At 64.9% G+C, this 55,590-nt stretch carries 52 protein-coding genes, 1 tRNA gene and 1 pseudogene (1 of these 54 only partly in view); 27 read left to right on the top strand and 27 right to left on the bottom strand.

What is annotated here, in order from left to right:
* Positions 1-1,222: the 5' portion of a dicarboxylate/amino acid:cation symporter gene (locus UNPA324_RS25515; protein ID WP_128920265.1), read on the bottom strand. The gene continues 77 nt to the left of window position 1, outside the view; 1,222 of the gene's 1,299 nt are visible here — the first part of the coding sequence; the start codon lies at positions 1,220-1,222; its stop codon lies beyond the left edge, outside the window.
* A gap of 213 nt (positions 1,223-1,435) precedes the next feature.
* Here UNPA324_RS25515 and UNPA324_RS25510 point away from each other — a divergent pair, with 213 nt between their 5' ends.
* The 5 genes from UNPA324_RS25510 to UNPA324_RS25490 all read left to right on the top strand — a co-directional run bounded on the left by UNPA324_RS25510 (position 1,436) and on the right by UNPA324_RS25490 (position 6,747).
* Positions 1,436-2,437: an NADP-dependent oxidoreductase gene (locus UNPA324_RS25510; protein ID WP_141936553.1), complete on the top strand. Its 1,002-nt coding sequence runs from the start codon at positions 1,436-1,438 to the stop codon at positions 2,435-2,437.
* A gap of 157 nt (positions 2,438-2,594) precedes the next feature.
* Positions 2,595-3,479, top strand: a complete 885-nt coding sequence (locus UNPA324_RS25505) for a cysteine rich repeat-containing protein (RefSeq protein ID WP_141936551.1) — start codon at positions 2,595-2,597, stop codon at positions 3,477-3,479.
* 112 nt (positions 3,480-3,591) lie between these two features.
* Positions 3,592-3,807 (top strand): hypothetical protein, encoded by a 216-nt coding sequence (locus tag UNPA324_RS25500; protein WP_141936548.1) that lies wholly within the window; start codon positions 3,592-3,594, stop codon positions 3,805-3,807.
* A 190-nt stretch (positions 3,808-3,997) separates the two neighbouring features.
* A complete protein-coding gene (locus tag UNPA324_RS25495) occupies positions 3,998-5,137 on the top strand; it encodes an FAD-dependent monooxygenase (RefSeq protein WP_181769513.1) in 1,140 nt (379 codons plus the stop codon).
* Complete coding sequence (locus tag UNPA324_RS25490; protein ID WP_141936546.1) at positions 5,134-6,747, top strand: benzoate-CoA ligase family protein; 1,614 nt, start codon at positions 5,134-5,136, stop codon at positions 6,745-6,747. Before UNPA324_RS25495 ends, UNPA324_RS25490 begins: the two co-directional genes overlap by 4 nt.
* Positions 6,748-6,936: 189 nt before the next feature.
* Here UNPA324_RS25490 and UNPA324_RS25485 read toward each other — a convergent pair whose 3' ends face one another.
* Together UNPA324_RS25485 and maiA are read right to left on the bottom strand one after the other, a co-directional pair.
* Positions 6,937-7,449, bottom strand: a complete 513-nt coding sequence (locus tag UNPA324_RS25485) for a MarR family winged helix-turn-helix transcriptional regulator (RefSeq protein ID WP_128917840.1) — start codon at positions 7,447-7,449, stop codon at positions 6,937-6,939.
* Entirely contained in the window at positions 7,439-8,071 is a 633-nt protein-coding gene (gene maiA / locus UNPA324_RS25480; RefSeq protein ID WP_141936544.1) for a maleylacetoacetate isomerase, read from the bottom strand. Before maiA ends, UNPA324_RS25485 begins: the two co-directional genes overlap by 11 nt.
* A gap of 201 nt (positions 8,072-8,272) precedes the next feature.
* Here maiA and gtdA point away from each other — a divergent pair, with 201 nt between their 5' ends.
* The gene (gene gtdA, locus UNPA324_RS25470; protein WP_141936542.1) at positions 8,273-9,313 is read left to right on the top strand and encodes a gentisate 1,2-dioxygenase; all 1,041 of its coding nucleotides are present in this window, start codon (positions 8,273-8,275) and stop codon (positions 9,311-9,313) included.
* Positions 9,314-9,508: 195 nt separating this feature from the next.
* Here the strand turns inward: gtdA and UNPA324_RS25465 are convergent, their stop codons facing one another.
* The 4 genes from UNPA324_RS25465 to UNPA324_RS25450 all read right to left on the bottom strand — a co-directional run bounded on the left by UNPA324_RS25465 (position 9,509) and on the right by UNPA324_RS25450 (position 13,626).
* Positions 9,509-10,333, bottom strand: a complete 825-nt coding sequence (locus UNPA324_RS25465; RefSeq protein WP_181769512.1) for an ABC transporter permease — start codon at positions 10,331-10,333, stop codon at positions 9,509-9,511.
* Entirely contained in the window at positions 10,326-11,099 is a 774-nt protein-coding gene (locus UNPA324_RS25460) for an ABC transporter ATP-binding protein (RefSeq protein WP_141936538.1), read from the bottom strand. The genes UNPA324_RS25465 and UNPA324_RS25460 overlap by 8 nt, the downstream gene beginning before the upstream one ends.
* Before the next feature lie 108 nt (positions 11,100-11,207).
* Positions 11,208-12,212 (bottom strand): ABC transporter substrate-binding protein, encoded by a 1,005-nt coding sequence (locus tag UNPA324_RS25455; RefSeq protein WP_141936536.1) that lies wholly within the window; start codon positions 12,210-12,212, stop codon positions 11,208-11,210.
* A gap of 46 nt (positions 12,213-12,258) precedes the next feature.
* Positions 12,259-13,626 carry an FAD-dependent oxidoreductase gene (locus UNPA324_RS25450; RefSeq protein ID WP_128917834.1) on the bottom strand — a complete coding sequence of 456 codons (1,368 nt, stop codon included), beginning with the start codon at positions 13,624-13,626 and terminating at the stop codon, positions 12,259-12,261.
* A 111-nt stretch (positions 13,627-13,737) separates the two neighbouring features.
* On the opposite strand from UNPA324_RS25450, the gene UNPA324_RS25445 reads away from it, so the two are divergent.
* The gene (locus UNPA324_RS25445) at positions 13,738-14,622 is read left to right on the top strand and encodes a LysR family transcriptional regulator (RefSeq protein ID WP_128917833.1); all 885 of its coding nucleotides are present in this window, start codon (positions 13,738-13,740) and stop codon (positions 14,620-14,622) included.
* A gap of 51 nt (positions 14,623-14,673) precedes the next feature.
* A complete protein-coding gene (locus UNPA324_RS25440) occupies positions 14,674-14,946 on the top strand; it encodes a hypothetical protein (protein ID WP_128917832.1) in 273 nt (90 codons plus the stop codon).
* A gap of 11 nt (positions 14,947-14,957) precedes the next feature.
* Here the strand turns inward: UNPA324_RS25440 and UNPA324_RS25435 are convergent, their stop codons facing one another.
* Positions 14,958-15,761 carry an enoyl-CoA hydratase-related protein gene (locus UNPA324_RS25435; protein ID WP_128917831.1) on the bottom strand — a complete coding sequence of 268 codons (804 nt, stop codon included), beginning with the start codon at positions 15,759-15,761 and terminating at the stop codon, positions 14,958-14,960.
* 151 nt (positions 15,762-15,912) lie between these two features.
* Between UNPA324_RS25435 and UNPA324_RS25430 the strand changes: the two genes are divergently transcribed.
* The gene (locus tag UNPA324_RS25430) at positions 15,913-16,887 is read left to right on the top strand and encodes a ketopantoate reductase family protein (RefSeq protein WP_141936534.1); all 975 of its coding nucleotides are present in this window, start codon (positions 15,913-15,915) and stop codon (positions 16,885-16,887) included.
* A gap of 1 nt (position 16,888) precedes the next feature.
* On the opposite strand, the gene UNPA324_RS25425 is transcribed toward UNPA324_RS25430, so the two are convergent.
* Positions 16,889-17,566, bottom strand: a complete 678-nt coding sequence (locus UNPA324_RS25425) for an alpha/beta hydrolase family protein (protein WP_141936532.1) — start codon at positions 17,564-17,566, stop codon at positions 16,889-16,891.
* A 127-nt stretch (positions 17,567-17,693) separates the two neighbouring features.
* On the opposite strand from UNPA324_RS25425, the gene UNPA324_RS25420 reads away from it, so the two are divergent.
* A complete protein-coding gene (locus UNPA324_RS25420; protein ID WP_128917828.1) occupies positions 17,694-18,839 on the top strand; it encodes an acyl-CoA dehydrogenase family protein in 1,146 nt (381 codons plus the stop codon).
* 9 nt (positions 18,840-18,848) lie between these two features.
* Here UNPA324_RS25420 and UNPA324_RS25415 read toward each other — a convergent pair whose 3' ends face one another.
* The gene (locus tag UNPA324_RS25415) at positions 18,849-19,988 is read right to left on the bottom strand and encodes an amidohydrolase/deacetylase family metallohydrolase (protein ID WP_141936530.1); all 1,140 of its coding nucleotides are present in this window, start codon (positions 19,986-19,988) and stop codon (positions 18,849-18,851) included.
* Between the two features lie 193 nt (positions 19,989-20,181).
* On the opposite strand from UNPA324_RS25415, the gene UNPA324_RS25410 reads away from it, so the two are divergent.
* Entirely contained in the window at positions 20,182-21,573 is a 1,392-nt protein-coding gene (locus tag UNPA324_RS25410; protein WP_128917826.1) for an NAD-dependent succinate-semialdehyde dehydrogenase, read from the top strand.
* Between the two features lie 168 nt (positions 21,574-21,741).
* Here UNPA324_RS25410 and UNPA324_RS25405 read toward each other — a convergent pair.
* The 5 genes from UNPA324_RS25405 to UNPA324_RS25385 all read right to left on the bottom strand — a co-directional run bounded on the left by UNPA324_RS25405 (position 21,742) and on the right by UNPA324_RS25385 (position 25,584).
* A tRNA-Arg gene (locus UNPA324_RS25405) sits at positions 21,742-21,818 on the bottom strand.
* A 104-nt stretch (positions 21,819-21,922) separates the two neighbouring features.
* Positions 21,923-22,879, bottom strand: coding sequence for a tripartite tricarboxylate transporter substrate-binding protein (locus UNPA324_RS25400; protein ID WP_141936528.1), 957 nt, complete (start codon positions 22,877-22,879; stop codon positions 21,923-21,925).
* A 131-nt stretch (positions 22,880-23,010) separates the two neighbouring features.
* Entirely contained in the window at positions 23,011-23,382 is a 372-nt protein-coding gene (locus UNPA324_RS25395) for a cupin domain-containing protein (protein WP_141936526.1), read from the bottom strand.
* 27 nt (positions 23,383-23,409) lie between these two features.
* Complete coding sequence (locus tag UNPA324_RS25390; RefSeq protein ID WP_141936524.1) at positions 23,410-24,048, bottom strand: RraA family protein; 639 nt, start codon at positions 24,046-24,048, stop codon at positions 23,410-23,412.
* 18 nt (positions 24,049-24,066) lie between these two features.
* A complete protein-coding gene (locus tag UNPA324_RS25385; RefSeq protein WP_141936522.1) occupies positions 24,067-25,584 on the bottom strand; it encodes an AMP-binding protein in 1,518 nt (505 codons plus the stop codon).
* 256 nt (positions 25,585-25,840) lie between these two features.
* On the opposite strand from UNPA324_RS25385, the gene UNPA324_RS35320 reads away from it, so the two are divergent.
* Positions 25,841-26,446: a hypothetical protein gene (locus UNPA324_RS35320; RefSeq protein WP_164936030.1), complete on the top strand. Its 606-nt coding sequence runs from the start codon at positions 25,841-25,843 to the stop codon at positions 26,444-26,446.
* Between the two features lie 211 nt (positions 26,447-26,657).
* Here the strand turns inward: UNPA324_RS35320 and UNPA324_RS25375 are convergent, their stop codons facing one another.
* Together UNPA324_RS25375 and UNPA324_RS25370 are read right to left on the bottom strand one after the other, a co-directional pair.
* Positions 26,658-26,873: a hypothetical protein gene (locus tag UNPA324_RS25375; protein ID WP_128917783.1), complete on the bottom strand. Its 216-nt coding sequence runs from the start codon at positions 26,871-26,873 to the stop codon at positions 26,658-26,660.
* A gap of 17 nt (positions 26,874-26,890) precedes the next feature.
* The gene (locus UNPA324_RS25370; RefSeq protein ID WP_128917784.1) at positions 26,891-27,898 is read right to left on the bottom strand and encodes a 2-dehydropantoate 2-reductase; all 1,008 of its coding nucleotides are present in this window, start codon (positions 27,896-27,898) and stop codon (positions 26,891-26,893) included.
* Positions 27,899-28,059: 161 nt separating this feature from the next.
* Between UNPA324_RS25370 and UNPA324_RS25365 the strand changes: the two genes are divergently transcribed.
* Both UNPA324_RS25365 and UNPA324_RS25360 read left to right on the top strand, forming a co-directional pair.
* Positions 28,060-28,635 (top strand): YidB family protein, encoded by a 576-nt coding sequence (locus UNPA324_RS25365; RefSeq protein ID WP_128917785.1) that lies wholly within the window; start codon positions 28,060-28,062, stop codon positions 28,633-28,635.
* A gap of 42 nt (positions 28,636-28,677) precedes the next feature.
* The gene (locus UNPA324_RS25360) at positions 28,678-28,950 is read left to right on the top strand and encodes a GlsB/YeaQ/YmgE family stress response membrane protein (protein WP_181769511.1); all 273 of its coding nucleotides are present in this window, start codon (positions 28,678-28,680) and stop codon (positions 28,948-28,950) included.
* Between the two features lie 257 nt (positions 28,951-29,207).
* Here UNPA324_RS25360 and UNPA324_RS25355 read toward each other — a convergent pair whose 3' ends face one another.
* On the bottom strand, positions 29,208-29,993 hold the full coding sequence (locus UNPA324_RS25355; protein WP_141936520.1) for an SDR family NAD(P)-dependent oxidoreductase: 786 nt from the start codon (positions 29,991-29,993) through the stop codon (positions 29,208-29,210).
* A 250-nt stretch (positions 29,994-30,243) separates the two neighbouring features.
* Between UNPA324_RS25355 and UNPA324_RS25350 the strand changes: the two genes are divergently transcribed.
* The 3 genes from UNPA324_RS25350 to UNPA324_RS25340 are packed head-to-tail and all read left to right on the top strand — an operon-like array spanning position 30,244 to position 33,337.
* Entirely contained in the window at positions 30,244-31,308 is a 1,065-nt protein-coding gene (locus tag UNPA324_RS25350) for an acyl-CoA dehydrogenase family protein (RefSeq protein WP_128919159.1), read from the top strand.
* A 16-nt stretch (positions 31,309-31,324) separates the two neighbouring features.
* Complete coding sequence (locus UNPA324_RS25345) at positions 31,325-32,485, top strand: acyl-CoA dehydrogenase family protein (RefSeq protein WP_128919158.1); 1,161 nt, start codon at positions 31,325-31,327, stop codon at positions 32,483-32,485.
* A gap of 39 nt (positions 32,486-32,524) precedes the next feature.
* Entirely contained in the window at positions 32,525-33,337 is an 813-nt protein-coding gene (locus UNPA324_RS25340) for an enoyl-CoA hydratase/isomerase family protein (RefSeq protein WP_141936518.1), read from the top strand.
* Positions 33,338-33,539: 202 nt separating this feature from the next.
* Here UNPA324_RS25340 and UNPA324_RS25335 read toward each other — a convergent pair whose 3' ends face one another.
* The 3 genes from UNPA324_RS25335 to UNPA324_RS25325 all read right to left on the bottom strand — a co-directional run bounded on the left by UNPA324_RS25335 (position 33,540) and on the right by UNPA324_RS25325 (position 36,420).
* Positions 33,540-34,289, bottom strand: coding sequence for a VOC family protein (locus UNPA324_RS25335; RefSeq protein ID WP_164936221.1), 750 nt, complete (start codon positions 34,287-34,289; stop codon positions 33,540-33,542).
* Positions 34,290-34,291: 2 nt separating this feature from the next.
* Complete coding sequence (locus UNPA324_RS25330) at positions 34,292-35,080, bottom strand: enoyl-CoA hydratase (RefSeq protein WP_141936516.1); 789 nt, start codon at positions 35,078-35,080, stop codon at positions 34,292-34,294.
* Positions 35,081-35,214: 134 nt separating this feature from the next.
* Positions 35,215-36,420: an ABC transporter substrate-binding protein gene (locus tag UNPA324_RS25325; RefSeq protein WP_128919154.1), complete on the bottom strand. Its 1,206-nt coding sequence runs from the start codon at positions 36,418-36,420 to the stop codon at positions 35,215-35,217.
* Between the two features lie 326 nt (positions 36,421-36,746).
* Between UNPA324_RS25325 and UNPA324_RS25315 the strand changes: the two genes are divergently transcribed.
* Both UNPA324_RS25315 and UNPA324_RS25310 read left to right on the top strand, forming a co-directional pair.
* On the top strand, positions 36,747-37,547 hold the full coding sequence (locus tag UNPA324_RS25315) for a thermonuclease family protein (RefSeq protein ID WP_128919152.1): 801 nt from the start codon (positions 36,747-36,749) through the stop codon (positions 37,545-37,547).
* Positions 37,548-37,582: 35 nt separating this feature from the next.
* Complete coding sequence (locus UNPA324_RS25310) at positions 37,583-39,073, top strand: M48 family metalloprotease (RefSeq protein WP_128919168.1); 1,491 nt, start codon at positions 37,583-37,585, stop codon at positions 39,071-39,073.
* Positions 39,074-39,273: 200 nt separating this feature from the next.
* Here UNPA324_RS25310 and UNPA324_RS25305 read toward each other — a convergent pair whose 3' ends face one another.
* Positions 39,274-40,602, bottom strand: a complete 1,329-nt coding sequence (locus tag UNPA324_RS25305; RefSeq protein WP_128919151.1) for an MFS transporter — start codon at positions 40,600-40,602, stop codon at positions 39,274-39,276.
* A gap of 180 nt (positions 40,603-40,782) precedes the next feature.
* Between UNPA324_RS25305 and cyoA the strand changes: the two genes are divergently transcribed.
* Genes cyoA through UNPA324_RS25270 form a run of 7 tightly spaced genes read left to right on the top strand, consistent with a single transcriptional unit; the run spans position 40,783 to position 47,706 of the window.
* On the top strand, positions 40,783-41,943 hold the full coding sequence (gene cyoA, locus UNPA324_RS25300) for a ubiquinol oxidase subunit II (protein ID WP_141936512.1): 1,161 nt from the start codon (positions 40,783-40,785) through the stop codon (positions 41,941-41,943).
* 11 nt (positions 41,944-41,954) lie between these two features.
* A complete protein-coding gene (cyoB, locus tag UNPA324_RS25295) occupies positions 41,955-43,952 on the top strand; it encodes a cytochrome o ubiquinol oxidase subunit I (RefSeq protein ID WP_141936510.1) in 1,998 nt (665 codons plus the stop codon).
* The gene (cyoC, locus tag UNPA324_RS25290) at positions 43,953-44,582 is read left to right on the top strand and encodes a cytochrome o ubiquinol oxidase subunit III (protein ID WP_128919148.1); all 630 of its coding nucleotides are present in this window, start codon (positions 43,953-43,955) and stop codon (positions 44,580-44,582) included.
* Positions 44,579-44,959: a cytochrome o ubiquinol oxidase subunit IV gene (gene cyoD, locus UNPA324_RS25285; protein ID WP_128919147.1), complete on the top strand. Its 381-nt coding sequence runs from the start codon at positions 44,579-44,581 to the stop codon at positions 44,957-44,959. Before cyoC ends, cyoD begins: the two co-directional genes overlap by 4 nt.
* Entirely contained in the window at positions 44,956-45,807 is an 852-nt protein-coding gene (locus UNPA324_RS25280) for an SURF1 family protein (protein WP_141936508.1), read from the top strand. Before cyoD ends, UNPA324_RS25280 begins: the two co-directional genes overlap by 4 nt.
* Positions 45,779-47,176 (top strand): ATP-binding protein, encoded by a 1,398-nt coding sequence (locus tag UNPA324_RS25275; RefSeq protein ID WP_181769510.1) that lies wholly within the window; start codon positions 45,779-45,781, stop codon positions 47,174-47,176. Before UNPA324_RS25280 ends, UNPA324_RS25275 begins: the two co-directional genes overlap by 29 nt.
* On the top strand, positions 47,173-47,706 hold the full coding sequence (locus UNPA324_RS25270) for a response regulator transcription factor (RefSeq protein WP_128919144.1): 534 nt from the start codon (positions 47,173-47,175) through the stop codon (positions 47,704-47,706). The genes UNPA324_RS25275 and UNPA324_RS25270 overlap by 4 nt, the downstream gene beginning before the upstream one ends.
* A gap of 286 nt (positions 47,707-47,992) precedes the next feature.
* Here the strand turns inward: UNPA324_RS25270 and UNPA324_RS25265 are convergent, their stop codons facing one another.
* The 5 genes and pseudogenes from UNPA324_RS25265 to UNPA324_RS25240 form a co-directional block, all read right to left on the bottom strand.
* Positions 47,993-48,823: a CarD family transcriptional regulator gene (locus UNPA324_RS25265; protein WP_181769509.1), complete on the bottom strand. Its 831-nt coding sequence runs from the start codon at positions 48,821-48,823 to the stop codon at positions 47,993-47,995.
* 345 nt (positions 48,824-49,168) lie between these two features.
* Positions 49,169-49,507, bottom strand: a complete 339-nt coding sequence (gene fdxA, locus UNPA324_RS25260) for a ferredoxin FdxA (RefSeq protein WP_018643465.1) — start codon at positions 49,505-49,507, stop codon at positions 49,169-49,171.
* Between the two features lie 132 nt (positions 49,508-49,639).
* Positions 49,640-49,903: pseudogene (locus UNPA324_RS25255) on the bottom strand (RNA-binding S4 domain-containing protein); the annotation flags it as partial.
* Between the two features lie 10 nt (positions 49,904-49,913).
* Positions 49,914-53,339 carry a helicase-related protein gene (locus UNPA324_RS25250; protein WP_141936501.1) on the bottom strand — a complete coding sequence of 1,142 codons (3,426 nt, stop codon included), beginning with the start codon at positions 53,337-53,339 and terminating at the stop codon, positions 49,914-49,916.
* A 597-nt stretch (positions 53,340-53,936) separates the two neighbouring features.
* A complete protein-coding gene (locus UNPA324_RS25240) occupies positions 53,937-54,821 on the bottom strand; it encodes a DUF3108 domain-containing protein (RefSeq protein ID WP_246667216.1) in 885 nt (294 codons plus the stop codon).
* Positions 54,822-55,282: 461 nt separating this feature from the next.
* On the opposite strand from UNPA324_RS25240, the gene rpmB reads away from it, so the two are divergent.
* The coding region (gene rpmB, locus UNPA324_RS25235) for a 50S ribosomal protein L28 (protein WP_141939026.1) at positions 55,283-55,590 on the top strand (308 nt) is incomplete at its 3' end.

Below are 55,590 nucleotides of genomic sequence, written 5' to 3'. Positions count from 1 at the left end.
GCTCGGCCCCGAGCTCGCCTTCCCATTTGGCCACGACCGAGGTCGCCAGCGTGTTGCCGATCACGTTGGTGGCGCTGCGACCCATGTCGAGGAAGGTGTCGATGCCCATGATCATCAGCAGGCCCGCCTCGGGGATGTTGAACTGAGCCAGCGTCGAGGCGATCACGACGAGGGAGGCGCGCGGCACGCCGGCGACGCCCTTGGAGGTGATCATCAGCGTCGCCAGCATCGCGAGCTGGGTGCCGAGCGGCATGTCGATATGATAGCTCTGCGCGATGAAGATGCTGGCGAAGGTGCAGTACATCATCGTGCCGTCGAGGTTGAAGGAATAGCCGAGCGGCAGCACGAAGCTCGAGATGCGCGACGAGGCGCCGAAGCGATTGAGCCCCTCCAGCGTCTTCGGATAGGCCGCCTCCGAGCTCGCGGTCGAGAACGCGATCATCAGGGGTTCGCGGATCAGCTTCAAGAGATGGCTGTAGCGCGGGCCGATCACGATGAAGCCAACGACGACCAGGAGGGCCCACAGGATCATCAGCGAGAGATAGAAGCCGCCCATGAAGACGACGAGCTTCCAGAGCACGGCGAGGCCGTTCTTGGCGACCGTCGCGGTGATGGCGGCCCACACGGCGAGCGGCGCGAACAGCATCACGTAGCTCGTGACCTTGAGCATGATGTGGCCGACGTCGTCGATCATCGCGAGGATCGGCTTCGAACGTTCGGGCATCGAGCCCATCGCCACCGAGAAGAATACCGCGAAGATCACGATCTGCAGGATCTCATTCTGCGCCATCGCATCCGCGATCGAAGTCGGGATCAGATGGGTGAGGAATTTCTCGATCGAGAAGGCCGACACCGGCAGGCCGGTCGATTGCCCCGCCGCAGGCAGCGTGCCCGGGAAGTTGGCGCCGGGCTGGAGCAGATTGACCATCACGAGCCCGAGCAGCAGCGAGATGAAGGAGGCGCTGACAAACCAGCCCATGGTCTTGGCGAAGATGCGGCCGAGCTTGGCGCCCGAGCCCATATGGGCGATGCCCCCGACCAGGGTCGCGAACACCAGAGGCGCGATGATCATCTTGATCAGGCGCAGGAACATCATGGCGATCAGGTTGATGGCGGAGGCCCACTCGGCGCGCGTGTCGGGCAGGAAGCTGTAGATCGCTGCCCCCATGACGATGCCGAGCACCATCGCCGCCAGAATGTATTGCGTAAACCTGTTGGACATCGTTGACCCCCACGTATACCGGCGCTTCATGATGTCGCAGATATCACAGCGACGCAACACGCTTTGCGTGTGATCGCGTTTGCAGGATGTTCCCGTTGTGAAATGGCACGCCGCGATCTAGCCTTCATGCAGCGCACAACACATGCGGCCTGCACGTTTTGTTTGCGGCAGCTGCATCAATAATCGTCAAGACAATCAAAGAGGGGAAACGCCATGAGCGGCAACACCAATCGCCAAATTCTGCTGGTCGAAAAACCCAGCGGCAAGCTCGGCCTAGAGCACTTCAAGATGATGGACGGCGCAATGCCGGAGCCGAAAGACGGCGAGGCCTTGCTGCGCGTGCGATACATTTCACTCGACGCCGCCAACCGCGCCTGGATGCACGGCGCGACCTATCGCTCCGCAGTCGAGGCCAACAGCGTGATGGCCGGCGGCGCCATTGCCGAGGTCGTCAGCTCGAAGGCCGAGGGCTTAGCTGCCGGCGACATCGTGTTCGGCGACACCGGCTGGCAGGAATTTGCCGCGGTGCCGGCGAAGCATCTCACCAAGATGCCGAAACTCGAACCGATGACGCATCTGCTCAGCGTGTTCGGCATCGCCGGACTCACCGCCTATTTCGGACTGCTCGAGATCGGCAAGCCCAAGGAGGGCGAGACCGTCGTGGTTTCCGCGGCCGCAGGCTCGGTCGGCTCGATCGTCGGACAGATCGCCAAGATCAAAGGATGCCGCGTGATCGGCATCGCCGGCGGCGTTGACAAGTGCAACTGGCTGACCTCCGAGCTCGGCTTCGATGCCGCCGTGGACTACAAGGACGGCGCGGTGTTCAAGGCGCTTCGCGCAGCGGCACCCAAGGGCATCGACGTCTATTTCGACAATGTCGGCGGCGACATTCTCGAAGCCTGTTTGCCGCAGATGAACAATTACGGCCGCATCGCCTGCTGCGGCGCGATCTCGCAATATGACGGCGCGCCCGCAGCGCACGGCCCGCGTGGCGTGCCGGGACTGATCGTGGTGAAGCGGCTCGTCATGCAGGGCTTCATCGTGATGGACTTCATGAAGGAGAGCCAGCGCGCGCTCGCCGATCTCCAGGGCTGGGTCAAATCCGGCAAGCTGAAGGTGCAGGAAGACATCATCGACGGATTGCAGAACACGCCAAAGGCGCTGATCGGATTGCTCGCGGGCGAGAACCGCGGCAAGCGGATGGTCAGGCTCTGACGACTTCCGCACATCGTATCGGCGCCGGCACAATCTGCTTGCGGTAGCGGCCGAAGCGGCCAATGATATCGCTCGCGAGGCATCACTCGCGATGATTGCGATTGCGCGACTTTTGATAAGCGTCGAACAATATCGACAGGGGCAGGAATTCATCCAGATGTTCAACACGTTGAAACAAGTCTCAACGCGCAAGGCGTTGCTGGCGGCGGCACTGTTCGCAACTGCAACAGGCGCGGTCGCGCAGGCGCCGACCGACGCCCAGAAGAGCGCCATTCGGTCCGCGTGCCGCTCGGACTTCATGGCGCACTGCTCGAGCGTGACGCCCGGCGGCACCGAAGCGTTTCAATGTCTGCAGAAGAACATGTCGAGCCTCTCGTCGGGATGCCAGACCGCGGTTCGCGCGATCGCTCCGCCGGCCGCTCCGCAGCCGGCCGTACCGAAGACCGAGGCCGCTCCCGCCGCGCCGAAGACCGAAGCTGCCCCCAAGGAAGCGATGAAGGAAGCGGCCCCCAAAGCGGAGCCGGCGCCAGCACCTGCCGCACCGAAGGCTGAATCCGCTCCTGCTGCGAAGCCGGCCGCCGCACCACCGGCACCGAAAGCTGCTGCTGCGCCGAAGCAGCCGAGCAGCGCGCAACTTGCTGCGATCAAGAGTTCCTGCCGCGGCGATTATCCCAAGGTCTGCGCCAGCGTGCCGCCGGGCGGTGCGCCTGCGCTCGAATGCCTGGAGAAGAACAAGGCAAGGGTCTCGCCAGCCTGCGAGAAGGCGGTGAGCGCCGCGACCGGCGGCGCGGCGGCCACCGCTGCGCCGGCAGGGGGCGCGGCAGCAGCGCCTGCCCCAGCCGCGCCAACCGTGCTCGTGCTGCGCCCCTTGCGGCCGCGCGAACAGTTGTTCGTCGCTCAATCGGCCTGCGGCGCCGACATCCGCACCATCTGCGCCGGCGTCGAGGCCGGCGGCGGCCGCATCATTCAGTGCCTCGCCAGCAATGCCGCGGCGCTGTCACCGGCATGCCGGGATGTGCTGGCGCCATTCGCGGCGCGATAGCTCGCCGCGAGCATCGACAATTGGCGGCGTGTGAGCATGAATCTTCGCGCGCCTGCAGCGACAAACCTTTGCAGATCTCCAACTTCGATCACGACAAGACCGGGAGGACAACATGCGTTCATTGCTGCTCGTTGCTTCTGCGCTCCTCGCCTTCGGAGCGACCATGACCTTTGATGCCACCGACGCCAATGCGGTGGTATGCGCCCGCGGGGTCTATCGCGCCGGCTGCGCCGGGCCGAACGCCGCCGTCGTGGTCCGCAAGCCGGCACCCGTGGTCCGCTGCACCAGGGTGCTGGTGAACGGGGTCTATGTGAAGCGCTGCGTCTGATGCGCGAATAGCCAAGCCGGCTTGGTTTGGCTATGATTCGGAACTGACGGTTTCGGGCGCGCGCAAAACGTGTGTCCGACGATGAGTTTCGGTGCGCCCGCGTTGGCGGATAATTCTGCTGGCGCTGGACGCCGGAGCACATTAGTCTACCCCTAGATAGTAAGTATACTGTCAATTAGGGAGGCAGACGTTGCGGATCGCCGTGATTGGCGGGGGGCCCGGTGGGCTCTATTTCGCCTATCTCTGGAAGAAACGTCACCCCGAGGATCAGGTCGACCTGTTCGAGCAGAACCCGGCCGACGCGACCTGGGGCTTTGGCGTCGTGTTTTCCGATCAGGCGCTGGAATTCCTGCGCGCCGACGACCCCGAGACGGTCGACGCGATCGCGCCGCATATGGAGAGCTGGGAGAACATCACACTGAATCTCGGCGGCGACAGCGTCGCCATCGACGGGGTCGGCTTTTCCTCGATCGGGCGGCTCGAGCTGCTCCGGTTCCTGCAGCAGCGCGCGCTCGACGTCGGCGTCACACCGCGCTTCGACACGCAGATCCACGCCATCGACCAGCTCAATGGCCACGATTTGATCGTCGCCGCCGACGGCTTGAACTCGCTGGTGCGCCGCGCCTATGAGGGCGATTTCGGCACCTCGCTGTCCTACTCCTCCAACAAGTTCGTCTGGTACGGCACATCGAAGCGATTCGACACGCTGTCGCAGACCTTCGTCAAGACCGACCGCGGCGCCTTCAACGCCCATCATTACCGCTACTCGCCGGCCATGAGCACCTTCCTGGTCGAATGCGATCACGCGACCTGGCAGGCCTACGGCTTCGCCTACAAGGACGTCGAGCAGTCCAAGGGCATCTGCGAGGAGGTGTTCACCGACACGCTTGGCGGTCATTGCCTCGTCTCCAACAAGTCGGTCTGGCGCAACTTCCCCTGGGTCTGGAACGAGCATTGGTCGTTCAAGAACATGGTGCTGCTCGGCGATGCGCTACATTCGGCGCATTTCTCGATCGGCTCGGGCACGCGGCTTGCCATCGAGGACGCCATCGCGCTGGTCAAGGCGCTGGAATCGGATGCGCATCTTGCGACCGCCCTGCACCGCTACCAGGCCGCGCGCAAGCCGGTGGTGCAGAAGCTCGTCAATGCCGCGCGTACCTCGGCGTTCTGGTACGAGCACTTTGCCGAGCACATGAAGCTCGACCTGATGGACTTTGCCTACAGCTACATCACCCGCTCCGGCCGCATTGACGATGCGCGCCTGCGCGCGATGTCGCCGGCCTTCATGGCCCGCTACGAGGCCGCCAAGAACGGCGGAGACGGGGCATGAGCAACGAGATTCGCGACCAGGTGCCCACCGACAGCGACGGGGCGCGCGAGATCGGCTTTGCCGTTCCCGACATCTACAACGCGAGCCGCGTCCTGTTCGACAATTTCGGCAAAGGCCGTGGCGACAAGCTCGCTCTCTTGGGTCCCGCGGGCACGCGGACCTATGCCGAGCTCTGTGCGGATGCCTGCCGCTGGGGCAACGGTCTTGCTTCGCTCGGCCTCAAGCGCGGCGACCGCGTGCTGCTGTTCCTCGACGACACCCCGGCCTACCCGGCCGCGTTCTTCGGCGCGGTGCGCGCCGGCTTCGTGCCGCTCCTGATCAACACGCTGACGCCGCCGGAGCTCTTGCAATTCTATCTCGCCGATTCCGGGGCCGCCGTTGCGGTGGCGGAGTCTGAGTTCTGCTCGCGCTTCAATGCGGAGGCTTGCAGGGACACGAAGCTGCATACGCTGATCGTCGTCAATGGCACGGCGGACGATCACGCCGCGCCGAGGGGACTCGCGGCGGCAGACTGGCTGGCGCAATTCCCCACCCGGCTGGCGGAAGCGGATACGCATCGCAACGAGATGGCGTTCTGGATGTACTCCTCCGGCTCGACCGGCAGGCCCAAGGGCATCGTGCATCTCCAGCATGACATGGCCTATAGCGAGGCCGCCTTCGCGCAGAACATCCTGAAGCTGACGCCGGACGATATCTGCTTCTCCGTACCGAAGATCTTCTTCGCCTATGGCTTCGGCAACTCCGTCACCTTCCCGTTCTCGGCGGGAGCTGCAACGCTGCTGCTGCCGGGCCAGCCGAAACCCGCGGCGATCTTCGCAGCCATCGAGCAGTACAAGCCGACAGTCTTTTTCGGCCTGCCGACGCTCTATACATCTCTGACCAAGGCCGATGGCGCGGACAAGACCGACTTCTCGTCGTTGCGCATGGCGCTCTCGGCCGCCGAAGTGCTCTCGGCCGAGGTCTTCAACGGCTGGAAGACGCTCACCGGTCTCGAAATCGTCGAAGGCCTCGGCTCGACCGAGGTGCTGCACATCTATCTCTCCAACCGGCCCGAGCAGAAGAAGTTAGGTGCCGCAGGCTTACGCGTGCCCGGCTATGAGGTCGCGCTGCGCGACAAGGAGGGCCGTAACGTCGGCGACGACGAGGAAGGCATTTTGTGGGTGCGCGGCGATTCCAACACGCCGCTCTACTGGAACCGGCCGGACAAATCCGCCGAGACCATCCGCGAGGAGGGGTGGATCTACACCGGCGACCGCTTCGTGAGGGATGCGGACGGCTTCCATTTCTTCCGCGGCCGCGCCGACGATCTGATCAAGATCTCGGGCCAGTGGGTCTATCCGCTGGAGGTCGAGCTCTGCCTCGCCGACCACCCCGACATCCGCGAATGCGCAGTGTTCGCCGCCGAGCTGCCGGACCGCCGTATGACGCTGAAGGCGGTGGTGGTGATGAACAACCGCACCGTCGACCAGCGTGACGCGACGCGGCGATTGCAGGATTACGTCAAGGGCAAGCTCTTGCCGTATAAATATCCGCGCGAGGTGATCTTCATCGACGAGCTGCCGAAGACGGGCACCGGGAAGATCGACCGGCAGGCGTTGTTGCGGATGTAGCAACCGGCGCCGCCACACTCTCGCCGTCGTCCCTGCGAACGCAGGGACCCATAACCACAGGGAGGAGTTATCGCGCGCGAAGGGTAACTCCGAGTCTTCGCAAAACCTCTCCCTGTGGTTATGGGTCCCGGATCTGCGCTTCGCTTGTCCGGGACGACAGTTGGATGCGAGGCGCGAGCATCGCCACCCTCACCCCGCCTTGCCCAGATGCTCCAGCGCATCCTCGGCGCGCAGCGGTACGCGCGAGGCCTCGTTGTTGAGGTCGACGAGCTGCGACATCAGCCCCATCAGCGTCTTGCGATCGGCCGGCTTCAGCGGCTCCAGCATCCGTGCCTGGGCGCGCTCGACGGCGGGGATGATCTCGCGCAGGATCGCGGCGCCGGACTTGGTCAGATAGAGTAGCTTGATCCGCTTGTCCTCGGGCGCCGGCTTGCGCTCGACATAGTCCTTGGCCTGCAGCCGCTCGATCACGCTGCCGAGCGTGGAGCGGTCGAAGGCGATCACCGCCGACAGCCGCGTGGCGTCGATACCCGGATGGGTGTGGATCGCGATCAGCGCGGCATATTGCACCGGGGTGAGGTCGAACGCCTTGCACTCCTCCATGAAGATCGACACCGCGATCTGCTGCATGCGCCGGAACAGATAGCCCGGCGCGGCATAGACCGCGTCGATCGTGATCGGAGCAGGCGGCTTACTCGGCATCGGGCTGCTTCTCCGGTGCAGCGTCACTAAAGGCTGCAAGCGCCTTGGCCGCCGCTTCCGCCTTCAGCAGGCGCGGATAGGCGGAGACGTCGACGCCGAAGCGGCGCGCATTGGCGAGCTGCGGCACGAGACAGAGATCGGCGAGCGTCGGCGCATCGCCGAAGCAGAACGGCCCCTTCTCGTCCCTGATCAGTCTCTCGCAGGCCGACAGACCCTCGCGGTTGACCCAGGCGGCCCAGTCCTGGACCTTCTCTTCGGCCAGACCGAGCTCGCGCAGTCGCGCCAACACCTTCAGGTTCTGCACCGGATGGGTGTCGCAGGCAATCGCCAGCGCAAACGCCCGCACCTTGGCGCGCTGCAATGGATCCTTCGGCAGCAGCGGCGGATTGGGGTGCGTCTCGTCGAGCCATTCGATGATGGCCACCGATTGCGTCAACACCGCGCCCGCGTCGTTCTCCAGCGCCGGCACCAGGCCTTGCGGGTTGATGGCGAGATAAGCGGGCGCACATTGCTCGCCCTTGCGCAAATGATGCGGCAGATGCGCGGCCTTGAGGCCCTTCAGGTTCAGCGCAATCCGCACCCGATAGGCGGCGCTGGAGCGGAAATAACCATGCAGCTTCATCGAGACCTCCCTATTTCTTGTCATTCCGGGGCGATGCGCAGCATCGAACCCGGAATCTCGAGATTCTCAGGTGCGCAACTGCGCGCCGGAGTTCGGCTCTTCGAGCCACCCCGGAATGATTGCCTTGTACGCGTTTGGTCACATTGACGCTACCCAGATCGTCAGTATACTGTCAATCAACAAACGAACGGGAGCGCCGCCATGGAAGCCGTGACCAAGACGCCGGAACGCGAGGCGTTCTACAAGAAGATCGACGGCGAAAACCTCACCGCGCTGTGGACGGTGATGAGCGATTTGATCACGCCGGAGCCGAAGAGCGCCTGCCGGCCTCACCTCTGGAAATTCGACGTCATCCGCGACTACATGATGGAAGCCGGCAAGCTCATCACCGCTAAGGAGGCCGAGCGGCGCGTGCTGGTGCTGGAGAACCCCGGCCTGCGCGGCCAGTCCAAGATCACGACCTCGCTCTATGCCGGCGTGCAGATGGTGGTGCCCGGCGACGTCGCGCCGGCGCACCGCCACAGCCAGTCGGCCCTGCGTTTCGTGCTCGAAGGCAAGGGCGCCCACACTGCCGTCGACGGCGAACGCACCGCGATGGAGCCGGGCGATTTCATCATCACGCCGTCGATGACCTGGCACGATCATTCCAATGAGACCGACCAGCCGATGTTCTGGCTCGACGGCCTCGATATTCCGCTGGTGCAGTTCTTCGACTGCTCCTTCGCGGAAGGCTCCAAGGAGGACCAGCAGAAGATCACAAAGCCCGCCGGCGACAGCTTTGCGCGTTACGGCCACAACCTCTTGCCCGTCGATGTGAAGCGGAGCTCGAAGACCTCGCCGATCTTCAGCTACCCCTATGCCTACACTCGCGAAGCGCTGGAGAAAGCCAGGACGGGCCAGGAATGGGACGCCTGCCACGGCCTCAAGCTGAAATTCAGCAACCCCGAGACCGGCGATTTCGCGATGCCGACCATCGGCACCTTCATCCAGTTGCTGCCCAAGGGCTTCAAGACCGCGCGCTATCGCTCAACCGATGCGACGGTGTTCTGCCCGATCGAAGGCAAGGGCCGCAGCCGGATCGGCGATGCCGTGTTCGAATGGGGCCCGCGCGACCTGTTCGTGGTGCCGAGCTGGCACTGGGTCACGCACGAGGCGGATGAGGATGCCGTGCTGTTCAGCTTCTCGGACCGCCCGGTGCAGCAGAAGCTGGATTTGTTCAGGGAAGATCGCGGGAACGCGTGAAGGCTGAGGTTATTGGCCCCATAGCCGGTATCGTCCCGGACAAGCGAACGAAGTGAGCGCTGATCCGGGCCCCATAACCACAGGGAGCAGTGAAGGCGCGAAGCGGATAACTCCAGTCCCTCAATCACGCTTGCCTGTGGTGATGGGTTCCGGGTCTGCGCTTACGCTTGCCCGGGACGACAATTGTGATCGCCGCTACCGCCAGTGCAAAAACCGCATCTCCAGCCAGCCAATCACCTTGCCGACCGCGAGGCCGAACACCGACAGGATCACCACGCCGGCGAGCAGTTGATCGGTCTGCATCAGATTGCCGGCTTGGAGCACGAAGGCGCCGATGCCGTATTGGGCGCCGATCATCTCGGCGCTGACGACGAGGAGCAGCGCGACGGACGCGGTGATGCGGAAGCCGGCGAGAATCGCGGGCAGCGCGCCGGGCCAGATCACCTTGCGCACGATAGTGGCGAAGGGAACGTTAAAACTCTGCGCCATGCGGATGAGGTTGCGCGGCACCGCGTCGACGCCGCTATAGACCGAGATCGCGGTCGAGAAGAACACGCCGAGCGCAATGGTGGCGATCTTCGGCTCTTCGCCGATGCCGAGCCAGAGGATCAGGAGCGGCAGCAGCGCGATCTTCGGGATCGGGAACAGCGCCGAGATGAAGGTGATGCCGACGCTGCGCGCCAGCCGCGACAGGCCGATGGCAAAGCCGACAGCGACGCCGGCCGCGGTCCCGAGCATCCAGCCGACGCCGATGCGCAGCAGCGAGGCGGAGAGATGCTGCCAGAGCGCGCCGGAGACCGCGAGCTGGTAGATCGCGCGGGCGATCGCCGATGGAGCCGGCAGGAACAGCGGATTGACGAGGCCGGTGCTGCCGGCCACCTGCCAGAGCGCGATGACCAGCGCGAGCGCGATCCAGCCGCCGAAACGGCTCGACGCAGGCACGAAGCCGGCGCCGCGAAAGCGGACGCGCCGGGTCGCTTCGGTCTTTGCCGCCGTCTCAGTTGCCGCGCGGTCAAGCATGCTGGACCTCGCGCTCGGCATCGATCGCCTCGTTTCGGATCAGCGACCAGATCTGGTTCTGCAGCGCCAGCAGCTTTTCGCGCGCGGCGGTCTCGCCGCGTTCGGCGCGCGTCATGGGCACGGTCACGACCTCGCGGATGCGGCCCGGCCTGCGCGACAGCACCACGATGCGGTCCGCAAGCCGCGCCGCCTCTTCGAGATTGTGGGTGACATAGACTGCGCCCATGCCGCCATCGGCGAGCAGGCGGACGAAATCCTCCATGAGGAGCTCGCGGGTCTGCGAATCCAGCGCCGAGAGCGGTTCGTCCATCAGCAGAATCGCGGGCTTGACCGCGAGCGCGCGCGAAATGCCGACGCGCTGGCGCATGCCGCCGGAGAGCTGCTTGGGATAGGTCTTGCGGAAATCGGTCAGGGTCGTTCGGCGCAAGGCGTCCTCGACCAGCGCACGCCGCTGCGCGGCCGAGAGCTGGGTGTGCAGCAGCGGGAATTCGACGTTCTCCTCGACCGTCGCCCAGGGCAGCAACGCGAAATCCTGGAACACGAAGGTCAGCGGATTGAGGCTGTCCGCCGGCGGCGAGCCCCGCAATTCGGGCGCGCCGGAGGTCGGTTGCAACAGCCCGCCGAGGATCGACAGCAGCGTGCTCTTGCCGCAGCCCGAGGGACCCACGATCGCCACCACTTCGCCGGCGCTAACAGTGAAGGAGACGTCGTCGAGCACGGCGAGATCGCCGAAGCGATGGGTGATGTGGCTGGCGATCAGGTCCATGCTGTCCCGTCTATCCTGTTCTCCGTCGTTCCGGGATGATCCGAAGGATCAGACCCGGAACCTCGAGATTCCGGGTTCTCGCTTCGCGAGCCCCGGAATGACGAAGGGTTAGTCCGCCTTCACAAAATCCTTGGCGATGATCGCATCGGCATCAAAGCCCTTGTCGGCAAAGCCCTGCTCCTGCAGCCATTTGATCTGGTTGTCGACGTTCTTCACATCCAGCTTGCCGTCGGGATCGATATAGGCGCAATTGCCGACCACCTGCTCGACCGGCAAATTGGTGTACTTCGCGATGACCTCGAGCAAGGGCTTCGTCTTGTCGTTGATCGGCGCAACACCGTCCTTCATCGCCGCGAGAATGACGTCGTGATATTCGCGATCGGCCTTGGCGAGCGCGCCGAGCAGCTTCGTCACCAGCGCCTTGTTGGTCAGCGTCTTCGGCGAGGCGAACACGGCGCCGAGCTGCCACGGCGTCTCGTCGCCGACCCAGCCCAGGAATTTCGCGCCGCCTTCGTCCGTGAGCTTTCGCGCGGTCGAGATCGGCAGCAGCGCCGCATCGACGGTCTCGCCCTTGAGCGCGGCCGCTGCATTCGACAGCGATTGCAGCGGCACGATCTTCACGTCCGCGAGCTTGAAGCCGTATTTGTCGGCGAGCAGGCCGAGCGAATAGTGAAAGCTCGATCCGACCTGCGTCATTGCCACGCGCTTGCCGGCGAGGTCCTTCGGCGTCTTCAGACCGCTCGCATAAGCCTTGTTGCTGGCGAAATAGCCGATCAGGGGATAGCCCGCCTTCTCACGGCTCATGCCGCCGATCACCTTCAGCGTGCCCTTACCGGCGAGATTGTAGAGACCCGCAGTGAAGGCGGTGATGCCGAAATCGACGTCGCCCGACGTGGTCGCGACCGCGATCGGCTGGGCAGCGTCGAAGAATTTCAGCTCGACCTCGAGGCCGGCCTCGCGGAAATAGCCCTTGTCCTGCGCGATGAAGACCGGCGCGGAGGAGGACAGGCGGAGCACGCCGATCCTGGCCTTCAGCGCATCCTCGGCCCGCGCCGTGCCCATCGCCGTGATCGCCAGAAGGCCCGCAAGCGCGAGCCGCATTGTCCCGATCATCCCGTTTCCTCCGCCGTCGTTCTCTTCGTCGTTCTCGTGCAGCCCCTCACAATCCTTCCGGCACCATTTGGTCCCGGCCGATGAAGGCGCCCTGTTGTTTCAACGTTTCCTGCAACTTTTCAATGGGGATTTCGCGTGGAATCCGGTTTCCGGAGAGCGCCAGCGCGGCGGCGGAACCGGCCGCCTCGCCCATCACGAAACAGGCGCCGGAGACCCGGGCCGCAGACTGACCCTCATGGGTCATGGAGGCGCAGCGGCCGGCGACGAGCAGGTTGTCGACGCCTTCGGGCACCAGCATCCGGTAAGGCAGCTCATTATAGCCACGCGATTCCGGAATCGGCGGGAAGGTGAAGACGACATCGCCGGGAACGTGCGCCTCGATCGGCCAGCCATTGACGCCGATGGAATCCTCGAACGAGGCACAGCCGAGCACGTCCTCGCCGCTGAGCTGGTAGCCGCCCTTGATGCGGCGGGTCTCGCGGATGCCGAGCTGCGGCGGCAGGTCCACGATGTAGGACTTCTCGAAGCCCGGCACGGTGCTACGCAGGAATTCGTACGCCGCGAGCGCCTGCTTGCGGCCCTCGATCTCGCCGCGGGTGAGATCGTCGGGCTCGACGCCGTTGATGGCATGGCCGTCCTCGCGCGCCACTTGCGTGAAATTCACCCGCCATTCGATGCCGGACTTTTGCGGCCGCACGATCGCGCTCTTGCGCGGGAATGTGTGGGTGCCGGCGGCGATGGCTTCCTCCATCAATTGCGGAATGGTGCGCCAGGCTTCGCCCGCCTTCTCCGGATCGATGCCGTTGAGGCGCAGCATCATGGAGGGATACAGCGGATGGCCGTGCGCGTCGCCGACCTCGAACGGCGCGCCGGCCCACACGGCGAGATCGCCGTCGCCGGAGCAGTCGATGAAGATCTCCGCGCGCACCGCCTGCCGGCCGGCCTTGGTCTCGACCATCAGCGCGTCGATCCGGCGCTTGTCGCCCATCACCACGCCAGCGCCGAGCGCATGGAAGAGGATGTGCACCTTGTGGCTGGCCAGCAACTCGTCGGCCGCGATCTTGTAGGCCGCGGTGTCGTAGGCCTGGGCGAAGACCTTGCCGAGGATCAGATGCGGCCTGTTGAGGCCGCCCAAATGATCGATCCGCCCCAGCAGCTCGGACGCCATGCCGTGCACCAGGCGGCGGTGCTCGCCGTGGACATTGCCGTGCAGGCCGCAAAAATTAGTAACGCCGGCCGCCGTGCCCATGCCGCCGAGGAAGCCGTAGCGCTCGATCAGAAGCGTCTTCCGCCCGGCGCGCGCGCTCGAGGCCGCCGCGACGATGCCGGCGGGGCCGCCGCCGAGCACGACGACTTCGTATTCGCCATAGAACGGCACCTGGCGTGCCGGTTCTTCGATCGTCATGGCCCGCATGGCGCGTCCCTTCCCAAATTCCTTTGCTTGGGAGCGACTATGAATTAACGCGCAGCGAGCTACAATCCACCAAAATACGCGATCAGCTTTCGCGAATCGAGAAAGGCCGACATGGACATCCTGGTCAATCTTCAGGCCTTTCTTGCCACTGCGGACGCGGCCGGCTTTTCCGCTGCCGCGCGAAAGCTCGGCGTCTCGACCTCGGTGGTCGCAAAACGCGTCACGCAGCTGGAGGCGCGGATCGGCACACCGCTGTTTCACCGCTCGACCCGGCAGCTGCGGCTGACCGAAGCCGGGCAACGCTACGTGCATCGCGCGCGCGGCGTCGTTACTGACGCGACCGATCTGCTCTCGCGCATGGGCGAGAAAGGCCACGATCTTGTCGATCACCTGCGCATCAAGGCGCCGACCTCGCTGACGGTGGCGCGGCTCGCCGACGCCTTCAGCGCGTTCCAGACCCAAAACCCCAAGCTCAAGCTCGATATCGTGCTGATCGATCGCCCGGTCGATCCCGTCACCGAAGGCTTTGACATCGCCATCGGCGCCTTCCCGCATTCGTTCGGGGGCGTGGTCGATGAGCCGCTGTGCGCACTGAAGCGGCTGCTCTGCGCCTCTCCCGCCTATTTGAAGAAGCACGGCGCACCAAAGCATCCGCGCGATCTGGTCGAGCATCGCTGCCTCAGCTTTCTGCCGACCGGCCCGGAATGGGTCTTCGACGGACCGCGCGGCCGCATCAGCATCCAGGTCAGCCCGCTGCTCTCCTCCAACGAGGGCCATGTGCTGGCGCGCAGCGCCATCGCCGGCAACGGCATCGCGTTGCTCTCGCATTACCTCGTCGCCGATGCCCTGCGCGACGGGACGCTGAAGCCGGTGCTGCGCGACTTTCCGATTCCGGAATTGTGGGTGAAGGCCGCGATCCCCGAACGGCGGCGCAATGCGGCCGCGGTGCAGGCACTGTTGACACTGCTGAAAACGTCACTGGCGCGGTCGTTATAGACCGCAAGTTTGCGGTTGCCCGCGATCAATGGACCTGAGAGAGGGGCCGCCATGGATTCGATTGTCGTGAAACTCGCCCTGCCTGCCTTGCTCGCCCTCGCGATCTCCGCCACTCCCGCCGCAGCCGTGGAGCAGAACTGCCGCTTCATTCAGGCCAAACCCGATCGCGAAGCCTGCTACAAGCGGCAGGAGGACGAGCTCGCGGCCAAGCGCAAGCCTGCAGCGGCGGCCGACGAGAGCAAGAGGCTCGACACACTTCGGCAGCTGCGGCAGGACGACGACGCGGTCTATCGCAGCATCAACAACATCTGCCGCGGCTGCTGAGCGGCCGATGCTCAGCTTTTCCCACCGCCCCACCTGCCCGCCCGCTTCTCGGCGAACGACGCCAGCCCCTCCGCCGCCTCGGCGCTCTGCCGCTTGAGCGAGTGCAGCTGCACGAGCCGCGTGTAGGCGGCATCGTCCACCGCCATGCCGCCGAACGAGCTCTCCAGCGCGAGCTTCTTGGTCTCCGCCATCGCCTCCGGCCCGTTGGCGAGCAGCTGCTCGACCACCTTGGCTCCTGCGGCTTCGAGCTCGGCGAGCGGCACCACCTCGTGGACGAGGCCAATGCGGCGGGCGTCCTCGGCGCCAAAACGTTCGCCGGTCAGCGCGTAGCGGCGGACCTGCCGGACGCCGATGGCATCGCAAAGCTGCGGGATGATGATCGCCGCGGTCAGGCCCCAGCGCACCTCGGTGATCGAGAACAGGGCATTGTCCGCGGCGATCACGACGTCGCAGGCCGCGATCACGCCGGTGCCGCCGCCGAAGCAGCCGCCCTGCACCAGAGCGACCGTCGGGATCGGCAGTGTGTTGAGCCGCTGCACGGCCTCGAACGTCGCGCGCGAGGCCGTCTCGTTGGCCTCTGCCGATTGCGGCCGCACGCCGTTGATCCATTTCAGATCGGCGCCGGCCTGAAAGTGCTTGCCGTTGCCCCTGAGCACGACGACCCGCAAGGCCGGCTTCTTGGCCAGATCGTCCATGGCCGCGAGTACACCCGCGATCAACGCGCCGTCATAGGCATTGTTGACCTCCGGCCGGTTCAACGTGACGGTCGCAACCCCACGCTCATCAAGGCTCCACAGGACAGGGCTGGCAGTCATCGGCGATCCTCCGGTCATTTGCTTGGCGTGCACTATGACCGAGACGACGTATTCCGATCCATATCTTTCCAGCGTGGGGCGGTCGCGCCCATCGCATGGCGGCTTGTGTCATGCTGTCGCCTGACGGCACGTAGGACAGGACGGAATCATCATGCGCATCTGCATTTTCGGCGCGGGCGCCGTCGGCAGCCACATCGCGGTACGGCTGGCGCGGGCCGGCCATGACGTATCATGCGTGATGCGGGGCGCGCATCTGGAGGCCGCGCGCGCCGGCGGCCTCAAGCTGCGGGTCGGCGATTCCGAGGTCAGCGCCAAGGTGAACGCGTCGGGCGATCCGGCCCAGCTCGGGCCGCAGGACGTCGTGATCTCCACGCTGAAGGCGACGGCGCTGCCGGGGCTGGTGTCCAGCATCAAGCCGCTGCTGCAGGACGATACCGCCATCGTGTTCGCGCAGAACGGCATTCCCTGGTGGTACGGGATCGGCCTGCCGCCGCGGCATCCGACACCGCCGGATATATCCTTCCTCGACCCCGGCGGGCGCCTGCGCGCCTGCATTCCGAAGGAACGGATCATCGGCGGTGTCGTCTTCTCCTCCAACGAGGTGACCGCGCCCGGCGTGGTGCACAACCTCACCCCGGACCGCAACCGCCTGCTGATCGGCGAATGCGACGACCGCAATTGCGAGCGGATCATCAAGCTTCGCGGCGTCTTCAACGACGCGCGATTGGAATCGCCGCCTGTTGCCGATATCCGCGAGGCGATCTGGTCAAAGCTGCTGACCAACATGTCGCTGTCGGTGCTGTGCCTGCTCACCGGCCAGACCGCGCGCGGCGTGCGCGACGACCCCGCCTTCGCCGAGGTCATTCCGCGCATGCTGAACGAGGCCAACGACATCGCCCAGCATTTCATTCCCGAGGTCAAGCGCGTGACGCGCAGCGGCCCTGCTCCCAACCACAAACCCTCGCTGCTGCAGGACTACGAGCTCGGCCGCGCCATGGAGATCGACGTCCTGGTCAGGGCGCCCGCCGCCTTCGCGCGCACCGCCGGCCTGTCGACGCCCACGCTCGACCTGATCGCCGCGCTCGCGATCCAGAAGGCGCGTGACAAGGGACTTTATTCGGCGTGAGTCAGAAGAGCTGGTCGATCCAGGCCGCGAGCGTGTCGAGCACCTCCGAAAGCGCCTCGTCGTTGGTCCGGCCGGACTTCTTCAGCACCGCGAAGGAGTGATCGCCGCCTTCGACTTCATGCAGCGTTGCCTTCGCTCCGAGCGACGCAATGACGGGCTTCAGATAGCCGAGATCGGCAAGCCCATCGCGCGTGCCTTGCAGGAACAGCATGGGGATCGCGATGCCGGCGAGATGCTCGGCGCGCTCGGACGACGGTTTCTTGGCGGCATGCAGGGGGAAGCCGAGGAAGGCGAGCCCCCTCACATCAGGCAGTGGCGCCTTCGACTGCGCCTGCGAGGTCATGCGTCCGCCGAACGATTTTCCGCCGGCGACGAGCTTGAGACCGGGGCATAGCTTCGCCGCCTCCGCGACCGCCGCGCGGATCGCGGCGTGCGCAACAGCCGGCTGGTCGGGACGACCCTTCTTCTGTTCCATGTAGGGAAAATTGAACCGCAACGTCGCCATGCCGCGCGCCGCGAGACCTTCCGCGACCTTCTCCATGAACGCATGCCGCATGTCGGCGCCGGCCCCATGCGCCAGTACATAGCAGGCTCGCGCCTTGTCCGGCTGCGTCAGGATGGCCGAGACTGCGCCAATGCGCTCGATGTCGAGCTTGAGTTCTGTTGTTTTGACAGCCACAATCAACCATCCCAAACAAACGCATGTCCGGTTGCCTTGGTAGCGTCACCGGCGCAGCCTGAAAACACAATAATTGCCGCGGCCCGCTGGCCTACCAAGCCGGAAGGCCGCACCAACCGAGGTAATCATGTCCTATCGCTCCTCCTGGATGACCGAAGAGCTCGACGTCTTCCGCGACCAGTTCCGGAAATATCTTGCCAAGGACCTGGCGCCGCATGCCGAGAAATGGCGCGAGCAGAAGATGGTCGACCGCTTCGCCTGGCGCGGCCTCGGCGAGATGGGCGCACTGCTGGCCAGCGTGCCGGAAGAATATGGCGGCTTAGGTGCCACCTTCGCCTATGACGCGGCGGTGCTGGACGACCTCGAAAGCACCGTGCCGGAGCTGACCACCGGCGTCTCCGTACACAGCGCCATCGTCGCGCATTACATCCTCAATTACGGCTCGGAGCAGCAGAAGAAGCGCTGGCTGCCGAAGATGGCCTCCGGCGAGATGGTCGGCGCCATCGCCATGACCGAGCCCGGCACCGGCTCGGATCTGCAAGCCGTGAAGACCACCGCGAAGAAGCAGGGCAATTCCTACGTCATCAACGGCCAGAAGACCTTCATCACCAACGGCCAGGCCGCCGATCTCGTCATCGTGGTTGCACGGACCGGCGAAGCCGGTGCCAAGGGCATCTCGCTGATCGTGGTCGAGACCGCAGGCGCGGACGGCTACAAGCGCGGGCGCAACCTCGACAAGATCGGCCTGCACGCCTCCGACACGTCAGAGCTGTTCTTCGACAACGTGACGGTGCCGCCGGAAAACCTGCTCGGCAAGGAGGAAGGCCAGGGCTTTGTGCAGCTGATGCAGCAATTGCCGCAGGAGCGTCTCGCGCTCGCGGTTGGCGCCGTCGCCGCGATGGAACGCGCGATCAAACTCACCACTGACTACACCAGGGAGCGCAAGGCCTTCGGCAAGCCGCTGATGGATTTCCAGAACACCGCCTTCAAACTGGCCGAACGCAAGACCGAGGCGATGATCGCCCGCGTCTTCGTCGACTGGTGCATCGAGCGCCTTGTCGCCGGGGATCTCGACACGGTCACGGCGTCGATGGCGAAATATTGGTGCTCGGAGAAGCAGGTCGAGACCGCCGACGAATGCCTCCAGCTGTTCGGCGGCTACGGCTACATGCAGGAATACCCGATCTCGCGCATCTTCATCGATTCCCGCATCCAGAAGATCTACGGCGGCACCAACGAGATCATGAAGCTGTTGATCGCGAGGTCGCTGTAGGGCCGCCGCTCAATTCGGATGCCACCAGCGGCCGCCGATAACGACGCCTTCAGACACGATCTTGCGGTCGCCCATCAGATGCTCGCCGACCACGTCCTCGTAGTCGAACTGGCCTCGGCTCACCGAGATCAGCGTGGCGTCGCCGACGCTGCCGGGCTTGAGGCTGCCGAGCTCGGGGCGTCGCAGCGCCATCGCTGCATTCACCGTCGAGGCCGCGATCACATCGGACAGCTCCATACCCATGCACAGGAATTTCGACAGCGTCGTGACCTGGTCGAAGGCCGGGCCGTCGATGCAGAGCTGATGGATGTCGGACGAGATGGTGTCCGGATAGAAACCGTTGGCGAGCATCGCGCGCGCGGTCTTGAAGGCGAACGAGCCCTTGCCATGGCCGATGTCGAACAGCACGCCGCGCTCGCGTGCATCCAGCACCGCCTCCTTCACGGTGCCTTGCGCGGTCGCCGGCGTGTTCGGGAACGGGCGGAACGCATGGGTCAGCACGTCGCCGGGACGCAGACGGGCCAGCACCTCCTCATAGCTCGGCGGCGGATGGTCGATATGCGCCATCAGGGGCATGCCGACCTCGTCGGCAACCTGCAGCGCGATGTCGAGCGGCACCGTCCCTGATGTGCCCGAAGAATGCAGTCCGACGCGTACCTTGATGCCGACGATGAGGTCGCGGTTGGCATCGGCCACCGCCGCGGCCTCGATCGGATTCATCAACCGCAACTCCTCGCTCTCGCCGACCATGATCCGGTGCGAGAAGCCGAAGATGCCGGCATGCGAGACGTGCAAGTACGCGAGGATGCGGACCTGGCTCGGCTCGATCACGTGCTTGCGGAAGCCGGCGAAATTGCCCGGCCCTGCGCTGCCGGTGTCGACCGCCGTGGTGACGCCGGAGAGCCGGCAGAACTCCTCGGCATCGATGCCGAGCGAGGTGCCGCCCCAATAGACATGGGTGTGCAGATCGATCAGTCCCGGCGTCACGATGAGCTGCGAGACGTCGCGCACCTCGGTGCCCGGATCCGCCTTGAGCGCGCTGCCGACCGCCGCCACCTTGCCGCCGGCAAAGGCGACATCCGTCACGGCATCGAGCTTCTGCGACGGGTCGATCACACGGCCCCCGCGCAGGATCAAATCAAAAGGCATGATGGTCTCCGGATGTGGCGGCCAAATGCAGGCTGAGTCAGTCGGCCAGACAGGGAGGTATCCCTCCGCACATCGATAAACACGGCATGATTCATGTCAATGTCCGAGCCGGGCTCAATCCTATGATCCGATCGACCGGAAGCCGATTGCGATCCGGCTTTCCAACAATCTCCTCGCCCAAAGGATTACGGACATGAGCTACGCCACCATCAATCCATATACGGGCGAGACCCTGAAGACGTTTCCCAGCGCGAGCGACCAGGAGGTCAGCGCCGCCATCGATCGGGCGGATGCAGCCTTTCGCGCCTGGCGCGAGGTCCCGATCTCGGCACGTACCGCAGTGCTTCAAAAAGCGGCAGACATTCTGCGGCGGGATTGCGATACCTATGCCAAGCTTCTGACGCTGGAAATGGGCAAGCTCTTTGCCGAAGCCAAGGCGGAAGTCGATCTCTGCGCGCGCATCTTCGAGTACTACGTCAACAACGCCGAGCGGTTGTTGCGGCCGGAGAAGCTGCCTGTGGCAGACCCGGTGGAAGGTGAAGCGATGATCGTGCACGATCCGCTTGGCGTGATCCTCGCCATCGAGCCGTGGAATTTTCCCTATTACCAGATCGCTCGCATCATCGCGCCCCAATTGTCTGTCGGAAACACCATTCTGCTGAAGCATGCCTCGAACGTGCCGCAGAGCGCCGCAGCCTTCGAACGCATCATGCATGAGGCCGGCCTGCCCGAGGGATGCTTCACCAAGCTCTACGCCACCCGCTCCCAAGTCGAGATGATCATCAACGATCCCAGGGTCCATGGCGTCGCGCTCACCGGCTCCGAGGACGCCGGCGCGATCGTCGCCGCCCAGGCCGGCAAGGCGCTGAAGAAATCGACGATGGAGCTTGGTGGCGCCGACGCGTTCGTCGTGCTGGCCGATGCCGATCTGGAAAAGACCGTCAAATGGGCCGTCTTCGGCCGGCACTGGAATGGCGGCCAGGTCTGCGTCTCCTCCAAGCGCATGATCATCGTGGACGAGGTTTACGATGAATTCCTGGCGCGCTATCGCAAGGGTGTCGCCGCCCTGAAGGCAGGCGACCCGTTCGATGCCGAGACGACGCTGGCGCCGCTCTCGTCGCAACACGCCGCCGACGAGATCAGGGAAAGGATTCAGCAGGCCGTGAAGCAGGGCGCGAAAGCCGAGGAGATCGGTCCGTCGGTGCCCAACCAGGGCGCGTTCGTGCAGCCCACGATCCTCACCGACGTGAACGAGGACAACCCAGCCCGCTATTGGGAATTCTTTGGCCCGGTCTCCATGCTGTTCCGCGCCAAGGACGAGGCCGACGCGGTGCGCATCGCAAACGATTCCCCCTTCGGCCTCGGCGGCTCGGTGTTCACCTCGAACCCGAAGCACGGGGCGGAAGTCGCGCGCAAGATCTCCACCGGCATGGTGTTCGTCAATCATCCGACCAAGGTGGAAGCGGACCTGCCTTTCGGCGGCATCAAGCGATCAGGCTATGGCCGCGAACTGCTCGGGCTCGGGCTCAAAGAGTTCGTCAACCACAAGCTGATCGACGTCGTCGATATCGACGCCCACTTCTGATCGACCACCCGGATCGGGCGCGAGCCGAAGCGGGGCCGCTCCCCGCTTCCGGAGACTCCATGGGCATAAGACCAACGACCGGACGCGGTCCGGTTGTCGGCCCGCGCCCAGCGTCTCCTGCGCTTGAAGGCTCGTCGCGCAAGGGCGACGGCTGGACAGACGTCAGGCTGGCGATCCCGGGAAGACTCGAACTTCCGACCTACGGTTTAGGAAACCGTCGCTCTATCCGGCTGAGCTACGGGACCGCGGAACCCGCCGGTCAGGCGGGTTGCCTGGGGGTGTACATATCAAAGCGATGGCGGGATCGGAAGCCCTTGCCTTGCCCAATGCGCAAGGACGGCCGGCGGCCCTACGCCTTGATATTGTTGTCCTTCACCACCTTGCCCCAAGTGGCGACCTGCTTGTCGAAGAAGGTCTTGAAGGCGGCGCCGTCCTGGAGCAGCAGCGTCATGTGCTGCGTCTCCTTCAGCTGGGTGGCGGTCGCAGGCTCGCTCAGAATCTCCTTGGACGCCGCGGCGAAGGCTGCGACGACGTCGGGCGGCGTGCCTGCGGGCGCGAAAATGCCCCACCAGGCCAGCGTCTCGAAATCGGGGAAGCCCGCCTCGATCGCGGTCTGCGTATCCGGCAGGGCCGGCAGCCGCTCGCGGCCGAGCTGCAGGATCGGACGCAGCATGTTGGTGCCGAGCTGGGCGGCGACCAGCGCCGCCGATCCCGCGATGAGATCGACATGGCCGCCAAGCACGTCGTTCATCGCCGGTCCGCCGCCGCGATAGGGCACGTGCATGATCTCGACGCCGGCCTTGCTGCCGAGCACGGTCATGGCGAGATGGCCGAGCGTGCCGATGCCGACGGAGGCATATTTCACCGCGCCCGGGCTCGCCTTGCAGGCCGCGACCACGTCGGCAAAGCTCTTGTAGGGGCGGCCGGCGCCGGCCGCGATCACGTAAGGCGCGGTGCCGATCAGCAGCACCGGCATCAGCTCGCGCTCGACATCCACCGGCGGCTTGTCGAGGATCGACGGAATCACCGCGTGAGAATCGAAGGTGACCAGGAAGGTCGAGCCATCCGCCGGGCTCTTGGCGACCTGCGCCGCGCCGAGTGCGCCGGCGGCGCCCGACTTGTTCTCGACCAATACGATGCGGCCGAGCTTGGTTTGCAGGTTGCTCTGCAGCAGCCGCGCCATCGCATCGGTCGAGCCGCCCGGCGGAAACGGCACGACCAGCGTGATCTTGCTCCCCTGCGCCATCGCCGGCGTCATTGCGAGAATGGCGGGTGCGGCCAAGAGCGTGCGTCGTGTGATCGTCATGCGGTCCCCTCCCTTTTGCTTCTGCGCCTGGCTTTTTTGCTCTTTGGCGCTAGAGCATGATCCGGAAAAGTGGGCAGCGGTTTTCCGAAAAGATCATGCTCAAGCAATACACCTAAAGCGCGGACCGCGCTTTAGGTTGTGCCGAAGCCCGACCCTGCTTTCTTGTATTCTGGCCGAGGCGGACTGAAGATGTCCAGCACCCGGGCGCCGTCGGGGCCGGCGCGCATGGTGTGCGGCACGTTGCCGGGCGTGCGCCAGAAATCGCCCTTCTTCACCGCGATCTCCTCATCGCCCTGGACGCGGATGGCGGAGCCGTCGAGCAGCACGCCCCATTGCTCCTCGGGATGATGATGCAGCGTGCCCTGCGCATGGGGCGCCAGCGTCACCACCGACAGCATCGCCTGCTCGCCGGAGAAGATGCGCGTGGTCACGCCGGCGGCGAGCTCGCGGAACAGCCCGTCGCTGGCATCGTCGATGTTGTGGAATTCGTCCTTCTGACTCACGCCGGCCTCCCCTTTGTTCTCGTTTGATCAGGACTTGCCGTAAGAACCCTGATACCGGCCCTCGCGGATCGCCTTCAATGTCTCCTCCTCGCGCGCGACCTGGGCGCGCACGGCTTCAAGCAGCGCCGCTGCGCCTGCTGCGGGAAACGACACCACGCCGTCCTCGTCGCCGACGACGATGTCGCCGGGTGAGATCACGCTGCCACCGATCGTGACAGGCACATTGATCTCGCCGGGACCGTTCTTGTAGGGACCGCGATGGATCACGGCGCGGGCGTAGCAGGGAAAGTCGTCGGCCGCGAAGGCAGCGACATCGCGGATCGCGCCGTCGATCACATAGCCTTCCGCTTTGCGCCATTGCGCGATGTTCTTCATGATCTCGCCGACCAGCGCACGCGTCTCGTCGCCGCCGCCATCGACCACGATGACATCGCCGGGCCCGACCAGATCGAGCGCGCGGTGGATGGCGAGATTGTCGCCGGGACGGGTGCGCACCGTGAAGGCCGTGCCCACCAGCTTGCCGCCGCGATGATAAGGTTTGAGCCCGACCGCGCCCGGCAGCCGGGCGAGATTGTCCGAGATGACCGAGGTCGGCGCATTCCGAAAGCCTTCGATGATCTCGGCCGGCGGCTTCGGCACGCTGTTCGCCGCGATGGTGATCGTCATATCCTTGGATCCTTCTTCTTACTCGGCGTGCGCCCGCGCCTTCGCCGGCCAAATCCGGAAGGCGCGCCCTTCCTTCATCCACGCCGCGCGTTCGTCACGCAACAATGTTCTGCGAACCTTGCCTGAATCATCGCGCGGGGGAACGCTGACGAACTCGAAGCTCTCAGGGTGCTTGTAGCGGCTGAGCCGGTCTTTAAGGAAATCCGCCATGCCGTCGGCGATGGCCTGGCCGTCCGCATCGCTCTCCGGCTCGATGATGGCATGCACGCGCTGGCCCAATTCCGGATCGGGCAATCCGACCACCACGCAGGAGCGCACGCTGGGAGCCTCGGAGACCGCGGCCTCCACCTCGGCCGGATAGATGTTGGCGCCGCCGCGCAGCACCATGTCGGCGAGCCGGTCGCCGAGATAGAGATAGCCCTCCGCATCCAGCCCGCCGATATCCCCGAGCGATTCCCAGCCGTCGCTGCGGCGCTTCGGCTCGGCGCCGAGATAATGATAGGTGGCGTCCTTGCCGTCATTGTTGAGAAAATAGATCTCGCCGGTCTCACCGGGCGCGACGTCGTTGCCGTCCTCGCCGATGATGCGCAGGCGCGCCATGTCGCCGATCTTGCCGACCGAGCCCTTGCGTGCCAGCCATTCCGTGCCTGAGATGATGCAGGCGCCCTGCCGCTCGGTGCCGCCATAGAGCTCCCAGATCCGCTCGGGTCCGAGCCATGCGATCCAGTTCTCCTTCAGCCATTGCGGCATCGGAGCGGCCATGTGGAAGACGGTCTGCAGGCTCGACAGGTCATAAGCGTTGCGCACACGCTCCGGCAGCGCCCAGATCCGATGCATCATGGTCGGCACGAAATTGACCCATTGCACGCGCTCGCGCTCGATCTGCCGCAGCGTCTCTTCGGCGTCGAACTTGGTCAAACCAGTGAGCTTGCCGCCGGTGAACAGCGCGTAGTGCGACACGATGAAGGGCGCATTGTGATAGAGCGGCCCCGGATTGAGCAGCGAGACGCCGAAGGGGATGTTGAGCGGCGGCGCGGCGACGGTGTCGGTCACCGCGGGATGATGGTCGAGGATCACTTTTGGCCGGCCGGTCGAGCCGCCTGAGGTCATGGCCTTCCAGTAGCGCGCCACGGGCGGGGTGAGCGGTTCGTCCGAAAAGCCTTCCGGCACGAAATCCGCCGGTAGGCGATTTGGCGCGTTCCAGTCGGCCTCGCCGCCGACCACCAGCGCGGGCTTGAGAATGTCGAGCACGGCGGCGGCTTCGCCGCGCGGCAATCGCCACGACAGCGAGGTCGGCGTCGCACCGCACTTCCACACCGCGAACGAGGTCTCGAAGAACGCATTGCAATTGGGCAAGCCGATCGCAACGAAGTCGCCGGGCTTGACGCCCTTGGCCGCGAACGCCCGCGCGCGCCGGTTGGCGCCGCGCTCGAGTTCGTCCCATGTCAGCGTGTCCTGCCCGTGACGGACGGCAATCGTGCCATGTGGTTTGCGTTCAGCGTACCAGCGCGGCACGTCGGACAAGGGCAGCAGCATCGGGCGTTTCCATTTCGTGTTCTTGGTTCGTGTTCTTATTTCGTGTTCTTGGCATCGCCTCAGGTGGGGCGCTCGCAAGGCGAAGCGTAGCAGCCCGCCGCCAGGACGCTGTGACTCCTGCGCCACGTCAAGCACAAAATGTCAGCATCCCAGCCATGAAATTACCGGGTTCCATGGGTGACAAGCCGGCGATAAAGAGGCAAAAATCCGGCTCGACTCAGTCCGGGTTGAATTTTGCAAGGAATGCTCTCGTAGAATGTCGTCCGTGATGCATCGTGCAGCGCTGTTTCTCATTGCCGCAGCAGGATTCTATCTGCTGACGCTGCCGCATGCCCAGGCGCAATGGTGGAAGCGCGCCCCGGTCGACTTCGAGGAATGCGCCGACGCCGCCGAGAAGGCCGCGACCAAGGCCGAGAAGACATCCGCGCTTGCCGATTGCAACGCCAAGTTCGCCGGCCGCCGCAAGCCGGGCGGCGGCTATTCCTATTACGACTTCCTGCAGGATCGCACCTTCGATATCGCCGGGCCCAACCCGACGCCGGAGGAGCAGAAGAAGATCGACCAATCCTACACCGCCTACCTCGCCAACCAGCGCCGCAGCAACGAAGCGGCCCAGGCCATGGCTCGCCAGCAGCGCGAGCAGCAGGAGTTACAGCTACAACAGCTTCAGCAGGTCGCACTGCGAACCGACGTCGAACGCGTACGCGTGCCCGTCCCGGTCGAGCGGCCGAAGGTGCAGCGAAAGGGCGCGCCCTGCACCAAGGGCTCCTTCTCCTGCGAATGGCCGCGGCTGTCGGAAAGCTTGAACGACCTGAAGAAGCTGTTCAACCCGATCCCGAGCAAGCCGGCGAAGAAGAGCTGAGCTTCTCGGCTTCATTCCACTGCCGCCGCAAACTCCACCGTCGTCCCGGACAAGCGTAAGCGCAGATCCGGGACCCATAACCACAGGGAGTGGTTATGGCGCGAGCTGGCAACTCCGAATCTCCGTCACAACTCCACCCTGTGGTTCTGGGTCCCGAATCTACGCGCGCCTAGGGGCGCACTTGTCCGGGACGACAGTGGAGCGTGTGGCTTCAGTTCGCGTGCTTCTTCTTGGTGCGCTTCGGTTTGACCGCCGGCGCATCCACCGGCGCTGCCGTCGTCGGCGAACCGCCCAACTGCGACCTGCTCTCCTGCAGCCGCCTGTCATAGCCGGGCGAGGTCACGACGGTGGGAGGCCTGGCGTCAGCGAGCGTCGAGGCGCCGCAGAGCGCGGCGAGCGCGAACCCGATCCTCAGACAATGTCTCATGGCAGGCTCCATCCTCCTCAAGCCACCCCGCGAATTTCTCGCGGCGACAGCCGCGGCGGTCCGTTGCCGGCCGCCTCGGCTTCCTTGATCAGCGCAACAATACGGCGCATCAGCGGCACGTCGACATGGTTTTGCTCCGCAAGCGCGATGACCGCGCCCTGGAGATAGTCGATCTCGGTCTTGCGGCCCTGTTTCAGGTCCTGCCACATCGAGGAGCGCGCCTCGGGATCGATCTTCATCGTCCGCCCCAGGATCGCGTTGAAGATCGCATCTGGCAGCCGCAGCAAGGTCGGAGACCAGCTCATCGGGATCGGCGTGGAAGACACCGGCACGATGCCTGCGGCCTTCAGCGCGGCAAGTCCCTCGGCCATCTGGTCGGCGAACAATCTTCGCCAGTCGCGGTTGGCCAATTGCGCGGCGAGCGGCATGTCAGACAACGCGCTGAGCGCGTTGTTCAGATTGATGATCAGCTTGCCCCATTGCACGCCGGTGATGTCACGGCTCGCGCGCACGCTGAGGCCGGGCACCGAAAGCGCCGCGGCGGTCTTCTCGGCATCCTCGCCGATATGGATGTCGCCGGAGGTCGAGCGGTGGAAGCGGCCCTCGCCCATCGCGATCACGTTGAACGGCACCATGCCGGCAAGCACACGACGGCCACCGAGACGCTCGCGCAGCACCGCGACATTGCCGATGCCGTTCTGAAGCGAGACGACGACGGCATCCTCAGGCGCATGCTGCGCGATCTGATCCGCGACATCGGCGGTGTCGGCGCTCTTCACCGTGACCAGCACGATGCCGGCACTGTGGAAGATCGCAGGATCCTCCGAGAGCGCGAGCTGGCCTGCACCGAGCTTCCTCTCGGAGCCGTCGTAGTCGGTCAGACGCAGGCCGAACCGTTCGATCTCGGTCTTCACCCGCGGCCGCACCAGCAGCGCGACGCGTCGGCCGCCAGCCGCCAGCCTGCCGCCGACGAAACAGCCGATGGCGCCGGCGCCGGCCACCACGATCGGTCGATCCGCAACCACTGAGCTTGCTCCCTGAACGTCCCGCCTTCGATAGCAGAGGCGAGGCCGGCAACCAATCGCATCGCAGCCGACTTGTAACGGTCATGGCTGCCCCATATGTTTTCGCCCCGGGGGCAGTCAGCGGCGAGCGCTCGCCGAACGAGACGCCAAAGGAGAGCACCATGGGTCTACTCGACGTCCTCAACGGCATGCAGAACGGCCCGCGCGGCCCCTCGACGCCGAGCACCGAGAAATCAGGCATGTCGCCGATGACCATGGCGCTGCTCGGCCTGCTCGCCTGGAAGGCGTACAAGCACATGACGGCCAACCAGTCCGGTACGGCGCCGCAACCCTCGCCCACACCGGCGCCTCCGCCGGTGAATGCGAACACCGCGGATAGCGGCGGCCTCGGCGGTCTCGGAGGCTTGCTCAAAGGCGGGCTCGGCGGCCTGCTCGCGGGCGGCGCGGCCGGCAGCGTGCTCAGCGGCGGTCTCGGCGATCTCCTCAAGCAGCTGCAGCAGGGCGGGCTCGGCGACGCCGCGAATTCCTGGGTCGGCAAGGGCGAGAACAAGCCGATCGCGCCGGGGGATCTCGCCAGCGCACTCGGTGCCGACCAGATCGACAGCCTGTCCGCCCAGAGCGGCCTGTCGCGTGAGGAGCTGCTCAAGGGCCTCAGCCAATATCTGCCGCAGGTGGTCGACCATCTGACGCCGGACGGCCGGCTGCCGACCGAGAACGAGCTCTCGGGCAGAATCTAATCGGACCTCGATCGACGCGCTTTCGGGAAGGGGAGCACACTCATGAGCATGGGCGGCCTGTTGTGGATCATCGTCGTCGGCTTCATTGCCGGCCTCATCGCGCGTTGGCTGGCGCCGGGGCCGAACAATCCGAGCGGCTTCATCCTCACCACCATTCTCGGCATCGCCGGCGCGTTTCTCGCGACCTTCGTCGGCCAGGCCATCGGCCATTACAGCCCCGACCAGGGCGCCGGTTTCATCATGGCCACGGTCGGCGCGGTGGTGGTGCTGTTCATCTGGCACCGGCTGGTGGCGAGCGGCGTGATCAAGGGCTAGGTCGTTGTCACGAAGCGCGCTTGGCAGGACCTATCAACAAACGCGGTGTCGTCCCGGACAAGCGCGCCTAAGCGCGCGCAGATCCGGGACCCATAACCGCAGGGAGTGGTTTGGCGAAGACTCGGAGTGATCGGAGTCGCGTAGCAACTCCTCCCTGTGGTTATAGGTCCCCGCCCCCGTGCGCAATTGCGCACTAGGCGGGGACGACACCTGTGTTTGCCGCACCAGCAGAGCGTCACCGCGGCAAGACGCACCAATCACGTAATCAAATGCATCCCCGCATCCATGCGCACGACCTCGCCGGTCATGTTGCTGGAGGCCGGCATCGCCAGGAAGCAGACGAGCTGTGCGATGTCTTCGGCGCTTGAAGCGACCTTGAGCGGCACCTTCGCCACCACGCTGTCGCGCACCTGCTTGGCGCCGGCCTCGCCGCGGCCCTTGGTGAACCAGGGCGTGTCGATATAGCCGGGGCAGACGGTGTTGACGCGGATCAGCGGCGCCAGCGCGCGCGACAGCGACAGCGTCATGGTGTTGAGCGCGCCCTTGCTCGCGGCATAGGCGATCGACGAGCCGACGCCGCTGATGCCGGCAACCGAGGACACGTTGACCACGGCGGACGGCCGCCCCGAGGCCTTGGCGCCGGCCTCGAGCAGGTTGCGCGCCGCGCGCACCATCTGGAACGGGCCGATGGTGTTGACGCCATAGACCCGCTGGAAGTCTTCAGCCGACAATCCGTCGAGATCGGCGTGAGCGACATGCTTGGTGGTGCCGGCATTGTTGACGAGGATGTCGAGCCGGCCCCATCCGCTGGCGGCCGCGACGATCTTGCGGCAATCCTCGTCCTTTGAAACGTCGCCCTGCGCGACCAGCGCCTCCGCCGCGCCGGCCTTGCGGCAGGCGTCCGCGGTGGCCTCGGCCTCCTTCTGGCTCGACGAATAGTTGATGACGAGCCGCGCCCCGCTGCGCGCCAGAATTTCCGCCGTCGCTGCGCCAAGGCCGGAAGCCGACCCCGTCACGATTGCGCACAGATTGTCCTTGGCCATCCGGATGTCCTTCCCCGTATCTTTGATTTCCGCGCCCTGTTTAGCGAGTTTGCCGCGCCCTGCAAATCGAGCAAACTCCGCTAAGCGGAATTACCATCCTATTGACCCTTGCGCCCATGCCCGCGCCGCAGGTTGACCTGCGATCAACGCTTGTCAGGACCATGGCTTTTTCGGATCATCGGGCGCAAGAAGACCTGCGCGGTTCGCTCAACGAGGCGGGACGCGCCAACGGCAAAATACGGGGAACGCTGTGGCGGAGAGTGATAACATCGTCGTCGAGACCGCGGAGAAGATCTTCGCCGATCTCGCCGATCCGCAAACCATCAACAACGACAAGAAGGGGACGTGGCAGGCGCCGCTGTGGCAGGCGCTGAGCGAGGCCGGCCTGCCATTGTCCTGGGTGCCCGACGATCTCGGCGGCTCCGGGGCGAGCCTGGCCGACGGCTTTGCGCTGCTGAACGCCGCCGGCCGTTTCGCCGTCGCGGTTCCCCTGGCCGAGACCATGCTGGCCGGCTGGCTGCTGGCGCAGGCGAAGATCGCTTCGCCCGCGGGCGAGATGACGGTGTTGCCGGCAAGCCCGAAGGACCGCTTCACTCTCAATGCCGACGGTTCGCTCTCGGGCCGCGCCCGCGGCGTGCCGTTCGCGAAAACGGCCAAGCATTTTGCGGTGCTGGCGCATGGCAAGGACGGCGTCGCGATCGCGCTGGTCGATGGAGCCAAGGCCCGGATCGAATCCGGCCTCAATGTCGGCTACGACCACAGCGATACAGTCACGCTCGACAAGGTCCAGCCCGTCACGCTCAAGCCCGCGCCGAAGGGCGTTGACCAGACCAATCTGATGCTGATGGGCGGCGTTGCGCGCAGCCTGCAGATCGCGGGCGCGCTGGAATCGATGCTCGACATCTCCGTGCGCTATTCCAACGAGCGTGTCGCCTTCGAGAAGAAGATCTCGAAATTCCAGGCGGTGCAGCACAATCTCGCCCGCCTCGCCGGCGAATCCGCAGCCGCGCTCGCGGCTGCGACGTCCGCGGCCGACGCCATCGCCAACGCAGAATCCTTCGACGACGAGGTCTATCTCGAGGCTGCCTCCGCAAAAATCCGCTGCGCGGAAGCCGCCGAAAAGGGCGGCGCCATCGCGCATCAGGTGCACGGCGCGATCGGCTTCACCATCGAGCACATCCTGCACCGTTATTCGCTGCGCGCGCTGGCCTGGCGCGACGACTTTGGCTCGGAGAGCCACTGGGCCGTCGAGCTCGGCAAGCTGGTGGCAAATCGCGGCGCCGACGAATTGTGGCCGCTCGTGGCATCGCGCTGATCAGGGAGAGAAACACATGACCGCTGCGCTTCGTTTCGATCCGATCCGCCTGCCCGAAAAGTGCGAGCAATTGCGCAAGGAAGTGCGCGCCTTCCTCGCCGAGGAAATCGCCGCCGGCACCTTCGATCCGCACAAGCCCAACCGCGAGGACACCGACGTGCCGGAATTCTCCCGCCGGGTCGGCGCCAAGGGCTGGCTGGGGATGACCTGGCCGAAGAAATATGGCGGCCAGGAGCGTTCCTTCCTCGAGCGTTACGTGGTGACCGAGGAGATGCGTGTCGCCAACGCGCCGACGCGCCGCTTCTTCGTCGCCGACCGCCAGAGCGGCCCGGTGCTGCTGAAATATGCCCCCGAGCACATCAAGATGGAGATCCTGCCGCGGATCTGCCGCGGCGAGGTCTGCTTTGCCATCGGCATGAGCGAGCCGAACTCGGGATCCGACCTGTTCGCCGCGAAGACACGCGCCACCAAGACCGACGGCGGCTATCTCATCAACGGCACCAAGATCTGGACCTCGTCGGCGCACATTGCCGACTATATGATCGCGATCTTCCGGACCTCGCCGCCGACCAAGGAGAACCGCCGCCACGGCCTGACCCAGTTCCTGGTGAAGATGAAGCAGCCGGGCATCAAGGTGAATCCGATCGGCCAGATCACCGGGCAATACGAGTTCAACGAGGTCGTCTTCACCGATCACTTCATCCCCGACGACCACGTCCTCGGCGAGGTCGACGGCGCCTGGAAGCAGGCAACGAGCGAGCTCGCCTATGAGCGTTCCGGCCCTGAGCGCTTCCTCGAAACCTACTACGTGCTGACCGAGTTGGTCCGCGCGGTCGGCCCAAATCCGGACACGCGCAGCGCCGAAGGCATCGGGCGCCTCGTCGCGCAGCTCCACACCATGCGCCGCATGTCGGTCTCGGTGGCCGGCATGCTGGAGGCAGGCAAGGAGCCGGTGGTCGAGGCGTCCATCGTCAAGGACATCGGCACGGTCTGGGAGCAACAGCTTCCGCACCGCGTCCGCGATCTCGCCGCCTTCGTCGAGGAGACCGCGACCAACCGCGAGACCTTGGAGCGGCAGCTCGACTTCGCCATCAAGACCGCACCGAAACTCACCATCCAGGGCGGCACCACCGAGGTGCTGCGCGGCATCATCGCCCGCGGACTTGGTTTGCGCTAGTCGCGCGGGCCTGGTTTGCGCTCATCAATCGAGGACATCATGAGCACGTTTAAAGACATCGGCGTCGAGAAGGTCGGGCATGTCGGCACCATCGAGATCCGCCGCCCGCCGCTCAACTTCTTCGACATTTCGCTGATCAACCAGATCGCCGACGCGCTCGACGAATTCGACCGCGACATCGAGATCCGCGCCTCCGTGCTCTCGGCGCAGGGCAAGGCGTTCTGCGCCGGCGCCAACTTCCAGGATCCGGCGCGGCAGGCGCAGGAGGCGCGCGAGGCAGAGAAGAAGGGCGACCCCGCCGACAGCCTCGGGCCGATCAACCATCTCTACATCCAGGCCGTGCGCATCTTCCGCGCCAAGAAGCCGATCGTCGCCGCGGTGCAAGGCGCCGCCATCGGCGGCGGATTGGGCCTTGCGGTATCGGCCGATTTCCGCGTCACCTGTCCCGAGGCGCGCTTCTCCGCGAATTTCACCAAGCTCGGCTTTCATCCCGGCTTCGGCCTGACCGTGACGCTGCCCGAGCTGATCGGCAAGAACAACGCCGAGCTGATGTTCTACACCAGCCGCCGCGTCACCGGCGAAGAAGCCGTGAAGTGGGGCCTCGCCAACGAGCTGGTGCCGCAGGATCAGGTCAAGGCGGCCGCCATGAAGCTCGCCGGCGAGATCGCCGAATGCTCCCCGCTCGGCCTGCTTTCCACCCGCGCCACGATGCGCAACGGGCTCGCCGACCGCGTCATGGCCGCGACCAACCACGAGCTCGCCGAACAGACCCGCCTGCGCGCAACGGAAGATTTTAGGGAGGGCGTGAAGGCCACGGAAGAACGGCGCGCGGCGAATTTTAGGGGAAGGTGATTGCGGCGGCGTTTCGCCGTATCACTCTCATGTTCCCACAATTTCCCCTGTCGTCCCTGCGAACGCAGGGACCCATAACCCAAGGGAGAAGTTGCGGCGGACAGCTGGTCACCACAAGCCCTCGCAAAACAACTTTCTGTGGTTATGGATCCCGGATCGGCGCTTCGCTTGTCCGGGACGACAGCGGTGTTGCGGCAAGAGCTCAACCCACAAGCCGAAACGTCATTCCGCTCAGCAGAAACTCATTGCCCGCGACCGCAAGCCCCTTCTCCCGCGCCGCATGTAGCACGCTCGCCACATCAGCCACCCGAAACTGCAGCGCGCTCATGATCTCGCTGGCGCCTTTCATGAAGCGGAAGGTCGCATTGGGCAGTTTCAGCTCGGCACCTTCAGGCGCAACGCCGATGATCTTGCCCCAGTGCTCCGCGAGACCATGCGGATCAGGGCTCTGCATCTCCACGGCCGTCAGCGCCTGCGTCACATTCTTGCGGATGAATTTCTGCCAGTCCGGTCCCGCCGGCGGATACGCCCCAAGAATATCGTCGCTGCCTTCGGTGTGGTTGAACTCGATGAAGGCGGCGCGGCAGTCGCGGGGATGAAGCTGCACGCCGTGATAGGGCGCGTGGTCGATGACGTTGGCGGTGCGCACGCCCATCGCATTGGCGTTGCGGCCGCGCTCGTCGGGATCGTTACAGCAGAAGATCGCCATATAGCCGCCGCGGCCGCCGGTCTTCTCGATGAAGCGGCCGGCCGTGGTGCCGTCCTTGAACGGGGCAACCACCTCCAGCAAGATCGTGTCGACCGGGAGCAGCGCGTTCTCCAGGCCGTATTTGGCGACATTGCCGTCGCGGTAGCAGACGGAAAGGCCCATGATCTCCGCGATGTCGGAGACGACGGGCGCGAGCTGCGGCGCGACGAGGCAGATCTGCCGCAGCCGCATATAGGGCGCCATGGTCATGCGCCCCTGAAGGTCGGCTTGCGCTTCTCGACGAAGGCCTTCGCGGCCTCCTTGTGGTCCTCGGTGTCGCCGCAGCGGGTATGATGGATCGCCTCGCCGTCGAAGCAATCCTCCAGCGCCAGATGCTCGGCATTGTTGATATTGCGCTTGATGAAGCCAAGCGCGATCGACGGCCCTTGCGCCAGCGACGATGCGAGCTCGTGCGCGGCGGCGTCGATCTCGGCATCGGGCACGACTTTGGTCACCATGCCGATCGCGTGCGCTTCCCTCGCAGTCAGGACCGGCGACATCAGATAGAGCTCGCGCGCTCGCGCGCTGCCGAGCAGCTGGGTGAGGAAATAGGTGCCGCCGTAATCGCCGGAGAAGCCGACCTTGGCGAAGGCGGTAGTGATCTTGCAGGACTCGGAGGCGATCCGCAGGTCGCAGGACAGCGCCATCGACAGGCCGGCGCCGGCCGCCGCACCATCGAGCTGCGCCACGACGGGCTTCGGCATCTGGTGCAGAATGCGCGAGACCTCCATGCCGCGGCGCAGGTTCGCCATCTTCACCTCGAACGGCAGCGGCGCGCGGCCGGCCGCCATCGACTTGACGTCGCCGCCGACGCAGAACGATCCGCCGGCGCCTTTTAACAGCACCGCGCGCACCTCCGGGTCGTCAGCCGCGCGGCGCGCCGCCTCGACCAGCCCGGCCACCATTTCGGGGTTGAGCGCGTTCTTCCGCTCCGGGCGGTTCATCGTGATGGTGAGCAGCCCGCCTTCGAGCTTCTGCAGGACCATATTGTTCATGGAAGCCTCCCTTGTTGATTGTCTAACCCGGCTGTCGCCTCACCGTCATTGCTAGGAGCTCTTGCGACGAAGCAATCCAGACTGTCTCTGCGGAAACATCTCTGGATTGCTTCGCTTCGCTCGCAATGACGGTCTTATTTCTTCACCAGCGGGCAGCGCGATTGCTCCAGCGACTGGAACGCTTCGTTGCCCGGCACGGTGGCGAGCAGCTTGTAATCGTCCCAGCGGCCCTTCGACTCCGACGGCTTCTTCACCTCGAACAGGTACATGTCGTGGATCATGCGGCCGTCGTCGCGGATCTTGCCATTCTTGGCGAAGAAGTCGTTGATCGGCGTTTCCTTCATCACCTTCATCACGGCCGCCGCATCGGTCGTGCCGGCTGCCTTCACGGCTTTCAGATAATGCGTGACGGAGGAGTAGACGCCGGCCTGTGCCGAGGTCGGCGGCCGCTTCACGCGCTCCTGGAAGCGCTTGGAGAAGGCACGCGTCTCGTCGTTCATGTCCCAGTAGAAGGCTTCGGCGAGCAGCAGCCCCTGCGCGGTCTCCAGGCCAATCGAGTCGATGTCGGTGACGAAGACGAGCAGCGGCGAGACCTTCTGGCCGCCCTTCATGATCCCGAACTCCGCCGCCTGCTTGATGGCGTTGACGGTGTCACCGCCGGCATTGGCGAGACCGATCACCTTGGCCTTGGAGGCCTGCGCCTGCAGCAGGAAGGACGAGAAATCCGAGGTGTTGAGCGGATGGCGCACGCTGCCGAGCACCTTGCCGCCGGTCTTGGTCACGACGGCACTGGTGTCCTTCTCCAGATCCTGGCCGAAGGCGTAGTCGGCCGTGAGGAAAAACCAGCTGTCGAGGCCGGATTTCACCGCAGCAAGGCCGGTCACATTGGCCTGGCCGTAGGTGTCGAACACATAGTGGACGGTGTAGGGACCGCAGGCCTCGTTGCTGAGACGGATCGAGCCCGGACCATTGAACATGATGATCTTGTTGCGCGCCTTTGCGATCTCGCCGGCCGCAAGCGCCGTCGCGGAGGCTGCGACGTCGTAGATCATTTCGACGCCCTGATTGTCGAGCATGTCGCGGGCGATGTTGCCGGAGAGATCGGCCTTGTTCTGATGGTCGGCCGCGAGCACCTGGATCTTGCGCCCCAACACTTCGCCGCCGAAATCCTCCACCGCCATCTTGGCCGCGGTCTCGCTGCCGGGGCCGGTGATGTCGGCATAGAGGCTCGACATGTCCAAGATGCCGCCGATCTTGAGAGGGGGCTTGTCCTGGGCCTGCGCAGCGCTCGCACTGAGGGCCAACGCGGCGGCAAAAATGCCCGACAAAACATGCTTCATCGAAAAGACCTCCCTTTATCGCCTGTCTCTGATGGCGGCTTGGTTATTGCTCTTAGCAGAAGCTGTTGCCGCAATCATGCCGCATGCGCAAGAGCGCAGCAAGCGCGAGGCGCGATGCGCGTCTTGCGATGGCAGCGTGTTTTCCGCAAAACGGAATGGTTGAGAGGACGCTGGTCTTTCCACGTCATTGCGAGCGCAGCGAAGCAATCCGGAGTCTTTCCGCGGAGGGATTCTGGATTGCTTCGCTGCGCTCGCAATGACGGAGTGCGGGGCAATTGCGCGGCGGCACAACTACCTCTTCGCGACCCGCTACGCTTGAGTTAAGGTTGGCACGCAACGCAACCTCTCCGGGCATCTTGACGCGACTGCTTCACCTCATCGCCGCAACTCTTCTCATCGCGAGTCACACCGCGTTCGCCGCGCCGTGCCAGTTCGACTCCCAGGGTGAAGGCCGCGTCGCCGCCGTCGTCGATGCGCGCAGCCTGCGTCTCGACGACGGCCGCGAAGTTCGCCTCATAGGGATCGAGCCCACCGCGTCGACGAAGCAGGCGCTGGCGTCGCTACTCGCCGGACGCGACATCACACTCCGCGGCAGCGACGACACGCCCGACCGCTATGGCCGCCAGGGCGCGCTGGTCTTGATCGGCGAAAGCGACGTCTCGGTCCAAGCCATGCTGCTGGCCCAAGGCGACGCCATGGTCTCCGCCGAAATCACCGACAAGGACTGCGCGGCCGCCCTGATGGCGTCGGAGGCCGCAGCACGGCGCCAAAAAAAGGGCAGCTGGGCTGACCCGTCGGCCATAAAAAACGCGGAAAGTCCGGACGATATTTTGGCGGAGATCGGGCGCTTTGTGGTGGTCGAGGGCAAAGTCCTGTCCGTCCGGCAAGCTGGGGCAATGACCTACCTCAACTTCGGACGAAACTGGACACGGGGCTTTGCGGCGACTATCTCAAAACGCACGCTGCCGGCATTCGAGAATGCCGGCATTGTCCTTAAGTCCTTGGAAAATAAGCGTATTCTAGTTCGGGGCTGGGTTGAGGGAAATACGGGGCCGCGTATCGATATCCGCCTCGTAGGACAGGTCGAGTTGCTGGGTGCAAACGAACCGACAGGGGTAAGGCCTTAAAACGGGCCGGGCACGGGTTAAACGACGTGAATGGGGTGCTAGAACGGCACGTACGGCATGAACGCCGCCGCCTGCGGGCTGCGCCGGCTGTGCTATGCCTCGTGCTGGGCACGGCGCTGGCGGGCTGCGGCGACATGGGCCGGTTCCAGACCGCCGCTGTGCCCGCGACCGTCGCCATGCCGAAGCCGAAGCCGGCCGTGGCGCAGACCCCCGCCACCGAGAAGGAGCACGAGCGCATCCTCGCGAGCTATGGCGGGGCCTATGACGATCCCAGGCTCGAATCACTTGTCAGCAAGACCGTCGACCGCCTGGTGGCCGCCTCCGACCGTCCCGACCAGGGCTACAAGGTCACCATCCTCAATTCCGGCGCGGTGAACGCCTTCGCGCTGCCGAACGGCCAGCTCTACGTCACGCGCGGACTGCTGGCGCTTGCGAGCGACACCTCGGAATTGTCCTCCGTGCTCAGCCACGAGATGGCGCATGTGCTGTCCAAGCATGCCGCGATGCGCGAGGACCAGGCGCGCCAGGCCGCGATCGTCACCCGCGTCGTCACCGACATGAGCAACGATCCCGATCTCACCGCGCTGGCGCTGGCCAAGACCAAGCTCACCATGGCGAGCTTCTCGCGCAAGCAGGAGTTCGAGGCCGACGGCGTCGGGGTGGGCATTTCCGCCAAGGCGCATTTCGACCCCTACGGTGCGGCACGCTTCCTATCGGCGATGGAGCGCAATGCCGAGCTGAAGGCCGGCAAGTCTTCGCTCGATCCGCGCGCGCAGGATTTCACCTCGTCGCACCCGGCGACCCCGGAGCGCGTGCAGAACGCGCAGAATATCGCGCGGCAGTACACTGCGCCCGAAGGCGCCGAGCGCGACCGCGAGAGCTATCTCGCTGCGATCGACAACCTCGTCTACGGCGAAGATCCCAGCGAAGGTTTCGTGCGCGGCCGCCGTTTCCTGCATCCGAAGCTCGGCTTCACCTTCCAGGCGCCGGACAATTTCACGCTCGACAACACCGCCCAGGCCGTGATCGGCGTGCGCGAGGGCGGCGCACAAGCGATGCGTTTCGACGTGGTGCGCGTGCCGGCCGAGCAGTCGCTCGGCGACTACCTGAATTCCGGCTGGATGGAGGGCGTCGAGAAGGCGTCGACCGAAGACCTCACCATCAACGGCTTCCCGGCCGCGTCCGCCACCGCCAAGGGCGACCAGTGGCAGTTCAAGGTCTATGCGCTGCGTTTCGGCAGCGACGTCTATCGCTTCATCTTCGCGACCCGGCAAAAATCGACCGAGAGCGAGCGCAACGCGCGCGAGACCGTCAATTCGTTCCGCCGCCTGACCCTCGACGAGATCCAGGCCGCCCGTCCGCTCCGCATCAAGGTCATCACCGTGCAACCCGGCGACACCGTGGAGTCACTCTCCCACCGCATGGCCGGCGTCGATCATCCCGCCGAGCGCTTCCGCGTGCTCAACGGGCTCGATCGCACCGCGCAGGTGAAGGTGCGGGACCGCGTGAAGATCGTGGCGGATTGAGGTCGGTAGCGTAGCCACACACTCGGCCGTCGTCCCGGATAAGCGTAAGCGCAGATCCGGGACCCATACCCACAGGATTTGATTTGGCGAAGACTCGGAGTTGCCAGCCGGCTCCATAACCCATCCCTGGGGTTATGGGTCCCGGCATTCGCCGGGACGACAGTTGAGTGCGAAGAGCCGCCTGCGCACCAATCAGCCGGTTAGCGCCCCGCGTCCATGTCGCCCTTCTCGCGCTGGCCGCTGAGCCAGAGCGCCAGCAACGTCCAGAACGCGCCCGAGAGCAGATATGCACCGGAAGCGATGACGCCGAGATTGGTGGCGAGCAGCAGCGCCACCAGCGGCGCGAAGCCGGCGCCGAACAGCCAGGCCATGTCCGAGGTCAATGCCGAAGCGGTGTAACGATACGCCTGCTTGAAGTTCGAGGCGATCGCGCCGGAGGACTGGCCGAAGGATAGGCCGAGCAGGATGAAGCCGATCACCATGTAGATGGTTTCGCCGAACGCGCCGGCGTCGAGCAGCTGCGGGGCAAAGCCGCTATAGATCGCGATCGCGATCGCCGATCCCATCAGCAGCGATTTGCGCCCCACCCGGTCGGCGATGATGCCGGACACCACGATCGCGCCGACGCCGAACACGGCGGCGACGATCTCGATGATCAAAAAGCGCACCGGGCTTTCGCGGGTGAACAGGAACACCCAGGACAACGGGAACACCGTGACCATGTGAAACAGTGCAAAGCTCGCCAGCGGAGCGAACGCCCCCAGCATGATGTTCTGGCCTTCGCGCGCGACGGTGTCGGAGATGCGCGCCGGCTGCAATTCGCGGGTCTCGAACAGCGTGGCATATTCCTCCGTCGTCACCATGCGCAGGCGCGCGAACAGCGCCACGACGTTGATGGCAAACGCAACGAAGAACGGATAGCGCCAACCCCAGTCGAAGAAATCATCGGCCGAAAGATTGCCGGCGAAATAGGCGAACAGCGCGCTCGCCACGATCAGCCCGAGCGGAGCCCCGAGCTGCGGCACCATCGCGTACCAGCCGCGCTTGGAAGCCGGTGCGTTCAGCGCCAGCAGTGAGGCCATGCCGTCCCAGGCGCCGCCCCAGGCCAGACCCTGCGCAATGCGCGCCAGCGCCAGCAGCCAGATCGCGGCAACACCAATCTCGTGATAGCCGGGCAGGAACGCCAGTGCGACGGTGGCGGTGCCGAGCAGGAACAGCGCCGAGATCAGCTTGGCCGTCTTGCCGTAGGCGCGGTCGACCGTCATGAAAATCACGGTGCCGATCGGACGGGCCATGAAGGCCAGCGCGAAGATCATGAAGGAATAGAGCGTGCCGGTCAGCTCGCTCGCGAACGGGAACACCAGGCGCGGGAACACGATCACCGAGGCGATCGCGAAGACGAAAAAGTCGAAGAATTCCGAGGTGCGGCCGATGATGACGCCGATGGCGATCTCGCCGGCACTGGCCTGGTCGTGGCCATGCTCGCCCGTGTGGAGGTCTGCCATTGCGGGGGTCTGTGCCGTCGCCATACGTGCGCCCTTCACGTCCTGAAAACCAAAGCCGACCGCCCGGCGGACGCCAGGCAATCTGCCCCTATCTGGCCCAAGCTCCCGCACTGCAACATTGGACAAATTGTCCAATGTCCGGATTGTTGCGTCGCAGCTACCCGTTGGCCCCGCAAAAGAAACTCATTCTCAAAGGCTCGGCCCGTGTCTCGTCTCAAGATCCTGGCGCTACTACCTCTGGCTGCCGCGCTCAGCGGCTGCGACTATGTCGTGCTGACGCCAGCCGGCGATATCGCAGCCCAACAGCGCGACCTCGTCATCATCTCCACCGTCCTGATGCTCCTGATCGTCGTCCCCGTGATGGCGCTGACCGTGCTGTTCGCCTGGCGCTATCGCCAGTCCAACACCGAGGCCCGCTACGAGCCTGACTGGGATCACTCGACCAAGCTCGAGCTGGTGATCTGGTCGGCGCCTCTCTTGATCATCGTTTGCCTGGGCGCGCTGACCTGGATGGGCACGCATCTGCTCGATCCCTACCGCACGCTCGGCCGCATCCATGCCGACCGCGCCGTGGACCAATCCAAGGCTCCGCTCGAGGTCGACGTCGTCGCGCTCGACTGGAAATGGCTCTTCATCTACCCGGACTACGGCATCGCCACCGTCAACGATCTCGCAGCTCCCGTCGATCGCCCGATCAACTTCCGCATTACCGCGTCCTCGGTGATGAACTCGTTCTACATCCCCGCGCTGGCCGGCCAGATCTACGCGATGCCGGGCATGGAGACGAAGCTCCACGCCGTCGTCAACCACGCCGGCACCTACAAGGGCTTTTCGGCGAACTACAGCGGCGCCGGCTTCTCCGGCATGCACTTCGACTTCCAGGGCCTCGACGACAAGGGTTTTGACGACTGGGTCGCCAAAGCCAAGTCCGCCGGCGGCTCGCTCGGCCGCGCCGAATATCTCCAGCTCGAAAAGCCCAGCCAGAACGAGCCGGTACGGCGCTGGGGCACCATCGATGCCGATCTCTACCGCCTGATCCTCAACATGTGCGTCGAGACCGGCAAGATGTGCCAGAGCGAGATGATGGCGATCGACGCCAAGGGCGGCAATGGCCATCAGGGCCTGAACAACACCCTGCCGCTGGCCTACGACAAATACGCCCGCCGCGGCACCGCACTTGGGCCCGAGCCGACCTTCGTCGCCGGCACCTGCACCCCCGATGCGCCCCAGGGCAAAACCACGGCCTCCATCACGGCCCCCGTCGACACCGCGCCGCTGCTCGGCGCCGGCCTGAAGCGGCCGTCGTTCACGCCGCTGAAGTCATCGTCCTTCTTCCTCGGACAGCGTCCGAAGTCAGACTCCTAAAGAGAGTTCGCATGTCTCCTGATCTTCTCAAGCTCATCTTCGGCCGGCTCGGCTTCGAATCGCTGCCGCTGCACGAGCCGATCGTCGTCGGCACCTTCGTGGCGGTCGCGCTCGGCGGCGCCGTATTGCTCGGCGGCCTCACCTATTTCCGCCTCTGGGGCTATCTCTGGCGCGAATGGTTCACCACGGTGGACCACAAGCGCATCGGTATCATGTACATGATCCTCGGCATCGTGATGCTGCTGCGCGGCTTTGCCGACGCGCTGATGATGCGCGGTCAGCAGATGCTGGCCTTTGGCGGCTCCGAAGGCTATCTCAACGCCCATCACTACGACCAGGTCTTCACCGCACACGGCGTGATCATGATCTTCTTCGTGGCGATGCCGCTGGTCACGGGCCTGATGAACTACGTCGTGCCGCTGCAGATCGGCGCGCGCGACGTGTCGTTCCCGTTCCTGAACAATTTCAGCTTCTGGATGACGGTTGGCGGCGCGGTGCTGGTGATGGCCTCGCTGTTCATCGGCGAATTCGCCCGCACCGGCTGGCTGGCTTATCCGCCGTTGTCGAACATCGGCTACAGTCCCGATGTCGGTGTCGACTATTATATCTGGGCGCTGCAGGTCGCCGGCGTCGGCACGACGCTATCCGGCATCAACCTGATCTGCACCATCGTCAAGCTGCGCTGCCCCGGCATGACCATGATGAAGATGCCGGTGTTCACCTGGACCTCGCTCTGCACCAACGTCCTGATCGTCGCCTCCTTCCCGGTCCTGACCGTCGTGCTCGCGCTGCTGTCGCTCGACCGCTACGTCGGCACCAACTTCTTCACGAATGATTTCGGCGGCAGCCCGATGATGTACGTGAACCTGATCTGGATCTGGGGCCACCCTGAAGTCTACATCCTGGTTCTCCCGGCCTTCGGCATCTTCTCGGAGGTGACCTCGACCTTCTCCGGCAAGCGGCTGTTCGGCTACACCTCGATGGTCTACGCCACGGTCGTCATCACCATCCTGTCGTACCTGGTCTGGCTGCATCACTTCTTCACGATGGGCTCGGGCGCCAGCGTCAACTCGTTCTTCGGCATCACCACGATGATCATCTCGATCCCGACGGGCGCGAAGATGTTCAACTGGCTATTCACGATGTATCGCGGCCGTATCCGCTACGAGCTGCCGATGATGTGGACGATCGCCTTCATGCTGACCTTCGTGATCGGCGGCATGACCGGCGTGCTGCTCGCGGTGCCGCCGGCCGACTTCGTGCTGCACAACAGCCTGTTCCTGATCGCCCATTTCCACAACGTGATCATCGGCGGCGTGGTGTTCGGCGCGTTCGCCGGCATCAACTACTGGTTCCCGAAGGCGTTCGGCTTCAAGCTCGATCCGTTTTGGGGCAAGATGTCGTTCTGGTTCTGGGTCACCGGCTTCTACCTCGCCTTCATGCCGCTCTACGTGCTCGGCCTGATGGGCGTGACCCGCCGTCTGCGCGTGTTCGATGATCCCAGCTTGCAAATCTGGTTCGTCATCGCCGCGATCGGTGCCGTCTTCGTCTTCATCGGCATCCTCTCGATGCTGATACAGTTCGCGGTCAGCTTCCTGAAGCGCGAGCAGCTCAAGGACGTCACCGGCGATCCCTGGGACGCGCGCACGCTGGAATGGGCGACTTCCTCGCCGCCCCCGGATTACAACTTCGCCTTCACCCCCGTCGTTCACGACAATGACGCGTGGTGGGACATGAAGAGGCGCGGCTACCAACGTCCGCTCACCGGCTTCAGACCGATCCACATGCCCAGCAGCACCGGCACCGGCATCATCCTCGCCGGCCTCGCCACCGCGATGGGATTCGGCCTGATCTGGTACATCTGGTGGCTGGCGGCGTTGAGCTTCATCGCCATGCTCGCCGTCGGCATCGGCCACACCTTCAACTATCACCGCGACTTCGACATTCCGGCTGAAGACGTCATCCGGACCGAGGACGCGCGCACCAAACTGCTCGCCGGAGCCAAGTAAATGACTGTCGCTGTCAATCCCACCCAAACCGGCGAGCCGGTCTTCTACCTCGCCGACGAACATCCGCATCCGGAAGGCTGGAGCACCTCGCTCGGCTTCTGGATCTATCTGATGAGCGACTGTCTCATCTTCGCGATCCTGTTCGCCACTTTCGGCGTGCTCGGCGGCAACTACGCCGCCGGCCCCGCGCCGAAGGATCTGTTCGACCTGAACCTGGTCGCGGTGAACACCTCGATGCTGCTGCTGTCGTCGATTACCTATGGTTTCGCGATGCTGACGATGCAGCAGAACAAGATCGCCCAGACGCAAGTCTGGCTGGCGATCACCGGACTGTTCGGCGCCGCCTTCATCGGCATCGAGCTCACCGAGTTCGCGCACATGATCCATGAAGGCGCCACCCCTCAGCGCAGTGCCTTCCTGTCCGCCTTCTTCACCCTGGTCGGCACCCACGGCCTGCACGTCTCCTGCGGCCTGATCTGGCTGGTGACGCTGATGGTGCAGGTCTGGAAGTTCGGCCTGATCGAGGCCAACCGCCGCCGCCTGATGTGCCTGTCGATGTTCTGGCACTTCCTCGACGTGGTCTGGATCGGCGTCTTCACCTTCGTCTATCTCCTGGGAGTTCTGCGATGAGCACCAATACCCATGCCGCCCGCGCGGACGACCATCATCACGACGGCGGCCATGCCCACGGCACGTTCTCGAGCTATATGTTCGGCTTCGTGCTCTCGGTGGTGCTCACCGCCATCCCGTTCTGGCTGGTGATGAGCGGCACGCTGCCGAGCAAGCAGGTCACTGCGCTGGTCATCATGGCCTTCGCGGTCGTGCAGATCGTCGTGCACATGATCTACTTCCTGCACATGAACACGACGTCCGAGAACGGCTGGAGCATGATGGCCCTGATCTTCACCATCGTCATGGTGGTCATTGCGCTATCCGGTTCGCTTTGGGTGATGAGCCACCTCAACAGCAACATGATGCCGATCCATCAGATGAGTGGAATGAAGTGAGCGAGGTCAGGACCGTGACGGACAGGGACGATGCGCCGCGCGGCAAGGCTGCGCGTGCCCCTTCCCTATGGCTCACGGTCCTCTCGCTTATCGCATTCGTCGTTCTGATCGCACTCGGAATCTGGCAGATCGAGCGCCGCGCCTGGAAGCTGGCGCTGATCGACCGCGTCGAGCAGCGCGTCCATGCCGCACCCCAGCCGATCCCCGCGCCCGTGTCATGGCCCGCGGTCTCCGCCGCCAACGACGAATACAGGCACGTTAACGTCACCGGCCGCTTCCTGCATGACCGTGAGACGCTGGTCCAGGCCGTCACCGAGGAAGGCCCGGGCTATTGGGTGCTGACGCCGCTCCAACGCAGCGACGGCACACAGGTCCTGATCAATCGCGGCCTCGTGCCGTCGGAGCGACGTGACGCATCGGCGCGCCGGGACGGCAATCCGGACGGCCGGGTCGAGATCACCGGCCTGCTCCGTATCACCGAGCCCAAAGGCGGGTTCCTCCGAAACAACGTGCCCCAGCACAACCGCTGGTATTCGCGGGATGTCGCCGCGATCGCGGCGGCCCGCGGTCTCCACGATGTCGCACCTTTCTTCGTCGATGCCGATGCCGGATCACAATCCGCCGGCGGTCCCATCGGCGGATTGACCGTGGTGCGCTTTCCCAATAACCACCTGATCTACGCGCTGACGTGGTTTGCCCTGGCCTTGATGCTGGCCGGCAGGCTTTTCGTCACATTCGGCGGCGGGCTGTTCCGTCGCACGCGCTTCGTCCACGAACCCGCCGGCGGCCCCGATGCCGCCGCGCGCAGGACGGGATCAGATGCTGGAACGATCGTCGAACAGGCCTGACGACGGGAAGACGCTTTCCCACACACTTGCTCATGGCGGCCTGGCCGTCACGCTGCAATCGCAGGCGGACGCGCGCAGCGAGCTGATCGGTGCTGCACCGACCGACGACGAGACCAACCGCAAGAACATGGCGCTGCTGATCCAGCTGCGCTGGACCGCGGTGGTCGGCCAGGTCGTCACCATCGGCGCCGTGCATTTCGGCCTCGGCATCCCCCTGCCGTTGGAGCGGATGGGCGCGGTCATCGGCGCGCTGGTGCTGCTCAACGTCTCCAGCCTGATCTGGGTGCGCCATCGCGCCGCGATCACCAACAACGAGCTGCTGGTCGCCTTGATGCTGGACGTCGCCGCGCTGACCGCGCAGCTCTATCTCTCCGGCGGCGCCACCAATCCCTTCACCTCGCTGTTCCTGCTCCAGGTGACGCTGGGGGCGGTGCTGCTCGATGCCCGCTCGACCTGGTCGCTGGTTGCGCTGACCTGCGCGAGTTTCGTGTGGCTGACCTTGGCGTACCGGCCGCTGGATCTGCCGCCCAACCCATTGAGCGAGACTTACACGCTCACCGTCGCCGGCATGCTGCTGGGGTTCGTTCTCAACGCCGTGCTGCTGGTGGTGTTCGTCACCCGCATCAATCGAAACCTGCGCGAGCGCGACGCGCATCTGGCGGCGCTGCGCCAGCATGCCGCCGAACAAGACCATATCGTGCGCATGGGCCTGCTTGCCTCCGGCGCGGCCCATGAGCTCGGCACGCCGCTCGCTTCGCTCTCGGTGATTCTCAGCGATTGGCGCCGCATGCCGGATCTTGCCGCCGACCAGGAGCTCGCCGAGGATCTTTCGGAGATGGAAACCTCGCTGCAACGCTGCAAGTCGATCGTGACGGGCATTCTGGTCTCGGCCGGCGAAGCGCGCGGCGAGGGCTCGTCGCCGACGACGGTGACGGCCTTCGTGACCGCCTTGGTCGACGAATGGCGCGACGCGCGCTCGGCACGGACGCTCTATTTCGTCAATACGTTCGGCGCGGACGTTGCGATCGTCTCCGACATCGCGTTGAAGCAGGTGATCTTCAACGTGCTCGACAACGCCTATGAGGTCTCGCGCGACTGGGTCGAGCTCGTGGCCGAGCGTGAGGGCGACAACCTCGTGCTGTCGATCAGCGACCGCGGTCCCGGCTTCGCGCCGGAGATGCTGGCGCAGCTCGGAAAGCCCTATCACTCGAGCAAGGGCCGCGCCGGCGGCGGGCTCGGGCTGTTCCTGGTGGTGAACGTGGTGCGCAAGCTGGGCGGCACCGTTACTGCGGAAAATCACAGGAAGCGCGGCGCCACTGTCCGCCTGACGCTGCCGCTCGCAACGCTCGCGATCGGAGGGGAATTTTGACGCCTGACCGTTCGCTCATCGTCGTCGAGGACGATGCCGGCTTTGCGCGCACGCTGAAGCGCTCGTTCGAGCGCCGCGGCTATGACGTCGTGCTGGCCGCCTCGATCGATGAGGTGCGCCAGGTGCTGGAGGAGCGCTCCTTCGGCCATGCCGTGGTCGATCTCAAGCTCGGCGGCGCCTCGGGCCTCGCCTGCGTCGAGCTGCTGCACGCACACGATCCCGACATGCTGATCGTGGTGCTCACGGGCTTCGCCAGCATCTCCACCGCCGTGGAGGCGATCAAGCTGGGCGCCTGCCATTATCTGGCAAAGCCGTCGAACACCGACGACATCGAGGCCGCCTTCAACAAGGCCGAGGGCAACGCCGAAGTCGCGCTCGACGCGCGGCCGACCTCGATCAAGACGCTGGAATGGGAGCGCATCCACCAGACCCTGATCGAGACCGATTTCAATATCTCGGAAGCGGCACGGCGATTGGGCATGCACCGGCGCACGCTGGCCAGGAAGCTCGAGAAGCGGCCGGTGCGATGATGAAGACGTAGCGCGTCGTTTGACGAAGACTCTCTCGTCGTCCCGGCGAACGCCGGGACCCATACCGCGGAATCTACCGTTGCGATCGGTAGAAGTACCGAACGACGTATCTTCGTCAAACTTCTCCCTGGGGTTATGGGCCCCGGCGTTCGCCGGGACGACATCGAGTTTGTTGAGATGTCTTTGCGCAAAACTCCGGTCGTCGATCCAGATCACGGTCGTGAAACAAAGAAGCCCGGCCGAACGGCCGGGCTTTTGATCTCTTGCGATCGACGCGACGAGACGCTTACGCGGCCTCGTCGGCAACCGTGGTGTCGTCGCCATCGGTATCGTCAGTCTCGCCCTCGGCATCCGTCTCGCCTTCGGCGGCTTCCGCCTTGGCATTGCGGCGCGGGCTCTTGGCGAGCTGGGCCTCGATCTCCTTGACCGCTTCGGTCTCGGTCGAGTGCTGCACCACCGCGATCTCGCGGGACAGACGGTCGAGCGCCGCTTCATAGAGCTGGCGTTCGGAGTAGGACTGCTCCGGCTGCGATTCCGAGCGATAGAGGTCGCGCACGACTTCCGCGATCGCGACGATGTCGCCTGAATTGATCTTCGCTTCGTATTCCTGGGCGCGGCGCGACCACATGGTGCGCTTGACGCGGGCGCGGCCCTTGAGCGTCTCGAGCGCCTTCTTCACCAGCGTGGGCTCGGACAGCTTGCGCATGCCGACATTGGCGACCTTGGCGGTCGGCACGCGCAGCGTCATCTTGTCCTTGATGAAGTTGATGACGAACAGCTCGAGCTTCGCACCGGCGATCTCCTGCTCCTCGATGGCCAGGATCTGGCCGACGCCGTGAGCGGGATAGACGACGAATTCGTTGGCCTTGAAGCCCTGGCGCTGGGTCACGACCTTCTTTTCCTCGACCTTCGGCGCAGCAACGGGCTTGGCGGCCGGCTTGGCAGCGACGGGAGCCTTGGCAGGAGCAGCAGCAACATGAGCCTTCGGCGCGGCGGGCTTGGCAGCGGAAGCCTTGACGGCAGCGGGCTTGGCAGTCACAGGCTTTGCAGTCACAGACTTGGCAGCAGGCTTGGCAGCGGTCGCTTTCGCGGCCGGTTTGGCAGTCTTGTTAGGCATTGCGCTTCTTTTGTTCTTCGAGGACTTTGCAGCCGGCGCCTTCGTCGCGGTCCGACCCTTGGATGCGCTACGGCTGGCCGCGGCGACTTTTTTGGCCTCCTTATGGGAAGCCCTCGCTGAAGTACTCTTTTTACGCGTTTTCTGTGACACAGCCTGCGCGCGGAAACTGCCACGCCCCTGTTCGACATTTGGTTTCACGGGAACCCAGAGGGGCCAACGGGGCTGAACGGGGTTCGGCTTAATGTGCTCAATATAGCACATTTCCCGCAAAAATCAATGATTTAGGGGTCTTCAGGGCTGGATTTCGGCGGCGGCGCCGCTATTAGGGTTAAGTTTGGGTCCGATTTAGTCGCCGGAGCCGGGGTTCGGAGAAAAATATTTCTCGAACTTGCCTTCCATGCCGTCGAATTCCTTAGCGTCGGCAGGTGATTCTTTCTTCTGGGTGATATTCGGCCAGCTCTTGGCGTAGTCGGCGTTGACCTGGAGCCACTTCTCCAGGCCGGGTTCCGTATCCGGCTTGATGGCGTCGGCGGGGCATTCGGGCTCGCACACGCCGCAATCGATGCACTCATCGGGGTGGATGACCAGCATGTTGTCACCCTCATAGAAGCAGTCGACCGGGCAGACCTCGACGCAGTCGGTGTACTTGCACTTGATGCAGTTTTCAGTGACGACGTAAGTCATCCAACGCTCCGAAAAGCTCTTTTAAAAGTCGGGGCTTGCCTAGCGCGGATGGCCCTGCGCTGCAAGGTCGGGAAAGCCCGATCATGACGGCTTTGTGTGTTTGATCGACCAAGAAATGAATTCGATGCGCAATTAATTGCGCATCCCGAGCTCCTCGTAGAGCACCCGGGCCGAGGCTGCATCGCCGCGGCGCTCGCTAAAGCTTGTCACTTTCAACACGCGCACCGTGCGGTCGAGCGCGATGGTGAGCACATCGCCGATCTTGACCGCATGCCCCGGCGAGGTCTCGCGTGTGCCGTTGATGCGAACATGGCCCGTGACGACGAGCTCGGCCGCGGAGGTGCGCGCCTTCACCACCCGCGCGTGCCACAGCCATTTGTCGAGGCGCTGCCGCTCGGTCGTGGGATCACTCCTTGCGGCCGGACAGCTGCTCTTTCAGCGCGGCAAGCTTGGCGAAAGGCGAATTCGGATCAACGGGGCGATCACGCTCGCGCGGGTTCGCGCTCGAGGCGTAGGGGCGGAGTGACGGACCGCCCTGGCGGTCGCGGCCCTTGTCCCGGTCGCGGCCACGATTGTCGCGGCCCTTGTCGCGATCGCCGCCGAACTTGCCCTTGTCGCGATCACGCCCCTTGTTGTCGCGATCCCTGTTGTCGCGATCCTTGCCCTCGAAGCGGCGGCTCTTGTCGTCGCGCCCCTCGGGACGCGGCGCGCCTTCGCCGCCACCTTCGCGCGGCTTGCGGAAATCTCTGCCGCCGTCCCTGCGATGGCCGCCATGACGATGGCCCGGCTTCGCGCCTTCGGCGGCTTCACCGGGCGCGGCGCTCGCCGCACCGGCCTCGGCACCGGCTTGCGGACGCGGCTGATGGTGATGACGCTGGTGGCGGTGGCGCTCGTGGCGCGGCTTGCGGTCCTCGTGACGGCCGCCGGGACGCCAGACCTCGACCAGCTCGGGCTCGGCGGGCGTGGCCGCGGCCTCAGGCGCGGCAGCGTCGGGCGATGCAGCGGCTTCCGTTGCGGCGGCCTCGGCGGGAGCAGCCTCAAGACCATCGGATTCGGCTTGCGCAGCCGGCTCTTCCGCCGGCGGCGCGATGCCGGGGGCGTCTTCGGGCGTGACGGGCGCCTCGGCGGAGGCGTCCAGCGCAGGCTCGGCGTCGTGAGCCGGCTCGTCCTGCGGCTCCATGCCGGGTGCATCTTCGACGGTGACCGCTTCAGCGGCGGCCGGCTCCTCGGGCAGGCCGGCAACGGCCTCCGCAGCGGTCTCGGTCGAAGTCTCGGCGCTGGCCTCAACCGGCGGCGTCTCTGCCGCGACCGTTTCAGTCACGACATGCTCGGCCACGACGGGCTTTTGCGGCAGCGGCGGACGCTTCTCCATGCGATAGCCGAGGGCACGTAGTACCGACGCAAAATCCTCACCTGCAGAGCCAGTGAGCGAGGTCATCGCCTGGGTGACGACGAAGCTGCGGCCGTCGAAGGCGCCGGCCGGCTTCTCGCCGGAGGCATTCTCGCGCCAGGCCAGCGCCGGGCGGATCAGATCGGCAAGACGCTCCAGGATGTCGACGCGCACGGCGCGCTCGCCGGCCTGCTTGTAGCCGAGCACGCGATAGGCATCGCGCGGCAGGGCCTTGTCGACCGGGAACGAGGTGCGCCCCGAGGAGGCCAGATGCTGCGCGCCGGACAGCGAGGATAGATCGACGTTGTCCTGCTTCAGCGCCCACAAGAGCGCGGCGAGCGCGCGCGCGGCGGGCTTGAGCAGGCCGGGGAAATAGATGTGATAGGCGCCGAAACGGACGCCGTATTTGCGCAACACCGCGCGCGAGGGCTGGTCGAGATCCTTCAGCTCGTTCGCGATCTTGGGACGCTCGAGCACGCCGAGGGCCTCGACGAGCTGATAGGCGATGCCGCGGGCAATGCCGGTGACGTCCTCGGCCTTGGAGAGCTCGAACATCGGCCCGAGCAGCTTCTCGATATGGGTCTTGAGCCAGAGCTCGAGCCGCGCCTGCACCTTGTCGCGCGGGCCGCCGGTCAGGCGCTCGTCGGAGATGATGCGGATGCGCGGATGCAGCGCGTCCTCTGCGGCAGACAGACGCGCCACGGCGTCTCCGGTCCAGCGGATGATGCCTTCCGAGGTCAGCACGAACTGATCGTCGGGCGCATTGCCCAATCGTTCGGCGCGCGTGTTGATCTCGCCGGCGAGCACCGCTTGCGCTGCAGCCTGCAAGGCTTTCGCATCGGAGCCCGCTTCCGCAGCGTCCGGTGCAAAGGTGAAGCCGTCGAGGCGGCCGATGACATGGCCTTCGACGATGACTTCGCCGGTCTTGCCGATTTCAGTATTCAAGCTCGTGTTCTCCCGCAGGCGGCGCATCAATACACTGGTCCGGCGATCAACGAAACGCTCAGTCAAGCGTTCATGGAGCGCATCCGATAATTTATTTTCGACTTCCCGCGTGATTCCCTGCCAGCGATCGGGGTCTTTCAGCCAATCCGGGCGGTTGGCGACGAAGGTCCAGGTGCGAATCTGCGCGATCCGGGCCGACAGCGTGTCGATATCGCCGTCGACGCGGTCGGCCTGGGTAACCTGGGCTTCGTACCAAGCATCGGGGATGCATCCCTTCTGCATCAGGAAGCCGTACAGCGTCGTCACCAGCTCGGCATGGGCCGCCGGCGATAATTTCCGATAGTCCGGAACCTGACAGGCCTCCCACAGCCGTTCCACCGCCGTCTGGCCATGCGCGATATCGCGCACCTCGCCGTCGCGGGCGGCATGGTCGAGCACGCGCATGTCCTCGGCAACAGGCGCGCGCGTCAGCGCCTCATGGCCGGGGGCGAGGTTCAGCGACACCTGCAGCGCGCCGAGCGATGCAAAATCCAGCTTCGAATTGCGCCATTGCAGCATCTTCACGGCATCGAAGGTGTGGTTCTGCAGCGCGTTGACGAGCTCGGGCTCGAACGGCGCACAGCGGCCGGTGGTGCCGAACGTGCCGTTGCGGGTGGCGCGGCCGGCGCGGCCTGCGATCTGCGCGAATTCGGACGGCGTGAGGCGGCGGAACTGATAGCCGTCGAACTTGCGATCGGAGGCAAAGGCGACGTGGTCGACGTCGAGATTGAGGCCCATGCCGACGGCGTCGGTGGCGACGAGATAATCGACGTCGCCGTTCTGGAACATCTCGACCTGCGCATTGCGTGTGCGCGGCGAGAGCGAGCCTAGAACCACAGCGGCGCCGCCGTGCTGGCGGCGGATCAGCTCGGCGATGGCGTAGACTTCATCGGCCGAGAACGCGACGATGGCGGTGCGGCGCGGCTGGCGCGTGATCTTGCGATCGCCGGCAAATTCCAGCTGCGACAGGCGCGGCCGGGTGATCATGGAGACGCCCGGCAACAGGCGCTCGATGATCGGGCGCATGGTCGCAGCGCCCAAGAGCAGCGTCTCGTCGCGGCCGCGGCGATTGAGGATGCGATCGGTGAAGACGTGGCCGCGTTCGAGATCGCTCGCGATCTGGACCTCGTCGACGGCGAGGAAGGAGAGGTCGAGGTCGCGCGGCATCGCTTCGACGGTCGAGACCCAATAGCGCGGGCTCTTCGGCTTGATCTTCTCCTCGCCGGTGACGAGTGCGACCGCCTCGCTGCCGACCCTTGCGGCGATCTTGTTGTAGACCTCGCGCGCCAGCAGGCGCAGCGGCAAGCCGATCATGCCCGAAGGGTGCGCGAGCATCCGCTCGATGGCGAGATGGGTCTTGCCGGTGTTGGTCGGCCCGAGCACCGCAGTGACGCCAGCGCCAGGCACTCGATCGTGAACGGCGCGCTCGGACGCGAAGGGGGAGGAAGAAAAAGCCATGTCTGGGGATTAGGTAGTCGCGATTTGGGCGAATGTCAGTGCTGGATTGCGGCGAGGGCTGCTCCTCATCCTGAGGAGCGCGTTAGCGCGTCTCGAAGGATGAAGGCCCGGCTGGCGCCATAGGGCAAGCCAAGCCCCTCGCCCTTCGAGACGGCCGCTGGCGCGGCCTCCTCAGGGTGAGGGGCACACCGAGCGCGTGGGCCTCCTCCCCAAATCCCGCGCAACTGTCTCACTTTGCGACGCTTTTCCTGCCCGTCTTAAGCTTCGGAACGACTCTAGAACGAATCGCGGCCGAATCGCTGACTCCAGATTGAGTCCCGTTCCGTTCACGCAACATGTCGCGGGAGTCTTAACCGTTACGACTAGATGGAGTTTTCGGCCGCCGGACAAGTGACGTTTCGAGGGCGCAAAGCCTTAAGTTGGGGACGGCGCGGAGTCGAATCAGAATCGGGGCGGAGTCAAATGGATTCCCGATTGCGAGCCCTCCAAAGCAAAAAACGCGAAAACAACCCCATGCACAGTAGGTAAGCTATTGATATTGCGAGACCTCTTGCCCCCCTGGAGGGGGAGGGTAAGTGCGCCACCACCGTTCCGGCTTTACTGCGTCTTCGCCACCCTTGGCGGCTGGGCGGTGGTGATGAAGCTGGTGGCTTCCAGCATGGCGGGGCCGAGCGGCGTCGGCACTTTCAGCCAGAACGGGACCAGGATGCGGGTGCCGGCGACCGGGGCGAAGGCGATCTCGATGTGGCGCTGGGCGGCGAGGTATTTGATCACGGGGCGGTCGGGGATGTAGCCCGCCACAGGCACGAAATAGAGCGAGCAGACCACGACCGGGCCATGATAGCCCTTTTCCGCCTTCACGCTCTCCATGCGCTTGAAATCGAGCTTGAGGTCGTAGCGCATGCGGCCGTCGAACACCGGGGCCGAGTTGTGGCAGGCCTCCGGCGTAACAGGATCGCCATTGCCGGGTACGCGCAGCAGCGAGGCCGTCATCGGGTCCCAGACGCCGCGGCGGTGGGCGTCGGTGACGACGATGCGGTCAGGATCGACCGGCGGCTCCGGCAGGATCGCAAAATCCTTCACATTGCCCTTGTCGAGCGTGATGCGGATCTCTTCGGTCTTCTTCGAGGTGGTGGTGGAGGCCTGGTAGCCAGTCGCAACCAGCGCGCCATTGACGACGCGCCCCTGCGAGGCGCCGGTGCCGGACCCGCCCGTGAACGACTTCAGCAGGCCCGTGGTGCCGCCTGCGGCGGCCGCCGAAAACACGTCGTCCTGGATATCGATGTTCCAGCCGCCCTTGCCGACCGGAATGCCTGACAGCGAGGCCTCATATTGCGCCTCGAGCTTGCCCTGCGCCGCCGCGGGCAGCGCGCCCCACACCACCGACAGGCCGCAAAATGCCGCGAGCCAGCCGGCCAAGCGCGGCCGGACGGAGCGCGATTTGGGCGCAAGAGGAGGCGTTATGAGCACGAAACAATCCATGGGGGCACGACGGTTGTTACTTAAGCCAAAAACCGCGGCAAACAATGTGTCCGGGCGTGTCGGGCCGGGAACTCCACCGGACTCTTCGGTCGCGAATACGCCGTTTATGTGATGGTAAGGTGCGACAAACATTGCCGTTTTGGTGATCGGGAGGGTGCCGCGGACGCGGTCACCTCTCCCGCTTGCGGGAGAGGTCGCGCCGCAGGCGCGGGTGAGGGCTCTCTCCTCTGGGGGACACTCGCGGCTGCCCCTCTGCGGAGACACCCTCTCCCCGCCCTCCCCCGCAAGCGGGGGAGGGAGCGCACCGCGCGCGGCTTCAAAAGACCGCCCAAAACCTTGACGTCCCGCCCCTTCCCCCCTATACGTCCGCCCGCTCCCTGCAAGGACGAAAGAATTTGCCCCCGTGGCGCCCAAAAATGGCGGCCGCACTCGTTGGGGGTTCGAACTAAAGGATTTCTACCATGTCTCGCCGCTGCGAACTGACGGCCAAGGGCCCCCTCGTCGGCCACAAGGTCAGCCACTCCAACATCAAGACCAAGCGCCGCTTCCTGCCGAACCTGGTCAACGTGACCTTCATCTCGGAAGCCCTGGAGCGCAACGTGCGCCTGCGCGTCTCCACCAACGCGGTCAAGAGCGTCGACCACAATGGCGGCTTAGATGCCTTCCTGCTCAAGGCCAACGCCGACGCGCTCTCCCCGCGCGCCCTCGAGCTGAAGCGCGCCATCCAGAAGAAGGTCGGCCCGACCGCTGCGCCGGCCAAGAAGGCCAG

Source organism: Bradyrhizobium sp. UNPA324 (assembly GCF_006658635.1).
Taxonomy (GTDB): Bacteria; Pseudomonadota; Alphaproteobacteria; order Rhizobiales; family Xanthobacteraceae; genus Bradyrhizobium; species Bradyrhizobium nanningense.
This window is presented reverse-complemented; position numbering and strand designations above follow the sequence as displayed.

What these genes read in the sequence shown, in the direction of transcription:
- fdxA (WP_018643465.1), bottom strand. Translation starts at nt 49,507, where the DNA reads ATGACTTACGTCGTCACTGAAAACTGCATCAAGTGCAAGTACACCGAC.
- UNPA324_RS25500 (WP_141936548.1), top strand. Translation starts at nt 3,592, where the DNA reads ATGCGTTCATTGCTGCTCGTTGCTTCTGCGCTCCTCGCCTTCGGAGCG.
- UNPA324_RS25385 (WP_141936522.1), bottom strand. Translation starts at nt 25,584, where the DNA reads ATGCTGCTGCCCTTGTCCGACGTGCCGCGCTGGTACGCTGAACGCAAA.
- UNPA324_RS25485 (WP_128917840.1), bottom strand. Translation starts at nt 7,449, where the DNA reads ATGCCGAGTAAGCCGCCTGCTCCGATCACGATCGACGCGGTCTATGCC.
- UNPA324_RS25450 (WP_128917834.1), bottom strand. Translation starts at nt 13,626, where the DNA reads ATGCGGGCCATGACGATCGAAGAACCGGCACGCCAGGTGCCGTTCTAT.
- maiA (WP_141936544.1), bottom strand. Translation starts at nt 8,071, where the DNA reads ATGAAGCTGCATGGTTATTTCCGCTCCAGCGCCGCCTATCGGGTGCGG.
- UNPA324_RS25325 (WP_128919154.1), bottom strand. Translation starts at nt 36,420, where the DNA reads ATGAAGCATGTTTTGTCGGGCATTTTTGCCGCCGCGTTGGCCCTCAGT.
- UNPA324_RS25420 (WP_128917828.1), top strand. Translation starts at nt 17,694, where the DNA reads ATGTCCTATCGCTCCTCCTGGATGACCGAAGAGCTCGACGTCTTCCGC.
- UNPA324_RS25250 (WP_141936501.1), bottom strand. Translation starts at nt 53,339, where the DNA reads ATGGCTTTTTCTTCCTCCCCCTTCGCGTCCGAGCGCGCCGTTCACGAT.
- UNPA324_RS25305 (WP_128919151.1), bottom strand. Translation starts at nt 40,602, where the DNA reads ATGGCGACGGCACAGACCCCCGCAATGGCAGACCTCCACACGGGCGAG.
- cyoC (WP_128919148.1), top strand. Translation starts at nt 43,953, where the DNA reads ATGACTGTCGCTGTCAATCCCACCCAAACCGGCGAGCCGGTCTTCTAC.
- UNPA324_RS25430 (WP_141936534.1), top strand. Translation starts at nt 15,913, where the DNA reads ATGCGCATCTGCATTTTCGGCGCGGGCGCCGTCGGCAGCCACATCGCG.
- UNPA324_RS25510 (WP_141936553.1), top strand. Translation starts at nt 1,436, where the DNA reads ATGAGCGGCAACACCAATCGCCAAATTCTGCTGGTCGAAAAACCCAGC.
- UNPA324_RS25445 (WP_128917833.1), top strand. Translation starts at nt 13,738, where the DNA reads ATGGACATCCTGGTCAATCTTCAGGCCTTTCTTGCCACTGCGGACGCG.
- UNPA324_RS25345 (WP_128919158.1), top strand. Translation starts at nt 31,325, where the DNA reads ATGACCGCTGCGCTTCGTTTCGATCCGATCCGCCTGCCCGAAAAGTGC.
- UNPA324_RS25340 (WP_141936518.1), top strand. Translation starts at nt 32,525, where the DNA reads ATGAGCACGTTTAAAGACATCGGCGTCGAGAAGGTCGGGCATGTCGGC.
- UNPA324_RS25505 (WP_141936551.1), top strand. Translation starts at nt 2,595, where the DNA reads ATGTTCAACACGTTGAAACAAGTCTCAACGCGCAAGGCGTTGCTGGCG.
- UNPA324_RS25455 (WP_141936536.1), bottom strand. Translation starts at nt 12,212, where the DNA reads ATGATCGGGACAATGCGGCTCGCGCTTGCGGGCCTTCTGGCGATCACG.
- UNPA324_RS35320 (WP_164936030.1), top strand. Translation starts at nt 25,841, where the DNA reads ATGTCGTCCGTGATGCATCGTGCAGCGCTGTTTCTCATTGCCGCAGCA.
- gtdA (WP_141936542.1), top strand. Translation starts at nt 8,273, where the DNA reads ATGGAAGCCGTGACCAAGACGCCGGAACGCGAGGCGTTCTACAAGAAG.
- UNPA324_RS25460 (WP_141936538.1), bottom strand. Translation starts at nt 11,099, where the DNA reads ATGGACCTGATCGCCAGCCACATCACCCATCGCTTCGGCGATCTCGCC.
- UNPA324_RS25440 (WP_128917832.1), top strand. Translation starts at nt 14,674, where the DNA reads ATGGATTCGATTGTCGTGAAACTCGCCCTGCCTGCCTTGCTCGCCCTC.
- UNPA324_RS25390 (WP_141936524.1), bottom strand. Translation starts at nt 24,048, where the DNA reads ATGACGATCACCATCGCGGCGAACAGCGTGCCGAAGCCGCCGGCCGAG.
- UNPA324_RS25400 (WP_141936528.1), bottom strand. Translation starts at nt 22,879, where the DNA reads ATGACGATCACACGACGCACGCTCTTGGCCGCACCCGCCATTCTCGCA.
- UNPA324_RS25365 (WP_128917785.1), top strand. Translation starts at nt 28,060, where the DNA reads ATGGGTCTACTCGACGTCCTCAACGGCATGCAGAACGGCCCGCGCGGC.
- UNPA324_RS25355 (WP_141936520.1), bottom strand. Translation starts at nt 29,993, where the DNA reads ATGGCCAAGGACAATCTGTGCGCAATCGTGACGGGGTCGGCTTCCGGC.
- UNPA324_RS25330 (WP_141936516.1), bottom strand. Translation starts at nt 35,080, where the DNA reads ATGAACAATATGGTCCTGCAGAAGCTCGAAGGCGGGCTGCTCACCATC.
- UNPA324_RS25360 (WP_181769511.1), top strand. Translation starts at nt 28,678, where the DNA reads ATGAGCATGGGCGGCCTGTTGTGGATCATCGTCGTCGGCTTCATTGCC.
- UNPA324_RS25275 (WP_181769510.1), top strand. Translation starts at nt 45,779, where the DNA reads ATGCTGGAACGATCGTCGAACAGGCCTGACGACGGGAAGACGCTTTCC.
- UNPA324_RS25465 (WP_181769512.1), bottom strand. Translation starts at nt 10,333, where the DNA reads ATGCTTGACCGCGCGGCAACTGAGACGGCGGCAAAGACCGAAGCGACC.
- UNPA324_RS25490 (WP_141936546.1), top strand. Translation starts at nt 5,134, where the DNA reads ATGAGCAACGAGATTCGCGACCAGGTGCCCACCGACAGCGACGGGGCG.
- UNPA324_RS25415 (WP_141936530.1), bottom strand. Translation starts at nt 19,988, where the DNA reads ATGCCTTTTGATTTGATCCTGCGCGGGGGCCGTGTGATCGACCCGTCG.
- UNPA324_RS25375 (WP_128917783.1), bottom strand. Translation starts at nt 26,873, where the DNA reads ATGAGACATTGTCTGAGGATCGGGTTCGCGCTCGCCGCGCTCTGCGGC.
- cyoB (WP_141936510.1), top strand. Translation starts at nt 41,955, where the DNA reads ATGTCTCCTGATCTTCTCAAGCTCATCTTCGGCCGGCTCGGCTTCGAA.
- UNPA324_RS25265 (WP_181769509.1), bottom strand. Translation starts at nt 48,823, where the DNA reads ATGCCTAACAAGACTGCCAAACCGGCCGCGAAAGCGACCGCTGCCAAG.
- UNPA324_RS25335 (WP_164936221.1), bottom strand. Translation starts at nt 34,289, where the DNA reads ATGGCGCCCTATATGCGGCTGCGGCAGATCTGCCTCGTCGCGCCGCAG.
- UNPA324_RS25240 (WP_246667216.1), bottom strand. Translation starts at nt 54,821, where the DNA reads ATGGATTGTTTCGTGCTCATAACGCCTCCTCTTGCGCCCAAATCGCGC.
- cyoD (WP_128919147.1), top strand. Translation starts at nt 44,579, where the DNA reads ATGAGCACCAATACCCATGCCGCCCGCGCGGACGACCATCATCACGAC.
- UNPA324_RS25435 (WP_128917831.1), bottom strand. Translation starts at nt 15,761, where the DNA reads ATGACTGCCAGCCCTGTCCTGTGGAGCCTTGATGAGCGTGGGGTTGCG.
- UNPA324_RS25410 (WP_128917826.1), top strand. Translation starts at nt 20,182, where the DNA reads ATGAGCTACGCCACCATCAATCCATATACGGGCGAGACCCTGAAGACG.